We start from the raw sequence: 57,671 nt of genomic DNA, 5'->3' as shown, positions 1-57,671 counted from the left end.
AGCTTTTTATTTAGGTGAGATAAACTTGGGAAAACATAATTCAGAAATTTTACTGAAATCCATCATGAATAATTTCAGAAAAAATACTGTATCCTTCATGATTTCCTTAATAAGCACCATACATACAAATTCATTGTTCTGAGCTTATTTTCCAGAAAATTTGTCGAATGAACACTGAAATGCGATGCAGAATCAACCTGATTTTTACTTAATTTTAATCGATTAAAATCTGCTAAATTCATGGAATTTTGCGTAAATTCTGGGTTAACTAAAAAAAGTTTTTCTTTCATAACTGTACTTTTACTAGCTTTATGTTTTACTTTGAACGGTGTGCCTTCCTTAGGTTCAATGATTATGACCTCAGTACCCCAATTGCTCACCGACCCGTTTTTGCAATTGCCAACTAAAACTTCAGTCAATGTAGTTTGGTTTACGGAATTCTGCGGAAAAAAGCATTTTGTCACCTATGGCCAACATCTTCAACAAACAGCCATAGCAACAACTAGCAAACTCACCCGCACCAGAGAAGACCAAGACTCTAGAGTTGGACAGCAAACCTCACCAGGCCAAATTTATCAACAACCAGTCACACGCGACATTTGGCGACATGAAGCCACAATTACAGGGTTAGTACCAGGGGAAAGGGTTCCCTATAGTGTTACCAGTGTGCGGGAAGATGAGGCTACTGCCAGTAGTGAAGTTTTTACCCTTGCACCCACCCCAAAACCAGGAACACCATTGAAAATTCTTCTCACCTCAGACCATCAACTCAAACCCATGACCGCGGCCAACTTGCAAAAGGTTGTAGAAACTGTAGGAAGAGTCGATGGAGTGTACTTTGCTGGTGATTTAGTCAATATTCCTGACCGCGCTTCCGAATGGTTTGATGATAATCGAGGTAATGCTTTCTTTCCTAGCTTACAGGGTCGCGCTCATTACCAAATGTCTCAAAATGGCAGGACAGTCACTTACACAGGGGGGAAAATTATTCAACATGCACCCATGTTTACCTGTATTGGTAATCATGAAGTTATGGGACGCTGGGGAAGAGTCGCTAGTTTAGATGGTGAATTTAATGATACATTTCCCCGTCATGAGCATATAACAGCAAAAAATCATTCTTTTAATACTGATACTTACGAAGAAATTTTCACGCTGCCTGAAAGTCAATTTGGGGGTAATACCTATTATGCTGTGAGTTTTGGTGATATTAGACTGGTGTCCTTATATATCACCAATATGTGGCGTACTCCTAAATTAGATGCCAATGTTAAAGGCAGATATCGAGAAGCGTCTAAAGATTTTGCTCATCCTGAGAATTGGGGTTATGGACAGATGATTTATGAACCAATTTTTGCAGGCAGCCAACAATATAATTGGTTGAAAGCTGAACTCAATAGTCAAGAGTTTCAACAAGCGAAATATAAAATCGTTATGTTTCATCATCCGCCCCATACCTTGGGTGATAATATCGTTCCTGCCTATACTAATCCCGTGCAGGTGATTGACCGAGATAATCAAGGAAATATTACCTCAATTCGGTATGAATATCCTCAACATGATGACTATATTATTCGTGATGTGATTCCCTTGTTAGCACAAGCAAATGTACAGTTGGTTTTTTATGGGCATTCCCATTTATGGAACCGCTTTATTAGTCCTAGTGGTATGAACTTTTTAGAGACTTCTAATGTGGGTAATTCCTACGGTGCTGCTTGGCAAGATAGACAGCGAGAAGTACCAATTGGTTATCAAGAAGAATATACAAAAATCGGCGACCCTAATGGTTTAGAACCTGTTATACCTACAATTGCTCCTCTGGTAGATACTAATAATCAACCATTACCTTATATTGCCAGTAATGAAATTACAGTTTTCAGCGTTTTTGATACTGGTACAGGCAAAATCAGTAGCTATCGTTTTGATACTAGTCAGCCTGATTCCCCGGTAATTAAATTTGATGAATTTAAGATTACACACGATTAATTACTACTCAATTACTACTCAAAAATCAAGTTGTCATGCTTAATTTACGGTAGGGCATTCACCCTCACAGGTAGACAGACAGTGATGGTATGGGAACTAGGGAATACTTGCCTCTATCCATAAAAAACAGTCCCGGTTTATAACCGAGACTGACTCACTTAATTTGTCATCTTTGAAGCCATATTTAGTTTATGGACAGTCCTCCAAAAATGGGTGGGGTGTAAGTGTCTTGTAGGTCATGAACCTGCGAGGTAAATAGCCTGAGAGGGTGAGAGGGTACTTTAATCGCAAAAGTAAGTTGTGGTGGTATCAAGATTTACCACCAACTACTTTTCTATGATAATGGAGTGCGATCGCTTCTAGCCCGGTTATTCATCTCATCAGTGTTAGCCCAACTAGCACAGAAATATGCTGTACGAAAAGAGTAAGTTATTTATTTTGCTCAGAATCTCTCCTACAACTGGGTGCAAACAGCTTTAAACCCTCTGCCCTCAACACACCTTTTGTGACCTTGATAGTTTTATCTGATTTAGCAATAACTTCTTCACAGGAAATATTAATCTGTGATTGATTGAGTGCAATTAAATCTTCAATAGAGACAGCATAAATAATTTCTGATATTCCGGCCCATACACAAGCAGAAGCACACATAGGGCAAGGTTCACCGGTGGTATAGATGCGATAGCCATCTAATTTTGGGCTTTGCAGTTGAGCAGTTAAATAGCGAATGGTGTTGATTTCTGCATGGGCCGAAGGGTCATGGTCTTGCAGCACCGTATTATGAGCAGCAGCTACTACTTGATTATCTGTGACGATAACCGCACCATAAGGTGCATCACCTTGATTTGCCTGTTCTAGGGCTAGGCGCATAAAATATTCATGGTTCATGATAATTCAGGAGTTAAGCAGAGTAATTTCCCACAATAGCGCACTCTTTTGATAGTGAATGCCAATTAATTAAACTTAAATTTTGTTATCTATGTTACTAATTCGTGAAAAAACAGAATTTTATCTAACGGACTTGGAAACACCTCTAGGCAAAATCATTAATCTCACGATTGCGGCTCTTGTCATGGTTTCATCAGGAATTTTTGTCGCAGAAACTTATAACATTCCTGATGATGCACGGATGCAATTAAAAATTCTAGATACAGCAATATTAATTATTTTTGCTGTAGAGTATGTAATTCGTTTATGGAGTGCAGAAAATAAGCTGAAATATATTTTTAGTTTTTATTCCATTATTGATTTAATGGCGATATTACCATTCTTGTTTGGATTGGTAGATATCAGTTTTATTCGTTTATTGCGTTGGTTTCGGATTTTAAGACTATTCAGATTTATTGATCAAAAATTTCTCTTTGGGGCGATTAGTAACGAAGATAGCGTCATTTTTACCCGTATTCTCTTTACTTTATTCGCGATTATTTTCGTTTTTTCTGGCTTAATTTATCAAGTTGAGCACCCAGTTAATCCAGATGTTTTTCAAACATTTTTAGATGCGTTTTATTTTTCAGTCGTAACCATGACAACAGTAGGATTTGGAGATGTCACACCTATTTCTGAATTTGGTCGTTTATTAACATTGTTGATGATTTTAACAGGAGTAGCAGTTATCCCTTGGCAAGTTGGGGACTTAATTAGACGGTTAGTGAAAACCGCTAATCAGATAGAAACCGTCTGTTCTGGATGTGGTTTATCTTTTCATGATGCCGATGCAGCATTTTGTAAAAGATGTGGCACTAAATTAATCAAGTCCTGAATAATCCTGAACCAAAAAATAACTCCAGCGAGGAATAACCACCGGAGCGAATGATCAAAGACATTGGAATGTGGACTAGTCTGAATATTAATTTATCTATGTTTTTGGGTTATTACTTCTATCGTCAGGAGAGAATGTAAAAAATTTATCTTACTCTCTGAATAATTCTTTGGAGGTAGAATATCAAAATTAGTGTAATTAGAAAAAATACCCCCGGATGGGAACCGAGGGATTCTGCAAGTCGGAATTATCGCACAAAGACATTCGCGCATCTAGGATAACAACGTAAATTTGAAAAAATCTGCCAAAATGCCAAAAAAACTGAAGTAGATGCACATATATGTTTTTGGCGTTGTTGAATAGAAGTATTAAATGGTTAGGCAAAACTGAGAATTCTTTTCTCCTTCTACTAGCCTTCTGTATAGACTCGATGAACTAAGATCATATTGTTGTCTGAATCGCTATTGATGATATCTGTAATTAATTACGCTATGGTGAGTTGTTAACCGCCAATATCTCGCAACATTGCTTCTACTCTATCTACACCTTCTTGATCATTCCCACGCAGATATAAATCACGGGCTTTTTGCAGGACATTACTAGCTTGTCTACTTTGTCGTCTTTGTTTAAACATAGAACCCATTAATTCATAGGTACGAGCATTATTTCTATCTAAGTTAATAGCTTGTTCGTAGGCCCACATTGCAGCTTCATAGTCTCCCAAGGTAGCTTGAGTGACACCTAAGCCCAAATAGGCGTTAACATGACCACGATTGATTTGGATAGCACGACGATAAGCTTCTTTGGCTCCGTTGGTGTCTCCCATGTTACCTTTGATATAACCGACAGCGTAATAAAAATCGCTATTATTAGGTTCAATAGCGATCGCTCTTCGGTAGGCAGTTAAGGCTAAAGAAAAATTCCCTTGTTGCGCGTATAAATAGCCCATACCAGAATGGATTCTGGCATTGCGGGGATCTAATCTTGCGGCTTGCTGATAAATAGCGATCGCTCCATTATAATCTCCAGCATCTACTAATCTTCGTCCTTCTTCAAATAGTTGCTTTAACTCAGGGTTTCTAGCTTGGGCCACTACCACTTCTGCTTGAGCAGCCAAAGGTCTACTGCCGACGAAACATCCTAATAATAGACATGTAATTAAAACTGCTAGTTTTTTGTCCACAGTAAATTTCCTGAAATTTTCAGATAAGTTTTTGCTTGTACATTAAAACAAAAATATTGAATTTTGAAAACTGTATTTATTCATATTTACAAAATATTAATAATGACTGATATTTATATGTATTGCTGAGAGTAAGCTAGATTTTATACTGATCATCATAATTAGTTTCTCATTCACAAGATAAAATCGGAGTAATGGGTAAACTATTTATAGAAACATCTCTCCTTTGTCAAATCGTACCCACTTACCTATCAGCAAGGTCAATCATATGCTTTTAACAACCACCGATGTCATTCAAGGAGCAGTTATTCAGTCCTATTTGGGAATTGTGACCGCCGAAGTAGTGTATGGTAGTAACGTTCTGCGGGACTTTTTCGCTAGTATTCGTGATGTTGTGGGAGGACGTACTGGCAGCTATGAGCGTCTCTTTGAACAAGGGCAACGTAAAGCATTAGAAGAACTAGAACTCAGAGCACAACGTTTAGGTGCAGATGCCGTAATTGGCATAGAAATTGATACAGGTACTATCAATGTAGACCAATCTGGGTTTTTATTACTAATTACAGCTACAGGTACAGCAGTCAAAATCCGTTAGTTTAGCGATAATTGATAATTTGTAAGATGTAAAAAATAATTTTTTAAAAATTCAATTATATTTAGTATTTCTTGATTTCAAATATCGATAAATGTCTCTATTTTTCTTAAAAAAATCAGAATCCATATAGGGAAAGCCTTTATAACTCTAGATACAGTATTTAACTCTTTCTCGTGATAGAGATTAAAAACCATAAATAGGAATTTAATTTAAAACATAAGCATAAATATAACCTGAGAAACTTAGCTAAAACACGGCTGGAGACAATACACTATGTCCTACGTAAATAGAGTTGGTGATGACATTATTGGTACTGAATCTACCGTAGCAACACGGGTAAATGAATATCGCGATCGCGTGCGGTGGGGCCCCATTATTTCTGGTGTTTTAGTGGCTTTGGCAACTCAATTAATCTTAAGCTCACTATTTGGAGCAGTTGGTGCTGGCACAATTGCTAACTCGGGTGCACCGAGAACAATAGCCCCAAATATTGCTGGTAATGTTGGTTTGTGGTCAACAATTGCTTTATTAATCTCTCTATTTATTGGTGGTTGGATTACAACTCGTGGTTGTGGCCCCATGAATCGAAACACAGCCCTACTCAACGGAGCAATTCTCTGGGCCACTACCCTAGCATTAAGTTCTTTCTTGTTAGCAAATGGGGTTTGGGGTGCATTTGGTGTTGCAGCTTACAATGCAGCATCGGTGATGAATCAAATCCAACAATCAGGAACTACCGTACCCCAGAACCTACCAACAGTCACTGCTGAACAAGCTCGCGATATTGCGGCTACTACCTCTAGAGCCTTATTATGGTTTGTGTTTGGTTCTTTATTAGGGTTAGCCGCAGCTTTAATGGGAGCCGTCGTTGGTGCTCGTACTACACCTCGTACCAATAATTATGCTCATTGAGCTAACCAACTAAAAATTCAAAATCCAATATTACTCTAATTAACTGATCATCTTGCTGAAATTTAAAAATCCATTATCTGGGAATTATAGGGTGCGTGATATACTCACGTGCTTTTTTTTGGTTAGCAGCAAGCCCTAAGTAGTCGTGCAAAATTAATTTGAGCTTTGACAAGAATTTGCGAGGTCATAAATATAGCAGGTGACAGTGTTAAAAACCTTTGGTTGTCTAAGTGTGAGTGTTAGTTAATGTCCTAATCGCTCTGTCCATCGCTGTATCACTAGTTTTTGGAGTTGAAAAGGGTTGAATTTGTTTACATAGGTCTATTTTACAGATAAAATACGGTTTTTTGGTCGGTTTAGTGTATATTAATTACATAGTTTTTCCTGAACAACAAGTATTGGTGCAAACATGTTCTTACTGGCTGTCCCTTGGTGTATTGTCAGCATAGTAACTATGTCTGTATGACAGAAAAACTCATTGCCAACCACACCTTTGACAAAGAATGGCCGAATATTTACCAATTATTCATAGTGTGTTTCTCTTTGGTACCGCCTTTATTGCGGGTGCACTAAATGCTGTTGCAGGGGGTGGCAGTTTCATTACCTTTCCCACCTTGATATTTACGGGTGTAGAGCCGATAGCTGCTAATGCCACCAATAATACGGCACTGTGGGTGGCATCAATTGCTAGCGCAGGAGCTTATCGTCATAATTTGAATATACCTCGACGAGAAATGGTACTCCTATGTGGTACTAGCTTAGTGGGTGGGGTGATTGGTTCTGTAATTTTGTTATATACTTCGGCTGATTTATTTAAAAAGTTGCTTCCCTATTTATTACTTTCAGCAACACTGATATTTACATTTAGCGAACCATTAAAAAAGTGGTTGCAATTTCAAAGTAAAAAATCTATCTCAGAATCTCCACCTTTATTTATTCTCCTACTTACTCAACTAGCGATCGCTATTTATGGTGGTTTCTTTGGTGCAGGGTTAGGAATCCTGATGCTCGCAACTTTAACATTTTTGGGCATTAAAAATATTCACAGTATGAATGCTTTTAAAGCCTTTCTTGGTAGTTGCATTAACGGAATTGCGATTATTCCCTTTATTTTTGCAGGTGTAATTCTTTGGCACCAAGCAGTTCTGATGGCTGTGGGTGGTTCCCTTGGGGGTTATTTATGCGCTCATTATGCACGACGACTAGACCCCCGCTTGATTCGCATCTTTGTCATTGTTGTAGCCTCTGGAATGACAACCTATTTCTTTATTCGCGGTTAGATTTTTAATAGTGTAGCCTGACGAGCCATACCCCGAACTCACAAGGCTTTGTAGGAATATATGCTACAATTGGACAGTCTTTTAGCTCCGGGAAATTTAGTACCGAGAGTTAGCACTATTGAAAGTGTAAGGTGCCCTTGGGCTGTAACGATATGAAAAAAGTCGTCGTTGGTCTTTCTGGTGGCGTTGATAGCTCGACAGCGGCCGCTATTCTCCATAATCAGGGCTATGAAGTAATTGGTTTAACCCTTTGGCTAATGAAAGGCAAAGGACAATGCTGCTCTGAAGGAATGATCGACGCGGCAGGTATTTGTGAACAATTGGGTATTCCCCATCAAGTCGTTGATATTCGGGATGTTTTTCAAACCAATATTGTTGATTATTTAGTCTCTGGTTACAGTGCGGGAATTACACCGTTACCTTGTTCTCAATGTAATAAAACGGTGAAGTTTGGACCGATGGTGGCATATGCCCGTGAACAATTGGGATGCGATCGCATCGCTACAGGTCATTATGCCCAAATTCGCTATGATCACACCACTGGCCGCTACCAATTACTCAGGGCTGTAGACCGAAATAAAGACCAGTCCTACTTCCTCTACGATTTATCACAAGATTTACTGGAAGCTTCTATTTTTCCCTTGGGTGAACTGAATAAAGCCGACACTCGCCGTATTGCGGCTGAATATGGGCTGCAAACCGCTGACAAACCAGAAAGTCAAGATTTATGTTTGGTGGAAAGTAACGGTTCCATGCGAGCCTTCTTAGATAAATACTTGGCTCCCAAAAAAGGTGATATTGTTGATGCCACAGGTAAGGTGCTAGGACAACATGATGGAGTTCATCACTACACCATTGGTCAACGCAAGGGTTTAGGCATTGCCGCCCCAGAACCACTGTATGTGATTGAGTTAGATGCTGTAAATAATCGTGTCGTTGTAGGCGATCGCACCAAGGCAACTCAGCCAGAATGTAAAGTAAATCGGGTAAATTGGGTTTCCATTGCTGAACCATCAACCCTCATCCGGGCCGAAGTCCAAATCCGTTATCGTTCTTCCCCTGTTCCTGTCACAGTCATTCCTTTGGAAAATTCCCGTGTCCGATTGGTATTTGATGAACCTCAATTCAGCATTACCCCTGGACAAGCCGCAGTTTGGTACGAAGGAGACAAGGTGTTAGGTGGGGGAATCATTGAACAGTTTTCATAAATACCTTTAGATATCTCCAAACAAGAAGGTAGAGACGTTAGATGTAACGTCTCTACATTTATTTTCACCAGATGTCTAATGTGTAAAAGCTGATGAAATTACAGCCGTAGACAAGACAGTTAGGACATTAACTACAACTAAAACTTAGATACAAAAAGGCTTTTAGCACTGTCACCTGTCACCTGTTACCTGTCACCTGTCGCCTGTAAATACCTATGGGATTTAGAATATAAAAAAACAGATTTGAGCCGAGTGAATCAAAGCCGTGAGTCAAACCGGGACAAAGCTACAAAGCAGCGAACCTACATATTACTCCCTGCTAGGACTACATCCTTCTGCATCTGTAATTGATATCCGTCGCGCTTATCGAGAATTGAGCAAGCAATATCACCCAGACACTACAGTCTTACCTACTAGTATTGCTACTGCCAAGTTCCAGGAAATTAACGAAGCTTACGCCACTCTCAGTCATCCAGAACGGCGTTTAAGTTATGATTTGAAGATTGGCTATTCTCGGTTTGGAGTCATTCAAGCACCAAGGGACTTACAACATCAAGGAATTAAACCACATGATTGGTCAAAATCCATGTATCTTGATGCCAGCGATCGCCCTTTGTCCTCTGGCGAAATTTTTGTATTATTTGTGTTAGGTTTAACCTTTGTGGGTTGTATGCTGTTAGCTATTGTTGTGAGTATTCTCCGTGGTGACACACCCTTACAAACTCCCGTACCTCAAGCAGCCACCTTCCTCCAACAATCCATGCTCCATATTTGCCAAGCCTTCACCTTTGGAAAAATCGAATTTTTTTAAATTTTAATTGTTAATTGTGACTATGCTTCCTTCCGACACACCCCTGTATAACCACCCCCTGCCCCAAATTGAACAGTGGCTCAAAAATCAAGGTTGTCAGCAAGATGAAACATCTTTACATTGCTGGTATATACAAAAACCACACTGGGAAGCAGAACTGTCACTAGACATTGAACAAATTACAGTCCGCTACCTCAATGCTGGAGAAAATGGCCAAGATATTCAACGTGCTTTTAAATATTCTCTCAGTCGTGAAGATATTGAAGCAGCAATTTTTGCAGGCCCCTAAATTATAGCAGGTGACAGGTGACAGGTGATAGGTAACAGGTAACAGTGCTAAAAGCCTTTTGCTGTCTAAGTTTTATTCTTAGTTAATGTCCTAACCGCTCTGTCCATTGCCATATCATACTCTTTATTGATTTTTGTATAGGCGTTCCCCAAGAACGTCTGATTTTCTGTTTGACCTATCAGCTAAACGCCCCCAAAACGTCTGTTCCGTTGTTGATAGGCACACAGGGCCCGATGGAATTCAGCCCGGTCGAAATCTGGCCAGAGGGTATCAGTAATATAAATTTCTCCATAGGCCATTTGCCAGAGTAAGAAATTTGATAACCGCATTTCTCCACTGGTACGAATTAACAAATCTGGGTCAGTTATCCCAGCTGTATATAAATGGCTTTCAAATATTTGTTCAGAAATTTCATCTGGTTTTAATATACCTTGTTGTACCTTTTGGGCGATCGCTCGACAAGCTTGTAAAATTTCCTGTCTACCGCCATAATTGGTCGCTACTGTAAACTTAATACTGCGATTATTTTTAGTTTCGTCCATGGAACGGGAAATTTCTTCTTGAAGCGCTTTTGGTAAAGCTTGCAAATTGCCCACAAACTGAATTTGCACATTCTCCTCTACCATTTCCTTTAGTTCCTGCCTTAATGCCCGCTGGAACAAACTCATCAAAAACTCCACTTCTTCCTGTGGTCGTTTCCAGTTCTCTGTAGAAAAAGCATAGGCAGTCAACGCTTTAATTCCCCAATCCCTACAACAGCGCAGCAAATCCTTGAGGGCATCAACTCCCCGCTTATGTCCCATGATTCGAGGTAGACCTTGACGTTTTGCCCATCGACCATTGCCATCCATAATCACCGCAACGTGCTGGGGTAGTAATTCTGGTTTTAAGTCAGAAGGCAAATATTGCAAATTAGTTTGTTGAGTTGTCATTTTTTATCTTGAGAAGCGGTCGATGGTAATCTTGAGTAAACGTGGAACCAATGCTAGCGCCTTACTACCAATCTGACGCATCAAACTGAAAAGACCAGGGGCCACAGCTTCCCGATCTACAGTAGGAGACAATTTGGACTCCAAAGATTCTTTCAGCTTTCTGATGGTGAGTGGTCTATATAGGGTTCCTCGTTCCGCTAGGGAAATAGAACCCGTTTCTTCTGATACAACAACACAAATGCAATTTTCGACCCTTTCTGTAATTCCCATCGCTGCCCGATGGCGTGTTCCCAACTGGCGTGAGGCTGTGCGTCCAGACAGTGGTAAAATTATACCCGATGATACAATCCGTGAAGCCCTAATTAAGGTGGCTCCATCGTGTAACAAGGTCTTGGGTTGAAAAATCGTTTGAATCAGTTCCTTAGACACCTCCGCATTTAACTTCACACCGGGAACAGAAAAGTCACGCTCATCAATTGGCCCTGTAGTTTCTAAAATTAGCAATGCACCAATGCGATTTTTAGACAACTCCTTCACTGCTTCCACAATTTCATCAATTACACTATCAGACTTGGGTACTGCCAAGCGGTGATGATGAAATAACTGCCAAAATTCTCCTCGTCCTAGTTGCTCTAAAAAACGACGAAACTCTGATTGTAATGCCACAGCCATGGCCACAGCACAACCAATCACTAATTTTTCCAAGACAAAATTGAGCAGTGGTAACCCTAAATTAGCACTTAGTGCTGAAGCCAGCATTAAAATTATGAATCCCCTTACCATCCATAGTGTTCGACGTTCATTTATGATGACAAGAATCATATAAGTCAACGCCAGAACTAAGGCTAAATCGAGTATCCTTGGCAGCAAGGACTGCGACCATCCCACGTTCGTCAGCCATTGCTTCCACCAATCTCTCATGACATCTGGATAAATAAGAATTCAGAAGTTACAGAAGTTACAGGAGTCACAGAAGTTACAGAATTGATAGGAGTCACAGAAGTTGTAGAGGGATATGCTCATCAACTTCTTCAACTACTAAAATCCTGTCAGTATAGCTTCACGAAGTCCAACTGCTAAACGATTGTACGGGTTTAGCAATGCTAAACCCCTACTGAACTTCTGGAACTATTTAAGTCTTTCTGGTAGGCAATCTTGTCGAATTAGGTCTTGATATGTTTCTCTTTGCAAAATCAAATTTGCTTCACCATTCGCCACTAAAACTGCTGCCGGGCGAGGCAGACGGTTATAGTTAGATGCCATACTGTAATTGTATGCACCAGTTGCCATAACTACGAGAATATCTCCTGGTTCAGTTTTGGGTAGTTGGGCATTTTTAATCAGAATATCCCCTGATTCACAATGTTTACCAGCCAAAGTGACTGTTTCTGTGAGGGGAGCAGACATTTTGTTAGCGACAACGGCCCGGTAAACTGATTGATAGGTAATGGGGCGAGGATTATCGGACATACCCCCGTCAATAGAAACATAAGTGCGAATGTCGGGGATGACTTTAGCAGAACCAATGGTGTAAGCTGTAACGCAAGATGTGGCAATAAGCGATCGCCCTGGCTCACACAATAATTTTGGTAAAGGTAAATTTGCTTCTTGACAAGCTTGTTGCACTATTTCACAAATAGCCTTTGACCATTCTTCAATACTGGGGGGATCATCGGATTCGATATATTTAATCCCTAAACCACCACCCACATTTAACTCGGTAATGTTTAAACCGTAATTAGCAGCATCTTTCAACCACTGCACCATGACAGCCGCTAAGTCTCGATGGGGTTGACGTTCAAAAATCTGTGACCCAATATGAGCATGTAAGCCAATGCAGTTTAAACCTGGTTGTTGGCTGACAAAGGTAAAAACTTCACCTAAATCGTTGGGGTCAAAGCCAAATTTACTATCTAAATGTCCAGTGCGAATATATTCGTGGGTGTGACATTCAATGCCTGGGGTTAACCGCAACATGATGCGGATGGGTGAATCGGCTGGAGCTAATTCCACCAAGGTCTGTAGCTCGTACCAGTTATCCACCACAATGGTACAACCAGACTCAATGGCTAAAACTAACTCCTCACGAGATTTATTATTCCCATGGAGATAAATTTTATTTGGACTCACACCCGCTTGCAGTGCGGTGTAAAGTTCACCACCAGAAACTACGTCAATTCCTAAGCCTTCCGCAGCAACGATGGCACAAATAGCTAGACAATTCCATGCTTTGGAGGCATACAATACTTGAGATTCGCCTTTGTAGTATTCCTTGAATGTATCTCTATATTGCCTGCAAGCTGTTCGTAGGGTTTCTTCGTCTACAATGTACAAAGGTGAGCCAAATTGTGCCACCAGAGTTGTGACATCACACCCACCGATTTCTAAGATGTCGTGATGATTAACTTTGGCGGTCAAAGGTAAAAGCTGTTGGTTAGGCGAAAGGTTAGCGCTGCTGTGGCGCTGAGGAGACAAATATTGACTGCCAGAAGGTTGAACTTCGACGGGGTGAGTCGATACCATAATTAATTAAGATTCGTCTTTGATGAAAATGACGGGCGTAATCAGGTTTCCCGATTTCCAGTTTACAGCCTGACTGGCCATTTGTTATATAGCACAGCTGCACAGTGATGAATGGGAATTTTATTAATCAGTAATGTGTTTGTTGAGAGTAAATAACTACAGTTAGATTCAACCCATTGTCAGATAAAAATTATTCACGATGATCAATAATTGGTTTGCGACTTTTGTTTCAGCAAACCTTTCAGCTTTCTTGCCGACAGTGATCAATGATGCTGAGTTCAAATTAAATTGAGCAGGAATCGCAAAGATTGTTAGTAAAAATATCAAAGTGATAATTAAACTTAATTTCTTCATTATTGAGACTATGATTGTGGTTACAAGTCTTGTAAAGTCCCTGAACACATCAATCAGGTTTCATCATTGCCAGTCACCAATTGTATATATTGTGTTGCTTCCCTTGTACCTCTCTAACTGACAATGACCACGGTAGTATTAAATGATTGCATTATTGGCTGAAGAAGTTAGAGAATTAATGACACGTAGCAATTACTAATCACTAATCCCTGTGAGTTTATTAGACTTAAGAATTCAATTCTTGAATACAGAGCATTTAAGTGCTTTGTTGGATCTTGATAGGGCCTGCTTTAATGGTTTATGGACAATGGAAGGCTACAAAAGAGAGTTAGAGAGTCCTAACAGCCATTTTTTAGGTTTATTTGCGCCTTTCTCTAGCACGGAGTTGCTAGGTATGGGCTGTTTTTGGTCAATTTTAGAAGAAGCACACATTACAATTTTGGCGGTTCATCCCCAATATCATCATCAAGGTCTAGGACAGGCTTTACTATATTCTTTGCTTCAGATCGCCTGCGATCGCAATTTGGAGAGAGCAACCTTGGAAGTGCGTGCTTCTAACCAAGTGGCCATCTCCCTCTATCAAAAATTTGGGTTTAAAACCGCTGGGCGAAGACGTGGCTATTATCGAGATAATAGTGAAGATGCCTTAGTGCTGTGGCTTTCAGGCTTACAAGAACCACAGTTTCTGTCAACCTTAAAGGATTTACATGCGACAGTGTGCGATCGCTTGGCCAAATCATCTTGGTCATTGGTAATTAGTGATCAGCCATTGGGTGAAAAAAGTTAAATTTTTCTATAAATCAATTCATCAGAATATTGGCATGAAAAAAATATTTTTATAACGAAAAATTATATAAAAATCAAAAACATTGACATTGGTTCCCTGTATATGATATATAGTCGTCTTTGGGACTGGGTAAACAAAGTCTCAACATTGACGGTCTGTTGTTTGCAGCTAGCCCCAAAAATCCTTCTGAAATCAAGCTCCTCAGTACAACAACTGCATAAAAAGTCATAAATAGCTAGCAATTAACTCATTAACCTGTGTGATGGTTCTTGGATGTCTAATTTCTTTATACAGGCATCCAAAATTTTAGCCTGTGCTAAAATCAGCGTACCGGCACGACGCAGGTGATGGGAAAAATGCCATGTTTGAACGCTTCACAGAAAAAGCCATTAAGGTAATCATGCTGGCCCAAGAAGAGGCCCGCCGTTTAGGTCACAACTTTGTGGGAACCGAACAGATCCTCCTGGGTCTGATTGGGGAAGGCACAGGAGTGGCCGCCAAGGTTCTGAAATCAATGGGTGTCAATCTCAAAGATGCACGCATTGAAGTTGAAAAAATCATAGGCCGGGGTTCAGGCTTTGTGGCCGTGGAAATTCCGTTTACGCCACGGGCAAAGCGGGTTTTAGAACTATCCTTGGAAGAAGCACGCCAACTGGGGCATAACTACATTGGCACCGAGCATCTGCTGTTGGGCCTCATCCGCGAAGGGGAAGGTGTAGCAGCCAGGGTGCTAGAGAACCTGGGTGTGGATTTGTCGAAGGTGAGAACCCAAGTCATCCGCATGTTGGGTGAAACTGCTGAAGTTACTCCCGGTGGCCCCTCCGGTCGGACTAAGACCCCGACTTTGGATGAGTTCGGCTCCAATCTGACCCAAATGGCTGTTGATAACAAGCTCGACCCTGTGGTGGGACGCGCCAAGGAAATTGAGCGGGTGATTCAAATTTTGGGTCGGCGCACGAAAAATAACCCGGTGTTGATTGGTGAACCAGGGGTTGGTAAGACAGCGATCGCTGAAGGTTTAGCAAGTCGCATCGCCAACAAAGATGTCCCAGACATCCTGGAAGATAAGCGTGTGGTGACACTGGATATCGGCTTGCTCGTAGCAGGTACTAAATATCGAGGTGAATTTGAAGAACGCCTGAAAAAAATCATGGATGAAATCCGTCAGGCGGGTAATGTAATTCTCGTAATTGACGAGGTTCACACCTTAATTGGTGCAGGGGCTGCTGAAGGGGCCATTGATGCCGCAAATATCCTCAAACCAGCTTTGGCCAGAGGGGAATTGCAATGTATCGGTGCGACCACTTTGGATGAGTACCGCAAGCACATTGAACGGGATGCAGCGTTGGAAAGACGCTTCCAGCCTGTGATGGTGGGTGAGCCTTCCGTTGATGAAACAATTGAAATTTTATATGGTTTGCGCGATCGCTACGAGCAACACCACAAGTTAAAAATCTCCGATGAAGCTTTAGTGGCAGCAGCGAAATTGTCTGATCGATATATCAGCGATCGCTATCTTCCAGATAAAGCCATCGACTTAATCGACGAAGCCGGTTCACGGGTACGCTTGATTAACTCCCAATTGCCTCCCGCAGCGAAGGAGTTAGACAAGGAACTGCGGCAAATCTTAAAAGAAAAAGATGATGCAGTGCGTTCTCAGGACTTTGACCGGGCCGGAGAATTGCGCGATCGGGAAATGGAAATCAAAGCCGAAATTCGGGCGATCGCTCAAAGCAAAACCAACGGTGCTAGTGGAGATGGTGTTGAACCTGTAGTTACAGAAGAAGACATCGCTCACATCGTTGCTTCCTGGACAGGTGTACCAGTGAACAAACTCACTGAATCTGAATCCGAGAAGTTGCTGCACATGGAAGACACCTTGCATCAGCGCCTCATTGGTCAAGATGACGCTGTGAAAGCGGTTTCCCGTGCGATTCGCCGCGCTCGTGTCGGTTTGAAGAATCCCAATCGACCCATCGCTAGTTTTGTGTTCTCAGGGCCTACTGGGGTAGGTAAGACTGAATTAGCGAAATCCTTGGCTTCTTACTTCTTCGGTTCTGAAGAAGCAATGATTCGCTTGGATATGTCCGAATACATGGAGCGTCACACCGTCAGTAAGTTGATTGGTTCCCCTCCAGGTTATGTCGGTTACAACGAAGGTGGTCAGCTAACGGAAGCTGTACGCCGCCGTCCTTACACCGTGGTGCTGTTCGACGAAATCGAAAAAGCGCACCCCGATGTGTTCAATATGCTGCTGCAAATTTTGGAAGATGGTCGTTTAACCGACGCAAAAGGTCGCACGGTAGACTTCAAGAATACCTTGTTGATTTTGACTTCCAACATTGGTTCTAAGGTGATTGAGAAAGGCGGTAGCGGTATTGGTTTCGAGTTTGCTGAAGACCAGACCGAATCTCAATACAACCGCATTCGCTCTTTGGTGAATGAAGAATTGAAGCAATACTTCCGTCCTGAGTTCCTCAACCGTCTGGATGAAATTATCGTCTTCCGTCAGTTGAACAAGGCCGAAGTTACCGAAATCGCCGACATTATGCTCAAGGAAGTGTTTGGTCGGTTGACCGAAAAAGGCATTACTTTGGAAGTGAGCGATCGCTTCAAAGACCGCCTGATTCAAGAAGGTTACAGCCCCAGCTACGGTGCAAGACCATTACGTCGGGCAATTATGCGCCTGTTAGAAGATAGTTTAGCGGAAGAAATTCTGTCTGGACGCATCAAAGATGGCGATGTTGCTTATGTTGATGTTGATGATAATGGCACTGTGCAGGTTACTGCTCAACAACGTCGGGAGTTGTTACCCCAAGGCGTTGAGTCGTAGTTAGGATTTTTTAATAGTTAAATAAGCGGTGGAGGATGTAGGTTCTCCGCCGTTTTTTTGTTTCGCGCAAAGGCGCTAAGGAGCAAAGGCGCAAAGAGGAGAAAGGGAAAAGATCAAAGTTGAAATAAACTGAGTCATAATATAATCCGGGGTTGGTGTGATAAATTTTCGCGGTTTCAGATCAAAGTTATAATATATAGGTACTACACTGCTTCTCAAGGATAATTATGTCTATCCAGTTTCGGTTTCATCTAGAAAAAGCTGTAGAAGCAGCAGCTATACTTATGAAGCTGCATGGTAAGCCTATCAAGTATTTAGGCTTGCTAAAAATGCTCTATATAGCTGATCGTATTGCGTTAGAAAGAATAGAACAGCCAATTACAGGTGATCATTATGTATCAATGGATTATGGACCTGTTCTTAGTGGTGTTTATGATCTAATTAAAGGTAAACCTGTTGATGATGCTCTACCTCTGTGGTCTGAGTACATTTCTCCTGGTGATAAGAACTTTGTTTACTTAGTCAAAGATCCAGGAAATGATGAACTATGTGAAGAGGAAGAGGAGATTCTTCAAGAGGTATATCAAACCTTTGGACATCTTGATCCATTTCATGTTGCTGAATGGACTCATGATTTACCAGAGTGGAAAGATCCTCATGGTTCTGCTATTCCCATTTTAGTAGAAGATATTCTGAAAAATGTTGGTAAAAGTGAGGAAGAAATTGAGGAAATTAGACAAATAGCACTGAGGGAAGCATATTTAGATGAGGTGCTAAGTGTCTAGTATTTCTATAAACATAGGAGATGTATTTTTAATTGATACACCTCCTAATGGTCAACATTTTTACGTCGCAATTGCAAAGACTTCTGGTAATAAATATTTATTTGTTAATTTAACAGACAAGAAAAATAACTCTGAAAGAGTTTGTGTTTTAACACCAGATCCGAGTTTACCAAGTTTTATTAAAAAGGAATCTGTTATAGCTTACTATTTTGCTCGTGAAATGGATGCAAATGATCTTGCTATTTGTATAACTTCTGGTAGTCCTATTCCCAAAGATTGTTTATCTGCTGATATTGTATCACAAATTCAACAGGGAGGATTAATTTCTAAGAAGTTGAAGAATAAATATAAAACTGCGTTGAAGAAATTCTTAGGAGTTGATTGAATTAAACTTAATAATAGGAAAGGTTTACTTGAAAATCAATAATAATTGGGAATTTACAGAAGTATGGATTGATCCGATTTTATCACCTCCATACATTTTGTTATTACTTTGTGATGGTGAGGGAAATTGTCAAATTTATGAGCGAAAATAGAGTGATAAGGTTGTATTTTCTAGTCATCATTATGAAGTTGCTAAGTTATGGTTAGATGTTTACCTATTTCTTGAATAAACCAGTTCATTGTATCTCTTATTGTTGTATAATTTTTTTCTTGTTCATCAAAAAATCTTTTAAGTTCATTTTCAGGTTGATACTTATCTAAAACAATCTTGAAATCATTTCCTAGTTTATGTTGGTATACAAGTCTTCTATTGTTTTCAATATGTTTTATAATTGAATGAGAATCAAAGTATTCATCTTTTAAATTATATAAAAGAATATAAGCATATCCCTGTTTAATATCACCAGTAATATTTGGATTCCCCGGATGACGATAATCTATAAATTCAGAAAATATATTTTGTACTTCTTCTTTAAGAAGAGTCTTTTTTAATTTTTCCAGCTTTATTTTTATACTCTTACCTTTAATTTCAACTCTGTTTGATATTGACCTACCTTTAGAATCTCCATGACTGCTAATATCCCTAATATTCATAATATTAGTAATAGTCTTCTTGTATTGTTTATCTTCTTCTTTTACTCTTTTAAAGAAAAAATTTAATCTCTTAAATTTAGAAGATTCAGTATCTTGAATATTGTCTTTATCATATTCCATTATAAACTTATTAAGTAAAATTTCTATTTGGAGACATAATTTACGGCAATACTCTCCAAAATCTTTGTTCATGATAGCATTAACCGCTTCTTGATTTTCTTTTTCAAGTTCTTCTTTCATAGATTGATATGCTGATATATTTAGCCATTCATGATTTGAATAATCAATCAAATATATTTTAGTAGAATCTATCTTAATTTCTTCTCTAGTTAACTTTTCTATATATAAGAAAATACTTTGTAAGTTTAAATTTATTTGTTCCAGTAATATTTTTTGTAAATTATCCATCTATTAATTAATCCTCGCTATTTTTATTAACAATTGATAATCTAGCTAATATTTTATATTGGTTCATATATTTTTGATAAATAGAATCTTCTTTACCTTTAACCATGCCTATAAACTCAATTTTACCCCTTAATACCTGCTGAAATTCTAGTTTTGGTTTTATGGATAATCTTGACTTAGATACATATTTTTCAAAATATTCATTTTCCGCAGCTTCAAGTCCAAACTTAGCCCAAGCATAAAGCATAGCGCGAATTTGACGCACATATTTTCTATCAACATTGGGAAAAATATTAGTTGTTAATCCTGTTACTTCCTGATGATTACCTTTTACTTGCAATCTAATTTTCTGTTCATTTACCTCAAACCCATTTTCATGAATAATTGCTAGTAAACGATTACCAATCAAAATTTTTTCTGTATCTTCTTCAGTCCCTGTGTATGCTAAATCATTGGGAAATTGAGGTAAAGTTGTGGAGAAAGTAATATCATCTGCATATCTTGTATAAGTAGCTTTACAATCTTTAGCTAACCTTTGTAATCGACTATCCATTTTCGCGCAAATCATATTAGTAATTATTGGTGAAGTTGGTGCGCCTTGAGGTAACTGATTGTTATGACAACAAATTTGTGCTAGAACTGTTGCTACATCTGGAGGTAAATTATAAGGAGTAGCCATAAACATACCTCGCACCCTACCAAAGTTCATAGAAGGGAAAAAATCTTTTAAATCAATATTGAGAACATAGCGTTTTTTAGTATGGGCTTGAGCATTAGTCACAATATTTTTATCACTTACAAAGCCATGTACTGATGCCTTTGGTTTGTATACGGTTTTTAAGACTTGATTAAGTTTTTGTTGAATAATTTTAAGTGCTGTTATCGGGGTGGATATTTGACGAATACCACCAGACTTTTTAGGAATGTCAAAAATTTTATAACGATTTTCAGATTCTATAACATATATATGATAGACAAGACGACCATAGGAAATACCTAAAAGGTCGGCTATATCCATTGGATTTTTCAAAGCATAAAATTTCTCTGCTAAAAATTCAGGTTTGTATTTAAGAATGAAATTTGAGCCTTTTTGCACTTTGTCCGTCATGAATTAAAAAAAATATCACTTGCGGATGTATTCTCGCTTATTCATAAAAGGAAAAGCAGTTCGAGACGATGGAAACGCCGTAAAGCTAACCGTGAAATACACCGTCGCAGGATCAACAACGGAAATCAATACTTATTCCCGCAAGTGATTTAATTAGGTAATAAAATAAATCATCTAAATTTGATGATTTTTGTTTAGCTATTATATATTGTATAGCTAAATGTCCGTATATGGTCAAGTACAAAATTTACAAGACGTGAAGAAATGCGTCGAATAATTTTTAGAGCGGAAGATAGTGCGTTAGCTTACCGTAGGTATCGCTCCTAGTTCAAGGTGAAGGAGATGCGATCGCTCCTCGTTAGCTAATGTTGGAAGATGTAGGTTAGCATTACTTACCGCAGGTATCGCTTTTACTCTTAAGAAATATTATTTAACTCTCCAGGTAAAATCACTGGAATTTCTGAACCTAAAAATCCAGACACATCACGAGTTACAATCACATCTACCATTGATTTCATAGCACAAGCATACTACACAGCATCTTCAAAATCTTGAAAATTTAAAGCTACTGCTGTTTCTAAAATGTTTCTATCAACCGTGCAAATGTGTAAATCTGTGATAATTTGAGAAATTGCATCTTGAGCAACTTTTATACCTGCGGCTTTCCGAATAATATAATAAATATTAGTAATTGTAGTAGCAGCAATAAACCCTATAATCTCACCTGCATCAATTTTAGCAAATAACCTAACAGCATCTTCTACAAAAGGTTGTCGTTCCAGTAAAAAATCCAGAACGATATTTGTATCAATAAAAATTCGCATTATTGGTATTTTTCAGTTAGATAAGTGACATAATCTCCATTAATATTCTCATCACTAGAGATATTTGCATCTTTAGCAATACCACGTAGTCGAGATAAATTACCCTTCTTTGATGCTGATATAGTTTCTTGTTGTATTGATTCCAATACAGTTTGTACCAATTGCCAGCGTTCACTCATTGGTAACTTTAATACTTGTTTTTGCAATTCTTGTAATTTCATGATAGAAATAAAAAATTATTCATTTTCATTATATATCAATTTAGATTAGATGATGGTGAAGTGGTGCTTTAGCGAAACTTACGGAATCTATCGCATGATTAACTCCAATACTTGATATCATAAATAGTAAAAAGACATTCAAATTTCTTAACTATGACAAAATTACTACAGCGTGCTATTGCAGAAATTGAAAAATTACCAGCAGAAGAACAAAATGCGTTACCGAAGGTCAGCGAAGCTATCGCTACCCGTCTTCTGGATGAACTAAAAGATGAACAAGGTTGGAAAATTCGTTTTGCAGCTACAACAGATAATCAATGGGATAGTCTAGCTGACATGGTACGTCAAGAAATAGCAGCAGGTGAAATTACACCTCTCGATATTGCTCCTTATTATCAGTGAAGATAGTGCGATCGCTATTAGTGAAGCTTTAAAATAATTGCCAGCGTTTATTTAGGGGTAATTTTAATACTTGTTTTTGCAATTCTTGCAATGTAACAATCAAAGATTAAAAATTATCTGCCTTGATCTGCGTTCATTTGCGTTTAAATATTACTGCTTATACCTTTCGTTAATCGGAATAGCTATAGAGAAAATAATTGTTATTTTTGTATAGATATCAATAGTTGAGTTAATTTTTAAATATTTTAATTTAAGTTATAAATAATTTGGTAAAAGGTAATGTTTATTATTCCAATTACCTATTACCAATTACCGAGAATTACACTTTCTTCAACCAGCTAAACATAGCACGCAGGTCTTTACCCACTTCTTCAATGGGGTGTTCTGCTTCTTGACGACGCATAGCGGTGAAACCGGGTTTACCAGCTTGGTTTTCGAGAACGAATTCCCGTGCAAACTGTCCAGATTGAATTTCGCTGAGAATCTTCTTCATTTCCGCTTTGGTTTGGGCTGTGACTACACGAGGCCCACGGGTGTAGTCTCCATATTCTGCGGTGTTGGAGATACTGTCGCGCATGGTTGCTAAACCACCTTCAACAACTAAGTCAACAATGAGTTTAACTTCGTGCAGACATTCAAAGTAAGCTAGTTCTGGTTGATATCCCGCTTCAATTAAGGTTTCAAAACCTGCTTTGATTAAAGCACTCAAACCACCGCACAATACTGCTTGTTCACCAAACAAGTCGGTTTCGGTTTCTTCGCGGAAAGTAGTTTCCAAAATACCAGCACGAGTACCACCAATACCTTTAGCATAGGCCATAGCGCGATCGCGTGCCTTGCCAGTAGCATCTTGATAAACAGCAAATAGGGCAGGTACGCCTTGTCCTTGTTCGTAGGTCCGACGCACCAAGTGACCGGGGCCTTTAGGTGCAACCATGACCACATCTACATCCGCAGGGGGGACAACTTGACCAAAGTGAATATTGAAACCATGGGCAAAGGCAAGAATGTTTCCTGCTTCTAAATTGGGTTCAATCTCGTTTTTGTAAACAGTCTTTTGCACTTCATCAGGCAACAAAATCATGATCAAGTCAGCAGCTTTGGCAGCATCAGGTACATTTTTAACGGTTAAACCAGCTGCTTCAGCTTTAGCCACTGACTTACTGCCCGGATATAATCCCACAATTACATTCAAGCCACTATCTTTTAAATTCAGGGCGTGGGCATGACCTTGGGAACCATAGCCAATAATTGCAATAGTTTTTCCAGCCAAAAGGTCTAAATTGGCATCTGAGTCATAATACATCCGGGCCATAGAAGCATCTCCTGTCCGCAAGCAACGTTATGAAATTGACAGAATTATCATTTTACCCCAAAGGGGCCCATGGATGATTGGGAATTGGCAAGAAAGAATTTGCTCGACTGTCAAGCTTGTTACTTTCAGGTTTTTTTAAGAAGTGCCAAATCAACAGAAATAATTGTGACATTTTTGATACAAATTTGTTAAGAATAGTAACAACTGCTGGAAGACGAGGAAATATTTATGAAGGTTGACGCTTGTGGTAATAAAGCACCCCATGAAGTTGTGATTGTGGGTGGTGGTTTTGGTGGACTTTATGCGGCTAAGGCTTTAGGAAAGGCGAATGTCAAGGTCACTTTGATTGATAAACGCAATTTTCACCTATTTCAACCACTTCTCTACCAAGTAGCCACGGGTTCTCTTTCTCCTGCGGATATTTCCTCGCCGTTGCGTTCTGTTCTGAGTAAAAGTAAAAATACCAAGGTATTGTTGGGAGAAGTGAAGGATATTGATCCAACAGCCCAAAAGGTAATGGTGGGTACGGAAGCTATCCCTTACGATACTTTAATTGTGGCGACTGGAGCCAAGCATTCTTATTTTGGTAAGGATGACTGGGAGGAGTTTGCACCAGGTTTGAAGACGGTGGAGGATGCCATTGAAATGCGTCGTCGTATCTTTATGGCATTTGAAGCGGCAGAAAAGGAAACTGACCCTGTGCAACGTCAAGCTTGGTTAACTTTTGTGATCGTGGGTGGTGGTCCAACTGGGGTAGAATTGGCTGGTGCGATCGCAGAATTAGCCACTAAAACCCTGAAGGAAGATTTCCGTAATATCGATACTGCGGAAACCAAGGTTTTATTATTAGAAGGTTTAGATCGAGTTCTGCCACCCTTTGCACCGGAGTTATCCCAAGAAGCAGAGGCTTCTTTAAAGGGGTTGGGTGTAGATGTGCAAACCAAAACCTTAGTCACCAATATTGAGAATGATATTGTTACTATCAAGCAAGGTGATGAGGTGAAGGAACTTGCTTCCAAAACTGTCTTATGGGCTGCGGGTGTGAAAGCCTCACCTATGGGGAAAGTGCTAATGGAAAAAACTGGGGCAGAGTGCGATCGCGCAGGTCGTGTTATGGTGGAACCAGATTTAAGTATTAAGGGACATCCGAATATTTTCGTCGTTGGTGACTTAGCACATTTTGCCCATCAAAATGGTAAACCCTTACCAGGGGTTGCACCTGTAGCCATGCAAGAAGGGGAATATGTAGCGAAGCTGGTGCAGAAAAGATTAGTGGGAGAAACACTACCTCAATTTAATTATAGCGATCGCGGTAGTTTAGCCATGATTGGTCAACATGCGGCTGTAGTTGATTTAGGGTTTATCAAACTCCGAGGTTTCTTTGCTTGGTTATTCTGGCTATTTATTCACATCTACTTCTTAATTGAGTTTGATAACAAGTTAGTGGTGATGGTGCAATGGTTGTGGAATTACTTTACCCGCAATCGTGGTGCAAGATTAATCACAGGTGATCTAGGTTTAGAAGCTGTACCCGCAGAAAGTAATGGACATTATCCGCAAGTGAATACGAGACAACCACTCAATGTTTAGCGGTAGAGGTACATATTACCCAATCAGGTTGAATGCACAAGAAAAAGTTGGGTTAAGCCATAGCACAACCCAACAACAGGATCAATAACTTGCTGAACTGCAACTGTATTTGACCTTTTCTCTCAAATAAGGCAGGAATGGGAAGACTAGAGAAAAGTTAGCCCTTGATTTTAAGTCTTGACTTCAAAACAAAGGCTGTTTTCCTAGTCTTCAACTTTTACAGCAATGGACAGAGCGGTACAGAAGTATGCCTACGGCACGGCAGTATGGCTACCCCACGCTGCGCGAACAGGAGTTTAAAAATTCAAGAATTAAACAGTAATTGCATTAATTATTCTGTAACTCCTGTAACTCCTGTAACTTCTGTCTTCTTCCTCTGTCACCTGCTATACCTTCTGCCCCCAAGGGCAATTAATTAGCAAACAAGTCTAAGTCTGTAACTGCACCGACGCTACTAGAAGCAACTAACTTGGCATATTTGCCGAGTATGCCTGTGGTGTAACGGGGTGGACGTGGTTTCCAGTTAGCACGACGACGAGCTAATTCTTCATCAGCAACGTTGATTTGCAACAAGCGAGAATGAGCATCAATGGTAATGCTATCTCCTTCTTCTACTAAGGCAATATTTCCACCTACTGCTGCTTCTGGGGCCACGTGACCAACTACCATCCCGTAGGTACCACCAGAAAAGCGTCCATCAGTAATCAAACCAACAGCATCACCTAAACCAGCACCAATAATAGCTGAGGTGGGAGCGAGCATTTCTCGCATACCTGGGCCACCTTTGGGGCCTTCGTAGCGGATGATAATTACATCACCTGCTTTGATTTTCCCTGCCAAAATCGCATCTAAACAGGATTCTTCAGAATCAAAGACTCTGGCAGGCCCGGTAATTGTGGGTTTTTTCACGCCAGTGATTTTAGCTACAGCACCTTCAGTGGCCAGGTTGCCTTTGAGAATCGCTAAGTGACCTTGGGAATACATGGGGTTATCCCAAGGACGAATCACATCTTGGTTTGCAGGTGGTTCGTCGGGTACAGCTGCTAACACTTCGGCAATGGTTTGTCCGGTAATGGTTAGACAATCACCGTGGAGTAAGCCATGGTTGAGTAGCATTTTCATGACTTGGGGAATACCACCAGCTTGATGCAGGTCTGTAGCCACATATCTGCCACTTGGTTTTAAGTCACATAGAACTGGTACACGACCACGAATGGTTTCAAAGTCATCTAAAGTTAGTTCTACACCAGCAGCACGCGCGATCGCTAGAAAATGGAGAACTGCATTTGTTGAACCACCCACTGCCATAATCACAGAAATGGCGTTTTCAATGGATTTGCGGGTAATAATTTGTCGAGGTAAGATTTGTTTGCGAATCGCTTCTACTAGCACCTGGGCTGACTGTTCCGCGCTATCAGCTTTTTCAGCATCCTCTGCGGCCATGGTGGAAGAATAAGGTAAACTCATCCCCATCGCTTCAAAGGCAGAAGACATGGTATTTGCTGTGTACATACCTCCACAGGAACCAGCACCAGGACAAGCGCGACGTTCTACTGCTAACAGTTCCTCTTCATCAATCTTCCCAGCACTGTATTCTCCTACAGCTTCAAAGGAACTAACAACAGTTAAATCTTTACCGTTATAGTGACCAGGTTTAATAGTACCGCCGTATACGAAAATAGCTGGAATATTCATCCGTGCCATGGCAATCATTGCCCCTGGCATATTTTTATCACAGCCACCGATGGCAATCACACCATCCATACTTTGCCCATTACAGGCAGTTTCAATAGAATCAGCAATAACTTCCCGTGAAACGAGGGAATATTTCATCCCTTCTGTACCCATGGAAATACCATCACTAATGGTGATGGTGCCAAATATTTGTGGCATTGCACCAGCGTTTTTAATCCCAGACTCTGCTCTTTGCGCCAGTTGATTTATCCCCATGTTACAGGGAGTGATAGTGCTGTAGGCATTGGCAACGCCAACAATGGCTTTTTTGAAATCTTCATCTTGAAACCCAACTGCCCGCAGCATGGCGCGATTTGGAGAGCGCTGCACCCCTTGTGTAACAACTTTACTACGAAAATTCTCTGACATCTATCTTGGTTCCTTCCGTGCCATTATCGCGATCATCGCGATTTCCTAAATATATGATTTTCTCAAAAATTGGTCATTCAGACCTATAATATTTACTCCCGCTTGTAAACATTTCCTGTGCAAATGTCACATAACTTTTCCTAAACAGGGTAGGGACAAAAAAAAGTTGTTCAACTTTTTTTCGCAATAAATTGGCTCTTTTCTCAAGATTATTGCGAATAATATCAATAATTTGACGAAAAATGGTGGTTACAGCTATTGATAAATAGCCACTTGACATGAGACAATAGAGTATCATTAAGATCCAAGGGAGAAGTATAAACTATTTATGCCTTGGTACTCAAGATTGAAATCATCAGTCAATATTTTCCACCAAAAGAGATTTTGGTAATTATTCACCATAGGAAAGTTAGCTCAGGTTGATACCACTCTAACAAAAGTGCGATCGCTAGATTAGGTAAAGCACTCTGGATTTAAAAAATTTTGACTTGTTTAAACAAAGCACAAAGTAGACAGTAAGTGAATACTTCTAGATAGTATAAACTCAAAATTTTATCTAACCCAAGTCATAATTAATCGCCAAACCATTTTTCTCACTTCTAGCAGAAGACAACATATCAGAATTTACGTAGAGTGAAACAGTAAGTCACCATGCTTAAAACATAGGGATGGGAAAATGTCATCCACATTAGATTTAGATGCAGCGAATTTGATTAATCTAGTTGATGGGTTAGCAGCAATAATTCTCTCACCTGTGATTGTACCCATAGCTACAATAGTTAAGCAACCTATAGTCCAAGCCACAGTCAAAGAAGGTATAGCTATTTCTGAACAACTTCAAGACGCAGTCGCTAGTTTCACCAATTTATCTCAAAATCAGCATCCTCACACTGCTCAATATATAGATAACAATATTTACCAAAACCAGGAGCAATCTGAAGTTGCTAGAGATATTGTCAATGTCATTAAAGATATTAATTATGATTTAGAAAGAGTTACCAACGGCATCATTGATTTACGGATCATAGTTCCATTTACCATTGGGTTACTAGCAGTAAGACAACTGTTAATCAAGGGAGTGAAACTTGACGATATCCCTTGGTACATACTCGCTTGGTACGCATTTGATATGTTTGTAAGACTAAATGAAGATGGGGAATCGAATATCGTACCGTTAACGAACAGCAATATAAGAGCTAATTTACAAAACTAACCAAAGGGAATTTCAATGACAAATTCTGTTCCCACACCAATTTGGGAAGAAGCTTTGAGTAACCCACCGTGATTTTCCACAATAATTTGCCGTGCAATGGATAATCCTAATCCTGTCCCTTTACCAACAGGTTTAGTAGTAAATAAGTAGTCAAACGCTTTTTGATGAACTTCCTCAGACATACCCATACCATTATCTTTAATCTGAATCGCTATCCCTGTATGGTCTGGATTAAAGGAAGTACGTATCCAAATAGTAGGAGATATATGAGTAGTAAGAGAATGATGATGATTTGTCTCTACTAATTCTTCAATGGCATCAATAGCATTAGCAAATAAATTCATAAATACCTGGTTGAGTTGTCCAGGATAGCATTGCAATAAGGGCAGTTGACCATAATCTCGGACTATTTGAATATCATATCGATAGCTATTTCCTTTTAAGCGGTGTTTGAGAATCACTAATGTACTATCTATGCAGTCATGAATATTACATTCCAACTTGCGATCGCTATCTGCTCTGGCAAAAGTCCGCAGACTATTGGTAATATCACAAATCCTACTGACACCTTCTCTCATGGAAGTAATTAAATTAGGTAAATCAGCACGAATATAGTCTAAATCTATATTTGATATTTCCTGCTGAAGCTCTGGAACAGGCTGAGGATAATATTTTTGGTATAAATCAAGAACTCGAAACAATTCTTGGATATGTTCTTTGGCAGGTTGTAAATTACCAACAATAAATCCCATTGGGTTGTTAATTTCATGGGCTACGCCAGCAACTAAATTTCCTAAGGCAGACATTTTCTCCCTTTGAACTAGCTGAATTTGAGATTCCTGTAATTCCCTCAACGCTTGAGTGAGAGCAGCTGTTCTTTCTGCGACTTGAGTTTCTAAATTTTTTGTCAAATGCCGTAACTGCAAATGAGTTTTCAACCGCGCTAGAACCTCTTCCTCCTGAAATGGCTTAATAATGTAATCTACTGCACCTAGTTCTAAAGCATGTACCTTACTGTCTGTATCAGACACACCTGTCATAAACATGATCGGTATATCACTAGTTCTGGTGTTTGCCTTCAACCGTTTACAGGTTTCAAATCCATCTATTCCCGGCATCATCACATCTAATAAAATCAAGTCGGGATATATAAATTCAATTTTTTCTAAGGCACTTATACCATCATGGGCCGTAGCCACTGCAAAACCTGACCGCTTTAACACCTCAGAAATAATCTCTAGATTGGTATAAGTGTCATCTACTACTAAAATTAAACTGTGTTCTTGAATGGCAGTCATGTTTGTACTCTACATTTACCAATACAACCAAATTTGTTGGTAAAACTTAAAAAAAGCCTGCCGTTCTCCTTCGTTAGGTAATATCCGGCAGGTTGGGCAAACCTATAGCTACGGTGGCTCAATATTTGGAGAAATCAGGATAATTGTATCCGTTAATACTACTTAATTTTCTGTTTAATAAATGTTACTACTTGAGTTAATTGCTTCTTCAAGCTTTCTATTTCCGCCTGCATTTTGGCAATTTTTTCATTCAGTAATTTGATTTCCGCAGCAGCATCGAGGTCATTAGTAGCAGGTGTTGTCGCAACTCCATTTTTGGCAGCAGTGGGAACTGTTGGAGAAACAGCGTCGGGACGTGGTTGTTTAGCTTTGATGGTTGCCGATCTAATGGCATCCATCAGTTGTTTCTTATCAAAAGGTTTCCCAAGAAAATCAAAATACTCAAAAGGTTCTGGGATTTTCTCTGTAACTTCTTCCTTGCGACCAGACATGATCACTAAAGGAATCTTGCGTAACTCCGGGTGAGATTGGATTTTTTGAAAAACTTCCCAACCACTAAGTTTTGGCAAGATAAAATCCAACATAATCAAGCTTAGTTTTTCCTTCAGGATTAAATTAAGCCCTTCCACTCCGTCTTTCGCTTCTAAAACCTCGAAATTATTGCCTGGTGACAACATTTCTTTGACTTTCACCCTGACAACTGTAGTGTCATCGATAACTAGAATTTTGTTACTTGCCACGACTGATTACTCTACCAGAAATTTATTAGTTTAAATGGTGGGTTTGCCTACTGCCCTTAAGAATTCTCCCACTATATCCAAAATTTATGTAGATTAGGGGAGAGTAATTTCCTGTATAAGTGAAAAAACTACAAGTTCTTAGTGGAACCTGATTATGTGGATTTCACTAACTTTGTATGATATTAATTCCATAACTACAGTACACCCCCTCAATACTATATAGATATGTGCATTTTGCGGAATTGTCTATGAATTCGACAAAAAATACTGAGTTAATATCAGAAATTATATCTATGCCTAACTGGCTTCGTCGCTCCATTGGCAAAGCTAGTGAAATTTCCACCGTACAACGTATTATCAAGCAACGACAAATTCACACAATTTGTGAAGAGGGACGTTGCCCAAATCGAGGTGAGTGTTACGCTCAAAAAACTGCGACTTTTTTACTCATGGGCCCAACTTGTACACGGTCTTGTGGTTTTTGTCAAGTAGATAAAGGTCATGCACCGATGGCTATTGACCCAGAAGAACCGATGAAAGTGGCAGAAGCCGTACAAATTTTGGGTTTAAGTTATGTTGTCCTCACATCAGTAGCAAGGGATGATTTAGCAGATGGTGGCGCTGGTCATTTTGTCAAGACAATGGAGGCTGTCCGCCATCTCAATCCAGATACACAAATTGAAGTCTTAACTCCAGATTTTTGGGATGGTGCGGGAGAAGTTGGACAGTATCAGCGCCTGAAAAGTATTATTTCTGCCCAACCTGCTTGTTTCAACCATAATGTGGAGACAGTTAGAAGATTAACTGGGCCGGTACGTAGAGGAGCAAAATACGATCGCTCCCTAGCAGTTCTAGCTACAGTCAAAGAAATTAACCCCAGTATTCCCACTAAATCAGGCTTGATGCTGGGTCACGGAGAAACCGTAGAAGAAATCATCCAAACCATGGTGGATCTACGTAGTGTAGGATGCGATCGCTTAACCCTTGGTCAGTATATGCGTCCCTCCCTCGCCCATTTACCAGTACAAAAATACTGGACTCCCGCAGAATTTGAGGAACTGGGAAACACAGCCAGAAAAATGGGATTTAGTCATGTTCGCTCCGGGCCCTTAGTCCGTAGTTCCTATCATGCAGGAGAAGAGGAAGTACGGGAAACAGGGGAGTAGGGGGAAGTAAAGATAGATAAATACTCCTGATAGCGCAGCGTGGCACAGAAAGAAGAAGACAGAAGTTACAGAAGTTGCAGGAGTTACAGAATAATTCATGGGATTGCTGCTGAATTCTTGCATTTTTCAACTCCTATTAGCGCAGCGTGCCGTAGGCATACTCCTGAACTCCTGAACTCCTGAACTTCTGGACTTCTGTCTTCTGAACTCCTGGACTCCTGAACTTCTTAACTCCTTCTCCTACCACAAATATTTTTAAAGAATTTAGGCAATTGGCGCTTCTGTTTGGTATGTCTTAAAAAGTCATGAAATTTAGGAGCATCACTTATGACAGGTAAGAGCAAAACTCCCGCTAAACCAAACTATACTTTCCGGGCCTCTTGGGCCATTCTCCTGTTGGCTATCAACTTCCTGGTAGCTGCTTATTATTTCCACGTTATTGAGTAATTCATAACGGTTTGGTGCTGTTCAGATCGTACCTTTGAATAAACCTTTGGGACGAATGAGCAGCACCACAATCATCATCAACAGGGCTATCCCTTGCTTGTACTGTGAACCTAACCACAGGGTACTAACTTCTTGGACGATGCCAATCATAAAAGCAGCTGCGATCGCACCGTAGGGATTACCAATTCCACCCAGAATCACAGACGCAAACAACGGTAAAATCAAAAACCAACCCATATTGGGACGTACTGCTGTAATTAAACCGTACATACTTCCACCCAAAGAAGTTAAAATCCCTGCAATTAGCCAAGTCCACAGAATTACCTGTTCTACATTAATCCCAGATACCCTAGCTAAATCTAAATCATCAGCTACCGCTCGCATTGCCTTACCCACTTTGGTATTTTGTAGCAAGTAATGTAATGACACAATCGCTAAAATCGCCAAACCTAGTACCAGTAACTGATTTTGTGGAATTTTTACCCCAAAAAAATCTAAAGCCGGACTAATAGGGAGATTATAATTTTGATTTTTACCACCCCAAAGAAAAATAATTCCATTGCGTAAAAATAAAGCTAAACCAATAGAAATAATAATTAGTGTTGTGGAAGTTGCGCGCAAAGACCGCATTTTTGTCCAGAGTAGTTTTTCACAAACTAACATCACAACTACTGTTCCCAGAGCCGCTAAAATCATTGATAACCAAATATTTACCCCTAGATTATTAGCCAGCAAAGTCAAATAAGCCCCTAAAGTGAGAAAGTCACCATGAGCAAAATTAGACAAACGCAAAATACCATAGGTAAGAGTCAATCCCACTGCTGCCAAAGCAATGATGCTCCCTACCGCAATACCGTTAATAATTAATTGAGCTATTTGGATGTCCATAATTTTTCAGATGTGATCAAGGAATTTATCAGTGTTGAATTTTGTGCAAAACTTACCAGATTTCCGGTTAAAATTCACACTATGAGTTATAATTTATAATTAAAAACACGATGTGTACTAATATACATAAATTCTCGTTTACATTCGTCCCTATAGATAAACTTGTTCATCGGTCTAGTTGACCATGCAGCAGTCTTCAAGCTTACCAGAACAGAACTTACATATTAATCAAACATCAGCGCTTTTGAAAAAAACTCAGGAACTGTGTGCTGAGTTGTGGTTAGAAGGCAGTCTTAATGAATTACAAAGTTGTCTCAACCACTGCTTATTATCTGCTGATACCACAATGCCTTTAGGCATATCCACTCAAGCAGAAATTTTTCAGGTGATAGTTAACCAACTCCAAAAAGCTTTAAGCGTTAACTGGGTGGCCTTAGCCTTGTTTAACTCTGAAGCCACAGTTGGTACGGTCTCCTATATTTCTTCTTGCCCATCTACTCATCCTCCACAGCCAGTCCTGGAAATTATCCCCAAAAAAGGGACGAAACTGCGTCTGAAACTACAAGATGCTATCAAAATAGAAGATTTGCAGCAAATGAGTAGCCAAAAACCCCAAAGGGCTTGGCACTTCATGGTCAATACTAGTGGTGTAGAGGGATGGTTAATTATTGCTAACTACTCACAAAAATCTAGTTGTGCATCTATTACCCCATCCCAAATACCACTGATATCGCAATTAATGACTAGAAGTTGTGAATATCTTGGTGTTGCACTCAAACAATGTGAACAAATTCTCTATTGGCAACAACAATGCCAACAATTAGCTCAATTTAATCAAGAACTGGAACGCACTCATCAACTCAAAAACCAGTTTCTAGCTAATACTAGCCATGAAATTCGTACTCCTCTCAGTTCTATTATTGGCTTTACCCATTTACTTTTAGCACAAGGTTACGACACAGAGAAACAGCGCCATCAAGAGTATCTCAATATTATTCAGTCTAGCGGTAAGCATTTACTGGGATTGATTAATGATATTTTGGATCTTTCTAAAATAGAAGCCAACCAATTAGAAGTGCAATGGGAAATCGTCGATATTCCCTCCCTTTGTCATAATGTTTTATCCTTAGTCAAGGAAAAAGCAGCGAATAGAGGTTTAAAACTGCATCTAGAAATAGAACCAGAAATTAAAACTCTCATTGCTGATTCATTACGACTCAAGCAAATGCTGTTAAATTTACTTTTTAATGCCTTAAAGTTTACGACGACAGGTAGCGTTGGACTGAAGGTAATACAGCAAGATAAATGGTTTAAATTCACTGTGTGGGATACTGGCACTGGCATTTCTCCAGAAGATCAAGCATCACTATTTCAACCCTATTCTCAAATTCTCAATCCTGCTTGTGGTCGTCATGAAGGTACAGGTTTAGGATTAGTAGTAACTCAAAAACTGGCAGAAATTCATGGTGGGTGGTTAGAGTTAGAATCTGAAGTGAATTGTGGCTCACGCTTTACGATTATCCTTCCCCAAAATCCCGAAAATAAAGTTTTAGATACTAATGATAATAACCAGATAGTAGGTCTTGCAAGCAGTAAATCAGTAAGTAATTATGTTAACATACATAACACAAATAATCTGCATAAAAACAAAGATATTTTATTAGTAGAAGATGATTTATCTAATGCCGAACTGATTAAAATTTATCTGAATAGATTGGGTTATCAAGTAACTTGCGTCAACACTGCTGCGGAAATGTGGTTACATCTCCACAATCTAGAACCAGCAGTGATTTTATTAGATATTAATCTCCCTGATGGTGATGGATTAAAGTTAGTTCAGCAGTTACGAGTTAATGAGAAATTTAGGCATGTTCCTATTATTGCCCAAACGGCAATGGCAATGAAGGGAGATAGGGAAACTTGTTTAAATGCTGGTTTTAATGACTATATTTCTAAGCCTTTAGATTTACCGCTTTTAGGTAATATGGTCACAAAGTATAGTTAAGAATTGACAAGATGATGGTTGGAGTCGGATCTTCAGGTTTGAAACTCCCCACCCTGTGGAGATGATTTTCATCTTGCGCTGATTAATCGTTTAATTTCCACCCACATATCAATTTCCCATTGCACTGCCTCAATCTAACTCATTTAAGATAGAACTGGTCAGGAGCTATTAGGGGCAGAATAGGAAATGATACTGACAGAAAAATTAGAAAGCTTAAAAGCCTTATTTACAGAGATGGAACGGGCTTTAATTGCCTATTCTGGAGGCGTTGATAGTACATTGGTGGCGAAGATTGCCTATGATGTATTGGGCGATCGCGCTTTGGCTGTAACGGCTATTTCTCCTTCCCTCTTACCAGAAGAGTTGGCAGCAGCTTCCCAGCAAGCTGCATTTATTGGTATACCCCACAAAATTGTCCAAACCCACGAAATGGACAATCCTAATTACACTTCTAATCCTGTGAATCGCTGCTATTTTTGTAAAAGCGAATTACACGACACCCTCAAGCCTCTAGCTTTAGAGTTAGGTTATCCCTATGTGGTGGATGGGGTAAACGCTGATGATTTACATGACTATCGTCCTGGCATCCAAGCTGCAAAAGAACGGGGTGCGCGATCGCCTCTAGCAGAAGTGAATCTTACTAAAGCTGAAGTCCGTCAAATTTCTCAACAACTGGGTTTACCTTGGTGGGATAAACCTGCTCAACCTTGTCTGAGTTCCCGTTTTCCCTATGGTGAAGAAATTACCATCGCTAAATTACAGCGTGTGGGTAGAGCCGAAATTTATCTGCAAAACCTTGGTTGGCAAAATTTACGGGTACGTTCTGAAGGTGATACAGCCAGAATTGAATTATCCCCAGAACAAATTAAAAATTTTGTCTTAACTACCGATTTACCCTCATTAGTAGCCAAATTTCAGCAGCTAGGTTTCATCTACGTCACTTTAGATTTAGAAGGTTATCGCAGTGGCAAATTAAATCAGGTATTACAAACCTCATCTGTTCCGTCTTAGCATCCACACCTAATATTTCATCCCAGTGGAGGTGTGGCTTAACTCTTTCACCTCAATAAACCCTACCAGACACAAATACTCTGTTCATCGAACCTGTTCCTGGGATATTTGCTTAACTTTGGCGTTGTGCGAGCCTAAATTCTATTTTTTGTAGTGCTGAACGCCAAACATCATATCCTTGAGCAGAAAGATGTAATCCATCTGTAGTTAAATCTGTACGCAAATTACCTTCTCCATCCGTAAACCAATTATGGATATTCAGGTAATTAGCACCTGCTGTTTTCGCAATTTTCGCTATTTGTCCATTCAGTTTGCGGATACGGCTGTTAGGAATACTTTTCCAACGGACAGGCAAAATTGACTGGACAATTATTCTCGTTTCAGGGTGAGTTTGCCGCAGACGCTTGAGAATACGTTGGTAATTCTGCAAAATTACTGTGTCACTAGCACCTTTGCGTAAATCATTAATTCCCACCATCACATAAATCGCTTCTGGCCTGGTGTTAGCAAATGCTGATAATCTTCTGAATACTCCTCCAGATGTATCACCAGAAATGCCTTGATTTAGCCACAGTTTCCCCACAGGTAAACTTTCCCGAGGAAACCACATGCTTAAGGAATCACCAATCAAGATACTCAAGCGATTTGTACCTTGACCTTGAGCGATCGCTTTAGCTTCCATCGCTAATAGGCTTTTCCAATCTTCATATGTCAGCTTATGCCGACGTGCTGACCCCCACAAAGAGTCTAAGTTACTATCATCTACACGAGTGTAAATTTGACCAGTTTTCAGAGAAGCTAACCTTTGGTAATACAACTGGCTACCTGAAACTACTTTCGGGCTAGCTTCTTGATTATGAGAGTTAATTGCTGAATTTATGGAGTTAGAAGCAAATTTGTTCCTAAATTCCGACAACAACACCTCTATATTCAAAATATCTTGCTCTGAGGGCGAATTTGATGCACCTCTAGATACAACTTGATGACTGAATTCTGGTACAGTACCTTCAAAACTAGGAATTACTTGCTCACCAGCCATTGACTGTGAACCATGGAATGGAGAAACAGTTTGGCTACTCAATTTTGAGACAGAACGATTCACACTAGAGATGATTTTTCCACCAACTGATAAATATGATTCCTGTTGTCCATCCTTCAGGAATCCTGAATTTGTCGATGGTATACTCGACATCTGTGGGAGAGCCGATGCTGGTATTGCCAATCCTGTTAACAAGCTTGCTGCCAACAGATAAGGTTCCCTCATCGTGATTTTCTCTCCTTGTACTGAACACTTTTCCTTATGACAGCCAGAAATAGCTAATTTCAGGAAAATTTAGATTTAATTCACTTATTCTTCTCATGTACACTATTTAGCTAGGGCAAACAAGGTAAGTAATTACAGTAACTTTGAGTGATCAAGTCGAAAAAGTCTCACAAGTATCATTGGTGAATTCAGAAAATTCACTCTGGAGTTAGATGTGATCTAGGGTCAAGTAGTGATAGAAACAATAAAAATTACTAATTAATTTAAGAAAAAATATAAGTTTTTTCGTTGTTAAAATTAAGTTTTGTAGCTAAAAGTAACAAAAAATACTAAATAAACCGTAGATATAACTATCATCTTTTATTCATAAAGTCTTGTTTATTTCTGTCTTTTCTCCTTCAGTAATTACCTCTATTAGCAACAATTTTTCATCTTATCTTCATCAGAATTTGCTGTTTATAGACACTTTTAAACCTAGAAAGCGTCAATATTACGGAAACTTTTCTGAATTAGTTTTCAGAAATTATCGAATTTTTGCTTAAGTACAAATGGGTGGAAATAATGAAATCACCCAATTCTCTAATCATTAAGCTTATACACGCAAATGTTAATTTAAACAAAGTTGCATAAAGTCTCTTTTTGTTTTCTTTGAATAACACCATTTAAAATGCTAATATTTATGCGAAGTCATTAATGTTTCCTCTTGTTCCGTGGCTAGAGCTAGTACAGCAATCGGTGTAAGTCCAATTATCAAGGAGATTGTGCAAAAACAGGCACATTCGACACGTTTAACCTTGAAAGAGGTTATTTTGATGGGTATGTTAGCTATTGATAAGCTCGATGAGCAAAATCGTCAAGAGTTAGCAGATCAGGTTCATCAAATGCAAGTTAATGGTGAAATATGAATCTGCTTTTAGAAGCCTAGATTCTAAAATCACAAGTTAAAAACAAATTCCTTACTGAACTGACTACAAGAGTAGATTTACAACTATTTGCCTTTCTACTCTTGACTCAATCAATAGCTAAGTCGGTTTCGATGGTTTATATTCAGTTTGCAAAATTTCTGTTGTTGAAAACAATTTCAGCAACCAAGTCATTTACCCTGTTTCCCGTAAATGGCTACATAGTGTTTAAATTTTGAATCTTATTCAAACAGCAAGCTGAACAACCTGGAGGGTGAGGCCGACCTCTAAAGGCTCACCCAACCTCCCAAAAACTGTAAGACTCTTTGGTACTTGTACCAAAAAGCTAGTTTTTTCTAGCAAGCGTCCCCTGTTTAAGCTTCTGCTGTGCAGGGACAACAAAAATTTAACGAGGATGCGATTTAGCGCACTTCTAAATTTAAAAACGTCTTGCTCAGACAATTCACCAATTATTTTCTGGGATGTAGAGTTAGCTAATCTAGCTTCTACAGCCGGGAAATTAATTATTCTCAAGCAAAATCCCTCTAGTTTCAGTTTCTGTAGAGAAAACTGATTTTCTAGGGGGATTTTGATAACTGGAGCTGGATATTTACCTGAGTGAAAATCTAAGATTTACCTGAGTGAAGTCTGAGATTAACTTAAGCTTAGAATTTAATTGTGGAAAATTTGTGGAGTTTTCAACTTTATTTTCCCAAAATTGTGAATTTTTCAGACACATCAGGCTTAACAGCATTTGGGTTTTTCACTAAGCACTAATAGTCCCTGTTAAAGGTGAGCTAGGACTAGCATATTCTTTCATCGGCATTCTCCCCGCCAAATATGCTAAACGACCAGCAATAGCCGCCAATTTCATCGCCTGGGCCATAGCAGGGGGATTTTGAGCTAGAGCGATCGCACTATTAATTAATAGAGCATCTGCCCCTAATTCCATCGCCTGGGCAGCCTCAGAAGGGGCACCAATGCCCGCATCTACGACTACAGGGACTTTGGCATTCTCAATAATAATCTGAATATTGGCCAAGGTTTTTAGCCCCTGTCCAGAACCAATCGGTGCAGCTAAAGGCATAACTGTGGCAGTGCCTACTTCCTCTAAGCGTTTGGCTAACATGGGGTCAGCATTAATGTAGGGTAAAACGGCAAAGCCTTCTTTGACCAGTTGTTCAGCAGCTTGCAATGTGCCGATGGGGTCTGGCAGTAAATATTTAGGATCAGGTATAACTTCTAATTTGACAAAATTATTATCTTCTTGCCCTAACAGTTTCGCCATTTCTCTGCCCAATCGTGCCACCCGAATGGCTTCCTCGGCGGTTTGACAACCAGCAGTATTAGGTAACATCCAAATTTTTTGCCAATCCAATGCTTCTGCTAAACCTTCGTGTCCTGGAGCTTTGGTTTGAACTCGACGCACAGCTACGGTGACAATTTGGCAACCACTACTAGCGACACTGCGCTGCATTTCCTCAATGCTGCGATATTTCCCCGTTCCTGTCATCAACCGCGATTTGAAGGCTTTACCAGCAATGATCAGTTGAGAATCTGGAATCGTCTCTTCGGAGGTGGATAAAGATAAGTGATTATGATGTCCGTTGGTGAAATTAGCAGGATGAGTCAGCATTTGTGTGGTGGTAGATGATTGTACTTGGAAGCGGGAATAATGAAAGTCAGCTAATAAAGGGTCTGTCTTTTCCTCAGAAATTAAGTCCGCAATTAATTTCCCTGTGATGGGTGCTAGTAGAATGCCATTGCGATAATGACCTGTGGCTAAAGTTAAATTTGGGCAGTGGCTAGCACCCAAAATTGGCAATTCATCGGGAGTAGCAGGACGAAATCCCCACCAAAATTCTTCAATATTGTAGTTTTGTAGGGCAGGATAAAGACGAGTTGCCCCTTGGAGTAAGTTTTGAATGCCCGCAGGGGTGTTGTGGGGAGTAAAGCCGACATTTTCACTAGTAGCACCAATAATAATGGAGCGATCGCGTCGAGGCACAATGTAAATATTCTGACCGAATAAAACCCGTGTTAATGGTAATTCTGCTATTGATTCTGGTACGCGCACCCGCAACATTTGTCCTTTGCGCGGCTGGACTGGTATGGGTAATAATTCATTAGCCCAAGCACCAGTGGCTAAAACATAGTGGTCAGCTTGAATCAAGCCCAAATTAGTTTGCAAACCAGCCACTTTTCCTTGGTGTTGAGCGATCGCTTCTACTTTCACCCCATCCTTAAATTCCACACCCAAGGTCATGGCACCAGTGCGTAAAGCTTGAGTTAAAGCCTGGTTATCCACTTGACCATCTTCTGGATACCACCATCCACCAACTACATCTTCACTCAAACCGGGTTGATACTGCTTGATGACCTCTGCATCTAACCAAAAAGCAGGAGATTCACGGGAAGAAGGAGATAAATAAGTGTAACTTTGTTCTTGCTGGGAAAAAATGGGTGATAATATACCGCAAGGCCAATAACCTGTATTTAAACCAGTTATTTCTTCAACCTTTCTTGTCCATTCCCCATATAAAGCCCGCGATCGCCAACACAAAGACAGCATCGCCCCATTGGAGATATTTTCCGCATCTGGAGCTAACATTCCCGCCGCCGCATGGCTAGCCCCAGTGGCGAAATCACGGCAAAGCACGGTGACATCAGCACCGCGCAATTTCAATTCCCAGGCGATCGCTAACCCGATAACGCCACCACCAATAATTACAACATCCCTAGTCATTAGTCATTTAGTTATTAATTTCCAGTAAATAACTAATAACTTATAAAGGGACAAGGAAGGGGGGGTTAAACCCGCCCCAGTTTTTGACTGAGTAATTTAGGGCAGCATCCAGCAAAAACTACCACAAAGCACGAATTGGTTCCTTATCCTCATTAATGCTGCCAGAGCCGCTATCGGTGACTGAAGTTCCAGTGCTATTAGTTTCTTGTGTACTCTCAACATTAGAATTTGATTCCGTCGAAGCATTATTTTGAGCCACATTGCTCCGGTTTTCATCTAGAGATTCACTACGTGTAGCCGTCTCCGACTCATTGAAACTCGCGCTTTCCTGGTCGCTTCTGTTAGCAGATTCAGGATCATTTCTCGTAGCAGTGCTATTAACATTAATATTAGCTGGCAAAACGCTGGATGCTTTACGACCTTGGGGAACATTGGCGGTTTGTTGCCCACCCATAGGAAAATTAATACCAATTAAAGTACCCAGTAAAATCGCCACGCCTCCAGCCATGAGTACCAGGGGTGTCCATCTACCCATCTTGTTTGTCTCCTTTTGAACCTTCTGGTGTCCACATTATTTGAGAACCTTGACCCAAAAATCCCTCAAACTTTTTGATTTTCACATCCTCCCCAACCTCAACTTGACCGCAATGAAGCAAATCTATTGTCAGAGTTTGGGGAGGAAGCGAATGCCGCATTTGCTCGCGCCAATTCGCCACGGATACTTTGCCTTCTACCTTAACCGCACAAGTACCACAACTGCCACTTCTTCCATAGCTAATCACCTGAAAACAGCCATTGTAGAGGTCAAAACAATTTTCTAACAGCACCTTAAATAAATTGGATTGGCATTTGTACTCAATTGTTTTCCCTGGCGTTAGTACCTGAGGCATATTTAGATTAGCAAACTGGCTTTTTGTTGTATATTGGCACATCACCCCGACCATTGTCTCCCAGCCCTCACTTCTATGACCACAAATCCCTCTCCTCAGATTTGGCTCTATGACACTACACTTCGAGATGGTACTCAACGGGAAGGATTATCTGTTTCCATCGAAGATAAGTTACGCATTGCCCACAAACTTGATCAATTAGGGATTCCCTTCATTGAAGGTGGTTGGCCAGGAGCTAATCCTAAAGATGGGCAATTTTTCCATCACTTGCAAGACCAACCCCTCCAGCAAGCCGAAATTGTTGCCTTTTGCTCCACACGCCGTCCCCATGCTCATGCCGCTACAGAACCCATGCTCCAATCTATTGTGGCTGCTGGTACTCGTTGGGTGACAATTTTTGGTAAATCTTGGGATTTACATGTTACCGCCGGACTTAAAACTAGTTTAGAAGAAAATTTAGCTATGATTCGCGACACAATTGAGTATTTACATACTCAAGGTAAGCGAGTCATCTACGATGCTGAACATTGGTTTGATGGCTATAAAAACAATCGAAATTATGCCTTGCAGACATTAGAAACTGCTTGGCTATCTGGCGCAGAATGGTTAGTTTTATGTGATACCAATGGCGGTACTTTACCTCATGAAGTAAGTCAGATTGTCAAAGATGTTAGTTGTCATTTGTCAGCAGTAAGGGAGAAAAATTCCCTCATCCATGACCAAGGACAAAATCAAATTCCTCAAATTGGCATTCATACTCATAATGATTCAGAAATGGCTGTGGCCAACGCCATAGCAGCAGTCATGGCAGGGGCAAGAATGGTGCAAGGTACTATCAACGGTTACGGGGAACGCTGCGGTAATGCTAACCTGTGTTCTCTCATCCCTAATTTACAACTGAAACTAGGTTATAGCTGTATTGGTGAACACCAGCTAAATCAACTTACAGAAGCCAGTCATTTTATTAGTGAGGTTGTAAATCTTGCCCCAGATGAACATGCGCCCTTTGTTGGTCGTTCGGCTTTTGCCCATAAAGGTGGAATTCATGTATCCGCAGTAGAACGTAACCCCTTAACCTATGAGCATATTCAGCCAGAACAAGTGGGTAACCGTCGCCGCATTGTCATTTCTGAACAAGCTGGACTGAGTAATGTGTTATCAAAAGCTCGGTCTTTTGGCATTGAATTAGATAAAGAACAACCCCAAGCTAAATTTATACTCAAACGCCTCAAGGAATTAGAAAGTGCGGGATATCAATTTGAAGCCGCGGAAGCTAGTTTCATTCTCTTGGTATATGAAGCCTTGGGTCTACGTCAGCAGTTTTTTGAAGTACAAGGTTTTCATGTCCACTGTGACTTAGTAGAGGGAAAAGAAACTACCAACTCCCTAGCGACAATCAAAGTAGCTGTTAATGGTAAAAATATTCTGGAAGCTGCGGAAGGAAATGGCCCAGTGGCAGCTTTGGATGCAGCTTTACGCAAAGCCTTAGTCAACTTTTATCCTCAATTAGCTACATTTGAATTGACCGATTATAAGGTGAGAATTCTCAACGGACATACAGGTACAGCCGCAAAAACCCGTGTCTTAGTCGAATCTGGAAATGGTCAACAACGGTGGATGACTATAGCCGTTTCCACCAATATTTTAGAAGCATCCTATCAAGCTGTGGTAGAAGGCTTGGAATATGGTTTATTGCTATATTCCCAAGGCAAGCCCATACTCAGTTAAGCAGCTAGAGAAGATGACAGAGTAGAGAGGAGAGGGGGAGGAAGATATTTTTCCTTGTCTCCCTTCCCTTGTCTTCCTTATCTTTCTTGTCTAAGCCTATAGTTTTGATTAAATTCAATAGAACTCACAACAGTATCTTAACTGCTTACTCAGCCATGGGGATGCAGTGTACCAGTCCACAAGGTTGAAAGTCTCAATGGTAGATAGTCCTAAAGGGTGAGAGGGGGGTTTTACTTTTTTGGGTTTTCGATACAATTGCAACGCCCTGGTTATAACTACGAATCTCTGGAATTTCCCTCTAGTCAGATACTGGAGGGATTTTTTTTGAGTATATTGATGAGAAATGGAAATAAAATTTGTATATCTAGATTGGTGTAATTTGCTGTAGCTAATATCTTAAGGTGAATATTCAAAATGGGGATGCAGTGTACCAGTGTTAGCGGTCATGAACCTGAGAGGTAAATAGCCTGAGTGGGTATGAGGGTGAAGGGGAAAGAGCGGAATAGTTGATTTCATCACTTCAAAATAGCAAGATTTAGTTTTCTTCTTGCATACAATTACGTAAGGCTATCTCTACTTGTTGATATTCTTGTTGTAATTGTTCCAGAAGTTGGTCACTATTTTCTAAATGACTACTATGACCTTGATGTTCGAGTTGTAAACAAATCTTGGCTAAATTTTTAGCTCCTAGGGAAGCACTACTAGATTTAAATTTGTGTGCAGTCTGCCAGATATTTTGGTAATCTTTCTCTTGAACAAAGCTAGTGAGATTTTGAATTAATTGGGGAGCATCTAAAAGATAATAGTTGATAATTTCTCCTAAGGCTTTTTCATCACCTCCGAGCATTTCTCGTAAAGATTGTAAGACTAGGCTATCAATGACTGTGGGCTGAGGAATTTCTATGTTAGTTGTGGTGGAATTTCCTTGAGGTGTAAGACTTACAGTTGGGGTTGTGGTGGAACTATGATGATGTTGATAGTTACTCAGAGCTTGATATAACTCTTCCAGTTGAACTGGTTTGCTGATGTAGTCATTCATACCGATGGCTAAACAAGCCTCGCGATCGCCCCGCATAGCATTAGCTGTCATGGCAATAATATAGGGACGCTCTGATTCTAACCATTGTTGACATATTCTTTGGGTGGCTTCCAATCCATCCATTTCCGGCATCTGGACATCCATGAACACCACATCATAGGTTTGTCGCTGCAATGCGTCTAATACTTCTAATCCATTGGCTGCTATATCTGCTCTGTAACCCATTTTATTGAGCATGAGTAGTGCCACTTTCTGATTGACTACTGTATCTTCAGCTAACAAAATCCGTAAGGGTAATTTTTTGGCTAAGTTTAAATCAGTTTTGATATATTCAGTTTTTAATTCTAAGGTCTTTTGTTTAATTTTTTCTTGATTAAAAATATTTACCAACGCATCATAAAGTAGAGATTGTTTTACAGGCTTACTTAAACAAGCCGCAATTTCTAAATCGGGATATTTATAGTTCTTTATTAGAGTAGACCAGGAGGAAATAACCACTAACGGCAGCGTTTGATAGCCTGGTATTTGGTGGATTTGATGAGCGAGAGATAATCCCTCCGTCTCTGGTCTGGTCATGTCAAAAATTGCCAAATCGAATTGTTTTTCTTGAGATAATTTAGCCAAGGCTGTCTCAGGTGATTGGCTGACATCAACTGCCATTTTCCAAGACTCTAGTTGTAATCTAATCACCTTCCAATATGGAGAATTATCATCAACGATTAATACTTTTTTTCCTGTCAAGTTGACGATATCGTTAGTAAATTTTTCTCGTTTTGTATTCGCAACGACTGGAGCAGCAATGGTAAAGTAAAAATTTGAACCTTGGTTATTTTGAGTCAATACTACCACTTCTTCCCTTGACCAGAGAGAACTGGGAGTACCACCGACATAGCCATGGCTTTCTACCCACATGGTTCCCCCCATCATTTCACTCAGCCGTTTACTAATGACTAAACCTAATCCTGTACCACCATACTTTCTAGTTGTGGAAGCATCGGCTTGAGAAAATGATTGAAATAACCGTCCCATTTTTTTGGGAGTAATACCTATACCTGTATCTTGAATAATAAATAGTAGTTCGTAACGTTGCTCTGAATTGCTATAATCTATTTCTTTACCATGAACAGATAGTATAATTTCCCCATATTTAGTAAATTTAATCGCATTACCTAAAAGGTTCATTAATATTTGTCGCAGACGAGTGACATCACCAATAATTTGCAGTGGTACTTGGGGATGAATTAGGTAAGCTAGTTCTAATTGTTTTTCATGGGCTTTTGGTGCTAAAAGGTCAATAACTCGTTCGATGCAATTTCTCACATCAAAGGGTTGTTCTTCAAGTTCTAATTTACCCGATTCAATTTTGGAGAAATCTAAAATGTCATTAATAATGGTGAGGAGAGCATCACCACTAGAGCGAATAGTTTCGACAAAATCTTGTTGTTGTTCCGTGAGGGCTGTATCCAGTAGTAAACCAGTCATACCAATGACAGCATTCATTGGGGTTCTAATTTCATGACTCATCATGGCTAAAAAATCACTTTTAGCACGATTGGCTGATTCTGCTGCCACTCTAGCCCTCTCTAAGGCGGCATTTTTGATGCTCAGTTCTTCTCGTTGCTTTGTTTCTTGTTCGAGTAAAGCAGCTTGTGCTAGGGCTATACCTAATTGATCAGCTACCGCTTCTACTAGTTCAATATCTTCTGGAGTCCACTGTCGGAAATAACTGCACTGATGTAAACAAATTACTCCGTTGGGTTGTCCTTGATAGGAAGTACGAACAGAAAGCATAGATTTCATATTCAAGTCTTGGCACAAGGGAATAGCTGCTTGGAGTAAAGGCTCTTGGTAAACATTAGGGGAAGCGATCGCTTGGTCTTGTCTAATTAAGGTTTCTGCGTGGGGATTTCCGGTAATAGGAATCTCTAGGGTGGATACAGAACAGTAATCAGAAGCTACATACTGGGCCACTAAAGGAATGCGAGGACTAGGGTCACTCACATAGGTATGGATTAAACAGCGATCGACACCAAAGGCTTGACCAATTTCTGTGGCCGCAGTCTCAAAAATTTCTTGACTATCTAAGGTCTGACGAATTTTTTGGGTGATTTTTTTGAGCAGTAGTATCCGTTGTAATTGTTTTTGTAATGCCTGTCTTTGTTCCACTTGTTCGGTAATATCTTTGGTAGAACCAACCAAGCGTATAGGTTGTCCCTGTTTATTCCATTGGGCTTTGGCCTGGACCATCACCCACTTATAATTGCCACCAGAGCAACGCAACCGATATTCAATCATGTAGTGGGGAATTCGGTGCTGAAGATAATCTTCCATCATGGTCGTCACCCGCTCATAATCATCAGGATGAATACGGTTGAGCCAATCATCTTCTTCTGTAATGGCCAGTTGGTTTTCTGGTATTTCTAATAATTCAGCCCATTTTGCCGAGCGAAAAATTTTATTTGTGATCAGATTCCAATCCCAGATGGCATCTTGATTAGCTTCTATTGCTAATTGCCAGCGTTCTTCACTCTTACGGAGTGCTTTTTCTGCTATTTTACTGGCGGTAATATCGTTTTGAATACCAATAAAATGGGTGAGTTGACCATGATCATTATAAATTGGGGAAATACTTAATTCATTCCAAAATAATTGGCCATTTTGGCGATAATTGCGAAGCACAACGCTACATTCTACACCCCTTTGAATTGCTACCCGTAGTTTATTTAATCCAGGTTGTTGATTATCCTTTCCTTGTAAAAATCTACAGTTGCAGCCAATGACATCTTGGGCTGAGTAACCTGTCATTTTTTCAAAGGCATTGTTAACATAAATTACTGGTGTATCAGGTAGCCGAGCATCAGCAATAACAATGCCGTTGTAACTATTTGCTAATGCCCTTTCTCTTAATCGTAATGTTTCCTCGGTTTCTTTAAGGTTAGTAATATCAAACATAAAGCCCCGCAATTTTGTGGGGTTACCATCACTCATAACTACGTGAACAATATCTCTCACCCATACTAATTTTCCATCAGCAGTTAATAAACGATATTCCATTTCGTGATTAGTTCCGCCAGTGGATGCTTCTAGACACAATTCAATACATCTTTCTCGATCATCTGGATAAAGATGATTGAACCAAAAGTTTTCTTGATACCATTCTGAGAGCGGATATTTGAGCATTGCTTCAGCTTGGGGACCAACGTAAGTAAAACACCAAGTTGTTAAATCTATTTCCCAAGGAATAACTCTTACAGTTTCAATTAATTCTCTTAATCGATTTTTACTGGTACGTAGAGATTGTTCTACTTCTTGCAATTCCAGGACTCTTTGGGCTAATTCACTATTAATTGTAGTAATCCGATGATAACTTTCTTTGCTAATTTGTACAAAATATACTAGTAAAGTTACTGTTAATGTAACTAAAATACCAACTGATAATAGGACTGTGAGTAAATGAGAACGAAAAGAAGACAAAAGTTGATTGCTAGGAGATATATTCAACCGCCAGTGACGATTATATAATTCTATATTTAATGTATGCTGCCATTCTAATTCTTCTATTTTCTGCCCATATTTACTATAAATTAATTCTGGTTTGTTTAGATCATCTGCATAATCTAAAATTTGCATTTGATAACCGGATGGTAATTCTAAGCTAGATTCTAGTAATTTTTGATAATAAAAAACACCTACGAGAAATCCATTGAATTTATTATTGACAAATAAAGGCTTACAGCTAATAAAACCCTTCTTGTTTCGGCTCAAATTGAATGGACTAGAAATATATATAGGCTGATTTTTACGTTTTTCTTCTAAGCCGACACATCTTTGAAAATTACGATTTATTTCCGAATGATTAACAGATTTATTTTTTATTGATGACACTATCCAATGGGATTTTAAAGATGGGTCAATCCATTGTATTGCATGATACCCAGGAAAGTGTTGCATATAAATTTCCGCATCTTGTTCCCATTCCCTTCGGGGAGTTCCACCATGTTGTTCCCAACGTTTGCCCATGCGATCTAATGCTAAAAATAGACTATTTAATTGCTGATTTAATTCTGTTTGGATAGTAATTGCTTGTTGCTCAATTAGTTGTTTAATATGTTGTTCTTCTACTATTAATAGGCGATGCCAGAGTGTAATGACTATGATTAAGACTATAGTGCCGATGATAATTGAAAACTTGCGTTGATGGACACAAGTTAAAATTGAGTACCAATCATGTTTGTCTTGACTCGTCACTATAATCAACCTCTCTCTATTCACATCCGCTTAACTGACCAATGTCGGAGTAAATGAAAATGCGATCGCGTCCTGCTTGTTTAGCTTGATAAAGGGCTTGATCAGCCTTAGCTATTAGCACTTGCGGGGAAATATTATTACTAGGAGTAATAGTGGCTACACCAAAACTGAGAGTCAGATATTGACTAATTTCTGAACTGATATGAGTTTGTCCATGAACTTTCATAGCTAACCGAATTGATTGAGCAATGTGTACTGCTCCGGTTGTATCAGTATTAGGCAGAATTAAGGAGAATTCTTCTCCACCATATCTGGCGACAACATCAGCAGGTCTTTTTAAAGACTCACTCAAAACACTTGCTACGAATTGCAAACATTTATCACCGGCTTGGTGACCATAGGTATCATTATATTTTTTAAAATAATCAATATCACAGAGAACTAAAGATAAAGGTGCTTGTTCTCTCAGTAATCTTTTCCATTCCTGCTCTAATATTTCATCAAAATATCTGCGGTTGGGAATTTGGGTTAAAGCATCAATAGTTGCTAGTCGTTTTAGCTCTTGATTTGCTACTTCTAATTGTTTATATAACTGTGCCTGTTGCAGTGCAATTTCTAATTGATCAGCAATTTGTTTCAGTAAATCTATTTCTAACTGTTGCCATTGACGTGGAGCAGAACATTGATCAGCTACTAATAACCCCCACACATTATTTCCCTCTAAAATTGGCACAACTAAACGAGCTTGTGCTTGCAGTTCTATCATCAATTCAATTTGTAAGGGTGATAGTTCAGAGGTATAGATATCTTCTAATACATCAATACTGCCTTTTTTCCAGCCATGACTGGATTTTTGGACAAAATAACTTTGGGCAATAGTTTTACCTAGTAAAGACTGCCATGGTGTGGCCACAGATTCAACTAGGACAATACCATGGCCTTCTGCTTGAAACTGATAAACAATTACTCGATCACTTCCTAGTAATTGTTTCACTTCTGTAACAGTGGTATTTAAGATAACTTCTAAATTTAAAGATTGGCGAATTTTTTGGGTAATATTGGCAATTAGTTGCTCTTGTTGGATTTTACACTGTAATTCTTTCATCACCCAGTGCATTTTTAGTAATCGACGTACTCTCTGCTTCAATACAGCCCAATGAATCGGTTTTGTGATATAGTCAGCAGCACCAACAGCAAATGCTTGATCAACAGAATGGGGGTCATCTAATCCTGTGATCATTAAAACTGGTACTTGTTCACTAAAAATGTCTGAGCAGTTATTGCTATTCAATGCTTGTAATTGAGCGCAACAACTAAAACCATCTAAAACGGGCATAATCGCATCTAGAAGAACTATGTCTGGTTTATAAAGGTTGTAAAAATCCAGTGCTTCTAGTCCATTGTGAGCAACAATGACTCTGTATCCCTCTTTTTCCATAGCATGACGTAGCTGTGCCTGGATTACCTGATCATCATCTACAATCAAGACTAAGGGATTATGTATTTTATTAGAGGGAGTCACTGTTTATACCTCCTCAGTCGCATTTCAGTGTCAGCGCTATTTTTACTCTCTCATATTCTCTTTCTGACTGATCTAATGTATTTATACAGAAATGACTACAGCTTTAACAGCTATAGTATCTTCTTTCTGTGCAGAGATAGTCGGGCGATCGCACCAATAATATTGCTGCTAGACTATATGGTAGGCTGATTTTTTAACTTATTCTCTATTTTGAGTGAAAACTGCTACTTGAATTGTTACTAACACTTTAGCAGTTTCATCCACATTTATATTCATTAAATCGGGGTATAAAAACAACATCTATACTAGTTAACAGGAATTTCTCTGTCTCCCAGTATTACATTAATGATGATAGCTATAGTTAGTAGTTTTTGTTGGCAACCTAGAGGAGAAAAAATGTGATATTTTACTCCATCACCATCATGCCCATGGGTGAATCCTAGTATGTCACCAATATTCATCACTATGTAAAATTTGGAAATTCAGAAATAAAGTATCACACTTGGTGAAAAATTTGACTTTGATGAACAAAACCAGAAGTAATTTTCATCAAACTGCTTTAGAAAATTTTTACCCATTTTCCATAGTGGAAGAGAAAACTTCTTTGTGACTTAGCAATTGTCTAGCAATTAATCTACTTCATAGCGTTTTTATTATTTATATTAATTTTTGCATAATTATTTACTGATGATTTGAGTCGGGTAAATTTATTTACACAATGGTGTGTATAAAATTCATTCCCTATTCACATCAATGAGGATAAAACTGCTTACTTACTAGCACCACCCACAAGTAAATATTAGGTTGGTTTCAGACTGGACAAAAACTTAGTTTTAGTTAATTTCCTAACTGCCTTGCCTAAGGCTATAAATTCTTGTCATGAAAAAGGTGGACTGTGCAAGCCCACCTTCTCAATATGAAGAGAATATAGGGAAAATTAACCCAACAATGCTTTAGCTTTAGCTAACACATTCTCAACACTAAAGCCGAACTTCTCTAGACAAACATTACCAGGAGCAGAAGCACCAAAGCGATCAATGCTAATTGTATCGCCTTCAGTACCTACATACTTGTGCCAACCAAAACTGCTGCCAGCTTCGATAGAGAGACGCTTAGTAACAGCTTTGGGTAAAACAGATTCTTTATAAGCTGCATCCTGTTCTTCAAATAAATCCCATGCAGGTAAGGAAACAACTCGAACCTTTTTACCTTCTGCTGTGAGTTTTTCGGCTGCGGTGACAGCAAGGCTAACTTCGGAACCAGTAGCGATGAGGATAATATCAGGTGTACCTCGGCTATCTACTAAAACATATCCACCCTTGCCAACACCTTCAATTGATGTACCTGCCAAGTTAGGAACATTTTGACGAGTAAAAGCTAACAAGGTGGGGGCGTTGTTTTTCGCTCTTTCAATTGCCACTTTGTAAGCACCGGAGGTTTCTGTTCCGTCTGCGGGGCGAATTACAGTTAAGTTAGGAATAGCACGCAGGGAAGCTAGAGTTTCAATTGGTTGGTGGGTGGGGCCGTCTTCACCTTGTCCAATGGAGTCGTGGGTCATCACCCAAATTGCTCCTGCTTGGGACAAAGCAGAGAGGCGAATAGGTGCACGCATGTAATCTGAGAAGATGAGGAAGGTGGCACCGTAGGGAATTAATCCTGAACCATGTAGGGCGATACCATTGACAATTGCACCCATACCATGTTCCCGGACACCATAGTGGATGTTGGGATTTTGGTATTGTCCTTTTTGGAAGTCGCCTTTACCTTTGAGTTCTGTTAAGTTGGAGTGGGTTAAGTCAGCGGAACCACCAATGAGTTCAGGTAACACTGCGGAAAGTTTGTTGAGGCAGGTTTCTGAATGCTTACGGGTGGGTAGGGCTTTGTCTTCGGGGGTGTAGGTGGGTAATACTTTATCCCAACCTTCGGGGAGTTTACCGCTTACATAACGTTCAAATTCGGCAGCTTCTTGGGGATATTTAGCTTTGTAATCAGCAAAGGCTTTGTTCCAGTCTGCTTCGTAGGTAGCACCACGTTCTACGGCTTTGCGGGTGTGATTAAGGACTTCTTGAGGAATGACGAAAGGTTCGTATGTCCAGCCTAAATTTTGGCGAGTTAATGCTACTTCGTCTGCTCCCAAAGCTGCACCGTGAACACCAGCGGTGTTGGCTTTGTTGGGAGAACCGTAACCAATGGTGGTGGTAACTTTGATGAAAGAGGGTTTATCGGTAACGGCTTTAGCTGCTTCGATGGCTTTAGCGATCGCTTCTAGGTCGGTGTTACCATTTTCTACATGCAGGACATGCCAGCCATAAGCTTCAAACCGCTTGGAAACATCCTCTGTAAATGCTACATCGGTGGAACCGTCGATAGAGATGTGGTTGTCGTCATAGAGGGCGATAAGTTTACCCAATCCCAAGTGGCCAGCAAAAGAAGCTGCTTCACCGGAAACGCCTTCCATGTTACAGCCATCACCCAAAATTACGTAGGTGTAATGGTCAACAATTGTGGCATTTGGTTTGTTATATTTAGCCGCCAGGTGTGCTTCCGCTATGGCTAAACCGACTCCATTGGCAATCCCTTGTCCGAGTGGGCCAGTGGTAACTTCTACACCTGGGGTCACAAAGTTTTCTGGGTGTCCAGGGGTTTTGGATTCCCATTGACGGAATTGCTGAATATCTTCAATGGTGACGCTATCATAGCCAGCGAGATAGAGCAGGGCATACTGCAACATCGAGCCATGACCAGCAGAGAGGACAAAGCGATCGCGATTGAACCATTGAGGATTTTTGGGGTTAATCCGCATGAAGCGGTCCCACAGTACAAACGCCATGGGAGCAGCACCCATTGGTAGTCCTGGGTGTCCCGATTTTGCCTTTTCTACAGCATCAATAGCCAAGAAGCGAATTGAGTTAATACAAAGTTCTTCGAGGGATTGGGTTGCAACAGCCATAATAAGATTGTTTTTAACGACGGGTTAGCACACTTTGTAGCTTTCTGTTGGGGAGAGTGAATAATTTCCCCATGTTCATGATGATCACCATTCCATCCCAATTGTTAGGAGACAAGGGGAGTATGCTCAATTAAACTAATACTGAGCGGAATCTATGAGGTGATCATGAAGTTAATTTCCTGTTAAGTTATGACTTTAGGCGTGATCATGTCTACAGGCAGATGAGATCAGCCAGCCACTTGTGCTCATTGAATGTAGCTAGCAAGTTGTCATGGAAAACTTGCTGACAATCAAGATAGTTATACAACGAAATTGACAGGGAAATTGTTTGTTGATGACCACAGTATAAGCAATTAGGGTGACTTAAGTAGCAGTAATCAACAATCTTTTTCCCATGCTTTTGTGGGGAGAGCCGACAAACAGCAAAGCTCAAAATTTAGGCGTATTTCTTAAAGGCTAAGGTGACATTATGACCACCAAACCCAAAAGAATTAGATAAGGCGACATCTACTGTTTGAGCACGACTAGTATGAGGAACATAATCTAGATCGCACTCTGGTTCAGGATTTTCCAAATTAATTGTGGGTGGAATATGGTCATTAGCGATCGCTAATACTGTCGCTACGGCTTCAATTCCCCCTGAACCCCCTAATAGATGCCCAGTCATGGATTTAGTAGAACTAATTGCTACTTTATAAGCATGATCACCCAAAGCTTTTTTAATTGCTGCGGTTTCAGTTACATCATTAGCTGGTGTGCTAGTTCCATGAGCGTTGATGTAACTTACCATTTCTGGTGTCAAATTACCATTTTTTAATGCTAATTCGATCGCTCTAGCCGCACCAAGTCCTCCTGGTACAGGGGAGGTCATATGGTAAGCATCACAGGTCATGCCATAACCTACCATTTCTGCATAAATGCGAGCGCCGCGGCTAAGGGCATGTTCCAGTTCTTCAAGAATTAAAATTCCGGCACCTTCCCCCATGACAAAACCATCGCGATCGCGATCAAAGGGACGACAAGCATGGGCTGGGTCATCATTGCGAGTGGAAAGGGCCCTAGCTGCGGCAAATCCTGCTACGGACAATGGTGTCACAGCAGCTTCACAACCACCGCAAATCATCGCCTTGGCATAACCACCCTCAATCATCCGAAACGCATCACCAATAGCATTGGAACCAGCAGCACAAGCTGTAACGGAACAGGAATTGGGTCCTTTAGCACCGGTATGTATTGCTGTTAATCCTGCTGCCATGTTGGCAATCATCATTGGAATCATGAATGGACTACAGCGATCTGGCCCACGATTCAGGTAAATGGTTTGTTGGTCTTCTAATACCTTGATTCCCCCAATGCCTGAACCAATGATCACACCCACCTGTTCAGCATTGAGTTCATTGATAACTAAACCAGCATCTGTTAGTGCTTGTTTTGCCGCCGACACCCCAAATTGGGAAAATCGATCCATCCGCTTGGCATCTTTCCGATCCAAGTAAAGATGAGGGTCAAAGTTCTTGACTTCACCAGCAATGCGGCAATCATGTTTAGAGGCATCAAAGGCCTTGATGTAGTCAATGCCATTGCTTCCACTAATTAATCCTTGCCAATATTCGGCGGAGGTGTTACCAATAGGTGTAATCGCGCCAACACCTGTTACAACAACGCGGCTACGTTTATAGTCTGTCATGATGATTTACAATGTGGCAAAAAAGCAGCAGGCGGAGAATTTAAGAGTGCTGAGTTGGGAGTCCTGAGTCTTGAGTCAGTTTATTGGGGATTGATGATTAGTGATTTGGTCAGCAACTGACGTGTCTTCATCAGAGGAACTACGCTAGCATCACTCCAAGGTGATTAAAAACCGCTTACCGATAACCAAAATCTTCACTGAATGTACAGACATAGTGTGGCTGTATTCCTCAGCACTCATGACTCATGACCCAGACCTTGTTTAAGCAGAGGTAGCAACTTTGTTGTTGATATAGTCCACTGCTTCTTGAACAGTAGTAATTTTTTCGGCGGCTTCATCGGGAATTTCGATATCAAATTCTTCTTCTAGCGCCATTACTAGTTCTACAGTATCCAAGGAATCAGCTTGTAAATCGTTGGCAAAATGAGATTGGGGTGTGATGGTGTCTGCCTCAACACTTAATTGATCAGCTACAATTGCCTTGACCTTGTCAAAAATTTCTGTTTGGCTCATAGATAAAAAGTCCTTAACCAGTTGGTATGATGTGCTCTTGATTGGCGAAGTAGTTTTGAGCATATACATCTTATCGGAAAGCGCGATCGTCCGTATAGTTCCAAAAAGTATAGACCTCTTTTCCCAGGTTCTGATCAATTAGGAATAACCCCAACGAGTTGTTATTTCCCTCCCCCTCAACCTTCACTCAAAGCTTTCTCAATCAACATCTCTAACACTGGCTGGTCTATTCATCAGGGATGATAAAACTGTAATTGTCTAGGGTCATTGCTCCCACCCCAATCTAGTTATATGCTATCTCAAACCATTAAATACGCTTACTATCCAGGCTGTGTTGCTCAAGGAGCTTGTCGAGAGCTTTACCTATCAACTCAAGCTCTTACCCAAGCACTAGGTATTGAATTAATTGAATTAAAAAAAGCAGCTTGTTGTGGTTCAGGTACTTTTAAAGAAGATTCTCAGCTATTAGAAGATACTGTGAATGCCAGAAATATCGCCCTGGCAGAAGAATTAAATTTGCCACTTCTGACCCATTGTAGCACTTGTCAAGGTGTCCTTGGTCATGTCAATGAACGCTTGCAGGAATGCCAATCCACAAAACCTGAGTATGTGCAGGAAGTGAATAGTTTTCTCCAAAAAGAAGCTTGCTCACCTTATCGAGGAACAACAGAAGTTATTCACCTGCTTCATGTCTTAGTGCGTGATTACGGTTTAGATAAAATTCGCCAACGGGTGACTCGTTCGTTAACAAGTCTCAACTGTGCTGCTTTTTACGGCTGTTATCTCCTGCGTGGTCAAAAAACTCAATATGATGACCCATTCCAACCGGAAGCAATGGAAAATGTTTTCCGTGCTGTCGGTGCTACACCTGTTTATTATCACGGTCGAACTCAATGTTGTGGCTGGCCCCTTTCTAGCTATGCAACAAAGGAATCTTTCACAATGGCAGGTATGCACATTCAATCAGCCTTAGCTGCTGGTGCAGATTGTTTAGTTACTCCTTGTCCACTGTGTCACTTAAATTTAGATTCTCGGCAACCAGAGGTAGAAAAAGTAATTGAGAAAAGATTAGGTTTGCCTGTGTTGCATTTACCACAGTTGATTGGTTTGGCATTAGGAATTAAACCCCAAGTCTTGGGTTTAGAACGTCATATAGTGTCTACCCAGCCAATATTGAAAAAGTTGGGACTTGGGTAGAGGTTTGATGGTGTAAAAATGCCGTTATGGAAGATTGTGATTACAATACTCAAGGACGAGTATTTGGCTATTAGCATAGGTATTGGCTGATACCTAAATGCTGATGCTAACGGTGCAATCTTAATTAACCTCCTCTGACTAATCATGGAAAACTTTGTCTTTCATAACCCTGTCAAAATTCTGTTTGGCAAAGGTCAAATAGCTAACATTGGTGCTGAAATCCCCGCTGATGCGAAAATCTTGATTACCTATGGTGGTGGCAGCATCAAAGCGAACGGTGTTTATGATCAGGTCAAATCTGCGTTAGCTGGTCGTGATGTATTGGAATTTGGGGGTATTGAACCGAACCCCCATTTTGAAACCTTAATGAAAGCAGTGGAGTTGGTACGGAAAGAAGGTATTGATTTTCTGTTAGCTGTGGGTGGGGGTTCTGTTGCTGATGGCACTAAATTTATTGCTGCGGCTGTACCTTTTGAGGGAGATCCTTGGGATATTTTAGCCAAACAAGCGACGGTGACTAAAGCTGTACCTTTGGGAGTGGTGTTGACATTACCAGCGACAGGTTCAGAAATGAATGTGAATGCGGTGGTAACTAAAGCCGCAACTCAAGAAAAACTTTACTTTGGGAGTTCCGCAGTATATCCTCGTTTTTCTGTCCTTGACCCAGAAACAACTTTTTCTCTACCTACTCGACAAATCAGTAATGGGATTGTTGATGCTTATACCCATGTAATGGAACAGTATTTAACTTTTCCTGTGAATGCACCATTACAAGACCGAATGGCTGAGTCTATTTTGAAAACTCTGATTGAGGAGGGGCCAAAAACCTTAGCTAATCCTACCGATTATGATGCGCGGGCTAATTTTATGTGGAGTGCCACCATGGCCCTGAATGGTCTAATTGGTGCGGGAGTGCCTCAAGATTGGGTCACCCACATGATTGGTCATGAGTTGACAGCGTTGCATGG

General features: G+C 40.0%; 45 protein-coding genes and 1 pseudogene (1 of these 46 cut by a window edge). 23 read left to right on the top strand and 23 right to left on the bottom strand.

Going from position 1 to position 57,671, the window contains the following annotated elements; genetic code table 11:
* Positions 1-354: 354 nt before the first annotated feature.
* Positions 355-1,986 carry a metallophosphoesterase family protein gene (locus tag H6G73_RS04725; protein ID WP_190601794.1) on the top strand — a complete coding sequence of 544 codons (1,632 nt, stop codon included), beginning with the start codon at positions 355-357 and terminating at the stop codon, positions 1,984-1,986.
* Positions 1,987-2,415: 429 nt separating this feature from the next.
* On the opposite strand, the gene H6G73_RS04720 is transcribed toward H6G73_RS04725, so the two are convergent.
* The gene (locus H6G73_RS04720) at positions 2,416-2,874 is read right to left on the bottom strand and encodes a nucleoside deaminase (protein WP_190601793.1); all 459 of its coding nucleotides are present in this window, start codon (positions 2,872-2,874) and stop codon (positions 2,416-2,418) included.
* A 91-nt stretch (positions 2,875-2,965) separates the two neighbouring features.
* Between H6G73_RS04720 and H6G73_RS04715 the strand changes: the two genes are divergently transcribed.
* Complete coding sequence (locus tag H6G73_RS04715; protein ID WP_190601792.1) at positions 2,966-3,748, top strand: ion transporter; 783 nt, start codon at positions 2,966-2,968, stop codon at positions 3,746-3,748.
* 502 nt (positions 3,749-4,250) lie between these two features.
* On the opposite strand, the gene H6G73_RS04710 is transcribed toward H6G73_RS04715, so the two are convergent.
* On the bottom strand, positions 4,251-4,931 hold the full coding sequence (locus H6G73_RS04710) for a tetratricopeptide repeat protein (protein WP_190601791.1): 681 nt from the start codon (positions 4,929-4,931) through the stop codon (positions 4,251-4,253).
* Positions 4,932-5,199: 268 nt separating this feature from the next.
* Between H6G73_RS04710 and H6G73_RS04705 the strand changes: the two genes are divergently transcribed.
* The 6 genes from H6G73_RS04705 (at position 5,200) to H6G73_RS04680 (ending at position 10,026) form a co-directional block, all read left to right on the top strand.
* Entirely contained in the window at positions 5,200-5,526 is a 327-nt protein-coding gene (locus H6G73_RS04705; RefSeq protein ID WP_190601790.1) for a YbjQ family protein, read from the top strand.
* A gap of 273 nt (positions 5,527-5,799) precedes the next feature.
* Positions 5,800-6,438: a hypothetical protein gene (locus H6G73_RS04700; protein WP_190601789.1), complete on the top strand. Its 639-nt coding sequence runs from the start codon at positions 5,800-5,802 to the stop codon at positions 6,436-6,438.
* Positions 6,439-6,941: 503 nt separating this feature from the next.
* Positions 6,942-7,718, top strand: a complete 777-nt coding sequence (locus tag H6G73_RS04695; RefSeq protein WP_190601788.1) for a sulfite exporter TauE/SafE family protein — start codon at positions 6,942-6,944, stop codon at positions 7,716-7,718.
* A gap of 152 nt (positions 7,719-7,870) precedes the next feature.
* Positions 7,871-8,926, top strand: coding sequence for a tRNA 2-thiouridine(34) synthase MnmA (gene mnmA / locus H6G73_RS04690; RefSeq protein ID WP_190601787.1), 1,056 nt, complete (start codon positions 7,871-7,873; stop codon positions 8,924-8,926).
* Positions 8,927-9,191: 265 nt separating this feature from the next.
* Positions 9,192-9,737: a J domain-containing protein gene (locus H6G73_RS04685; RefSeq protein ID WP_190601786.1), complete on the top strand. Its 546-nt coding sequence runs from the start codon at positions 9,192-9,194 to the stop codon at positions 9,735-9,737.
* Positions 9,738-9,753: 16 nt separating this feature from the next.
* Complete coding sequence (locus H6G73_RS04680) at positions 9,754-10,026, top strand: DUF3143 domain-containing protein (protein ID WP_190601785.1); 273 nt, start codon at positions 9,754-9,756, stop codon at positions 10,024-10,026.
* Between the two features lie 182 nt (positions 10,027-10,208).
* Here the strand turns inward: H6G73_RS04680 and H6G73_RS04675 are convergent, their stop codons facing one another.
* The 3 genes and pseudogenes from H6G73_RS04675 to lysA form a co-directional block, all read right to left on the bottom strand.
* Positions 10,209-10,958, bottom strand: a complete 750-nt coding sequence (locus tag H6G73_RS04675) for an isoprenyl transferase (RefSeq protein WP_190601784.1) — start codon at positions 10,956-10,958, stop codon at positions 10,209-10,211.
* Positions 10,955-11,879, bottom strand: a pseudogene (gene cdaA / locus H6G73_RS04670) (diadenylate cyclase CdaA). Before cdaA ends, H6G73_RS04675 begins: the two are co-directional and overlap by 4 nt.
* Positions 11,880-12,086: 207 nt before the next feature.
* A complete protein-coding gene (gene lysA / locus H6G73_RS04665) occupies positions 12,087-13,481 on the bottom strand; it encodes a diaminopimelate decarboxylase (protein ID WP_190601782.1) in 1,395 nt (464 codons plus the stop codon).
* A 565-nt stretch (positions 13,482-14,046) separates the two neighbouring features.
* On the opposite strand from lysA, the gene rimI reads away from it, so the two are divergent.
* From rimI to H6G73_RS04645, 4 genes are all read left to right on the top strand, one after another.
* The gene (gene rimI / locus H6G73_RS04660) at positions 14,047-14,622 is read left to right on the top strand and encodes a ribosomal protein S18-alanine N-acetyltransferase (protein ID WP_190601781.1); all 576 of its coding nucleotides are present in this window, start codon (positions 14,047-14,049) and stop codon (positions 14,620-14,622) included.
* Between the two features lie 361 nt (positions 14,623-14,983).
* Entirely contained in the window at positions 14,984-17,455 is a 2,472-nt protein-coding gene (locus H6G73_RS04655) for an ATP-dependent Clp protease ATP-binding subunit (protein ID WP_190601838.1), read from the top strand.
* 227 nt (positions 17,456-17,682) lie between these two features.
* Entirely contained in the window at positions 17,683-18,240 is a 558-nt protein-coding gene (locus H6G73_RS04650) for a Panacea domain-containing protein (RefSeq protein WP_190601780.1), read from the top strand.
* Positions 18,233-18,625, top strand: a complete 393-nt coding sequence (locus tag H6G73_RS04645) for a hypothetical protein (RefSeq protein WP_190601779.1) — start codon at positions 18,233-18,235, stop codon at positions 18,623-18,625. Before H6G73_RS04650 ends, H6G73_RS04645 begins: the two co-directional genes overlap by 8 nt.
* A 191-nt stretch (positions 18,626-18,816) precedes the next feature.
* On the opposite strand, the gene H6G73_RS04640 is transcribed toward H6G73_RS04645, so the two are convergent.
* From H6G73_RS04640 to H6G73_RS04625, 4 genes are all read right to left on the bottom strand, one after another.
* The gene (locus H6G73_RS04640; RefSeq protein WP_190601778.1) at positions 18,817-19,686 is read right to left on the bottom strand and encodes a hypothetical protein; all 870 of its coding nucleotides are present in this window, start codon (positions 19,684-19,686) and stop codon (positions 18,817-18,819) included.
* Between the two features lie 7 nt (positions 19,687-19,693).
* Positions 19,694-20,794 (bottom strand): reverse transcriptase domain-containing protein, encoded by a 1,101-nt coding sequence (locus H6G73_RS04635; protein WP_190601777.1) that lies wholly within the window; start codon positions 20,792-20,794, stop codon positions 19,694-19,696.
* Positions 20,795-21,324: 530 nt separating this feature from the next.
* Complete coding sequence (locus tag H6G73_RS04630; protein WP_242034113.1) at positions 21,325-21,618, bottom strand: type II toxin-antitoxin system VapC family toxin; 294 nt, start codon at positions 21,616-21,618, stop codon at positions 21,325-21,327.
* Positions 21,618-21,839 carry a hypothetical protein gene (locus H6G73_RS04625; protein ID WP_190601776.1) on the bottom strand — a complete coding sequence of 74 codons (222 nt, stop codon included), beginning with the start codon at positions 21,837-21,839 and terminating at the stop codon, positions 21,618-21,620. Before H6G73_RS04625 ends, H6G73_RS04630 begins: the two co-directional genes overlap by 1 nt.
* A gap of 153 nt (positions 21,840-21,992) precedes the next feature.
* Here H6G73_RS04625 and H6G73_RS04620 point away from each other — a divergent pair, with 153 nt between their 5' ends.
* Positions 21,993-22,241, top strand: coding sequence for a hypothetical protein (locus H6G73_RS04620; protein ID WP_190601775.1), 249 nt, complete (start codon positions 21,993-21,995; stop codon positions 22,239-22,241).
* Between the two features lie 319 nt (positions 22,242-22,560).
* Here H6G73_RS04620 and ilvC read toward each other — a convergent pair whose 3' ends face one another.
* Positions 22,561-23,556: a ketol-acid reductoisomerase gene (gene ilvC, locus H6G73_RS04615; RefSeq protein ID WP_190601774.1), complete on the bottom strand. Its 996-nt coding sequence runs from the start codon at positions 23,554-23,556 to the stop codon at positions 22,561-22,563.
* 228 nt (positions 23,557-23,784) lie between these two features.
* Here ilvC and H6G73_RS04610 point away from each other — a divergent pair, with 228 nt between their 5' ends.
* Positions 23,785-25,146 (top strand): NAD(P)/FAD-dependent oxidoreductase, encoded by a 1,362-nt coding sequence (locus tag H6G73_RS04610; protein ID WP_190601773.1) that lies wholly within the window; start codon positions 23,785-23,787, stop codon positions 25,144-25,146.
* Between the two features lie 411 nt (positions 25,147-25,557).
* On the opposite strand, the gene ilvD is transcribed toward H6G73_RS04610, so the two are convergent.
* On the bottom strand, positions 25,558-27,249 hold the full coding sequence (ilvD, locus tag H6G73_RS04605) for a dihydroxy-acid dehydratase (RefSeq protein ID WP_190601772.1): 1,692 nt from the start codon (positions 27,247-27,249) through the stop codon (positions 25,558-25,560).
* A gap of 676 nt (positions 27,250-27,925) precedes the next feature.
* Between ilvD and H6G73_RS04600 the strand changes: the two genes are divergently transcribed.
* A complete protein-coding gene (locus H6G73_RS04600) occupies positions 27,926-28,462 on the top strand; it encodes a DUF5132 domain-containing protein (RefSeq protein WP_190601771.1) in 537 nt (178 codons plus the stop codon).
* On the opposite strand, the gene H6G73_RS04595 is transcribed toward H6G73_RS04600, so the two are convergent.
* Positions 28,459-29,760 carry a sensor histidine kinase gene (locus tag H6G73_RS04595; protein ID WP_190601770.1) on the bottom strand — a complete coding sequence of 434 codons (1,302 nt, stop codon included), beginning with the start codon at positions 29,758-29,760 and terminating at the stop codon, positions 28,459-28,461. The two genes, H6G73_RS04600 and H6G73_RS04595, sit on opposite strands and share 4 nt — an antisense overlap.
* 158 nt (positions 29,761-29,918) lie before the next feature.
* Entirely contained in the window at positions 29,919-30,500 is a 582-nt protein-coding gene (locus H6G73_RS04590) for a response regulator (RefSeq protein WP_190601769.1), read from the bottom strand.
* Positions 30,501-30,748: 248 nt separating this feature from the next.
* Here H6G73_RS04590 and lipA point away from each other — a divergent pair, with 248 nt between their 5' ends.
* Positions 30,749-31,666 (top strand): lipoyl synthase, encoded by a 918-nt coding sequence (gene lipA, locus H6G73_RS04585; RefSeq protein ID WP_190601768.1) that lies wholly within the window; start codon positions 30,749-30,751, stop codon positions 31,664-31,666.
* 327 nt (positions 31,667-31,993) lie between these two features.
* Positions 31,994-32,113 carry a photosystem I protein PsaX gene (gene psaX / locus H6G73_RS04580; protein ID WP_190601767.1) on the top strand — a complete coding sequence of 40 codons (120 nt, stop codon included), beginning with the start codon at positions 31,994-31,996 and terminating at the stop codon, positions 32,111-32,113.
* A gap of 21 nt (positions 32,114-32,134) precedes the next feature.
* On the opposite strand, the gene H6G73_RS04575 is transcribed toward psaX, so the two are convergent.
* On the bottom strand, positions 32,135-33,001 hold the full coding sequence (locus tag H6G73_RS04575) for a branched-chain amino acid ABC transporter permease (protein WP_190601766.1): 867 nt from the start codon (positions 32,999-33,001) through the stop codon (positions 32,135-32,137).
* A 184-nt stretch (positions 33,002-33,185) separates the two neighbouring features.
* Here H6G73_RS04575 and hrmK point away from each other — a divergent pair, with 184 nt between their 5' ends.
* Both hrmK and larE read left to right on the top strand, forming a co-directional pair.
* Positions 33,186-35,006: a hybrid histidine kinase/response regulator HrmK gene (gene hrmK / locus H6G73_RS04570; RefSeq protein ID WP_190601765.1), complete on the top strand. Its 1,821-nt coding sequence runs from the start codon at positions 33,186-33,188 to the stop codon at positions 35,004-35,006.
* Between the two features lie 186 nt (positions 35,007-35,192).
* Positions 35,193-36,017, top strand: coding sequence for an ATP-dependent sacrificial sulfur transferase LarE (gene larE / locus H6G73_RS04565; RefSeq protein ID WP_190601764.1), 825 nt, complete (start codon positions 35,193-35,195; stop codon positions 36,015-36,017).
* Positions 36,018-36,129: 112 nt separating this feature from the next.
* Here the strand turns inward: larE and H6G73_RS04560 are convergent, their stop codons facing one another.
* Positions 36,130-37,281, bottom strand: coding sequence for an SGNH/GDSL hydrolase family protein (locus tag H6G73_RS04560; protein WP_190601763.1), 1,152 nt, complete (start codon positions 37,279-37,281; stop codon positions 36,130-36,132).
* Positions 37,282-37,991: 710 nt separating this feature from the next.
* Here H6G73_RS04560 and H6G73_RS04555 point away from each other — a divergent pair.
* Positions 37,992-38,186, top strand: coding sequence for a hypothetical protein (locus H6G73_RS04555; protein WP_190601762.1), 195 nt, complete (start codon positions 37,992-37,994; stop codon positions 38,184-38,186).
* Between the two features lie 763 nt (positions 38,187-38,949).
* On the opposite strand, the gene thiO is transcribed toward H6G73_RS04555, so the two are convergent.
* From thiO to H6G73_RS04540, 3 genes are all read right to left on the bottom strand, one after another.
* Positions 38,950-40,929, bottom strand: a complete 1,980-nt coding sequence (gene thiO / locus H6G73_RS04550; RefSeq protein WP_190601761.1) for a glycine oxidase ThiO — start codon at positions 40,927-40,929, stop codon at positions 38,950-38,952.
* 118 nt (positions 40,930-41,047) lie between these two features.
* Positions 41,048-41,464, bottom strand: coding sequence for a hypothetical protein (locus tag H6G73_RS04545; protein ID WP_190601760.1), 417 nt, complete (start codon positions 41,462-41,464; stop codon positions 41,048-41,050).
* Complete coding sequence (locus tag H6G73_RS04540; RefSeq protein ID WP_190601759.1) at positions 41,457-41,819, bottom strand: 2Fe-2S iron-sulfur cluster-binding protein; 363 nt, start codon at positions 41,817-41,819, stop codon at positions 41,457-41,459. Before H6G73_RS04540 ends, H6G73_RS04545 begins: the two co-directional genes overlap by 8 nt.
* Before the next feature lie 75 nt (positions 41,820-41,894).
* Here H6G73_RS04540 and cimA point away from each other — a divergent pair, with 75 nt between their 5' ends.
* Positions 41,895-43,547: a citramalate synthase gene (gene cimA / locus H6G73_RS04535; RefSeq protein ID WP_190601758.1), complete on the top strand. Its 1,653-nt coding sequence runs from the start codon at positions 41,895-41,897 to the stop codon at positions 43,545-43,547.
* 535 nt (positions 43,548-44,082) lie between these two features.
* Here the strand turns inward: cimA and H6G73_RS04530 are convergent.
* From H6G73_RS04530 to acpP, 5 genes are all read right to left on the bottom strand, one after another.
* Positions 44,083-48,834 carry a response regulator gene (locus H6G73_RS04530; protein WP_190601757.1) on the bottom strand — a complete coding sequence of 1,584 codons (4,752 nt, stop codon included), beginning with the start codon at positions 48,832-48,834 and terminating at the stop codon, positions 44,083-44,085.
* Between the two features lie 16 nt (positions 48,835-48,850).
* Positions 48,851-50,356 (bottom strand): diguanylate cyclase, encoded by a 1,506-nt coding sequence (locus H6G73_RS04525; protein ID WP_199317604.1) that lies wholly within the window; start codon positions 50,354-50,356, stop codon positions 48,851-48,853.
* A gap of 937 nt (positions 50,357-51,293) precedes the next feature.
* The gene (gene tkt, locus H6G73_RS04520; RefSeq protein WP_190601756.1) at positions 51,294-53,306 is read right to left on the bottom strand and encodes a transketolase; all 2,013 of its coding nucleotides are present in this window, start codon (positions 53,304-53,306) and stop codon (positions 51,294-51,296) included.
* A 436-nt stretch (positions 53,307-53,742) separates the two neighbouring features.
* Complete coding sequence (gene fabF / locus H6G73_RS04515) at positions 53,743-54,993, bottom strand: beta-ketoacyl-ACP synthase II (protein WP_190601755.1); 1,251 nt, start codon at positions 54,991-54,993, stop codon at positions 53,743-53,745.
* A gap of 261 nt (positions 54,994-55,254) precedes the next feature.
* On the bottom strand, positions 55,255-55,506 hold the full coding sequence (gene acpP, locus H6G73_RS04510) for an acyl carrier protein (protein ID WP_190601754.1): 252 nt from the start codon (positions 55,504-55,506) through the stop codon (positions 55,255-55,257).
* Between the two features lie 291 nt (positions 55,507-55,797).
* On the opposite strand from acpP, the gene H6G73_RS04505 reads away from it, so the two are divergent.
* Positions 55,798-56,703: a CoB--CoM heterodisulfide reductase iron-sulfur subunit B family protein gene (locus H6G73_RS04505; protein WP_190601753.1), complete on the top strand. Its 906-nt coding sequence runs from the start codon at positions 55,798-55,800 to the stop codon at positions 56,701-56,703.
* A gap of 144 nt (positions 56,704-56,847) precedes the next feature.
* On the top strand, positions 56,848-57,671 hold the 5' portion of the coding sequence (locus H6G73_RS04500; protein ID WP_190601752.1) for an iron-containing alcohol dehydrogenase. It continues 331 nt past the right edge of the window; the window shows 824 of its 1,155 coding nt (coding positions 1-824); its start codon is at positions 56,848-56,850; its stop codon lies off the right edge, out of view.

Origin of the sequence: Richelia sinica FACHB-800, assembly GCF_014698825.1 — a bacterium.
GTDB lineage: Bacteria > Cyanobacteriota > Cyanobacteriia > Cyanobacteriales > Nostocaceae > FACHB-800.
Note: the sequence above shows the minus strand (reverse complement) of the source record. Positions and strands in the feature narration are given on the sequence as shown.

What these genes read in the sequence shown, in the direction of transcription:
- H6G73_RS04625 (WP_190601776.1), bottom strand. Translation starts at nt 21,839, where the DNA reads ATGAAATTACAAGAATTGCAAAAACAAGTATTAAAGTTACCAATGAGT.
- hrmK (WP_190601765.1), top strand. Translation starts at nt 33,186, where the DNA reads ATGCAGCAGTCTTCAAGCTTACCAGAACAGAACTTACATATTAATCAA.
- tkt (WP_190601756.1), bottom strand. Translation starts at nt 53,306, where the DNA reads ATGGCTGTTGCAACCCAATCCCTCGAAGAACTTTGTATTAACTCAATT.
- lysA (WP_190601782.1), bottom strand. Translation starts at nt 13,481, where the DNA reads ATGGTATCGACTCACCCCGTCGAAGTTCAACCTTCTGGCAGTCAATAT.
- larE (WP_190601764.1), top strand. Translation starts at nt 35,193, where the DNA reads ATGATACTGACAGAAAAATTAGAAAGCTTAAAAGCCTTATTTACAGAG.
- H6G73_RS04650 (WP_190601780.1), top strand. Translation starts at nt 17,683, where the DNA reads ATGTCTATCCAGTTTCGGTTTCATCTAGAAAAAGCTGTAGAAGCAGCA.
- ilvD (WP_190601772.1), bottom strand. Translation starts at nt 27,249, where the DNA reads ATGTCAGAGAATTTTCGTAGTAAAGTTGTTACACAAGGGGTGCAGCGC.
- cimA (WP_190601758.1), top strand. Translation starts at nt 41,895, where the DNA reads ATGACCACAAATCCCTCTCCTCAGATTTGGCTCTATGACACTACACTT.
- H6G73_RS04695 (WP_190601788.1), top strand. Translation starts at nt 6,942, where the DNA reads ATGGCCGAATATTTACCAATTATTCATAGTGTGTTTCTCTTTGGTACC.
- H6G73_RS04700 (WP_190601789.1), top strand. Translation starts at nt 5,800, where the DNA reads ATGTCCTACGTAAATAGAGTTGGTGATGACATTATTGGTACTGAATCT.
- H6G73_RS04595 (WP_190601770.1), bottom strand. Translation starts at nt 29,760, where the DNA reads ATGACTGCCATTCAAGAACACAGTTTAATTTTAGTAGTAGATGACACT.
- H6G73_RS04620 (WP_190601775.1), top strand. Translation starts at nt 21,993, where the DNA reads ATGACAAAATTACTACAGCGTGCTATTGCAGAAATTGAAAAATTACCA.
- H6G73_RS04655 (WP_190601838.1), top strand. Translation starts at nt 14,984, where the DNA reads ATGTTTGAACGCTTCACAGAAAAAGCCATTAAGGTAATCATGCTGGCC.
- fabF (WP_190601755.1), bottom strand. Translation starts at nt 54,993, where the DNA reads ATGACAGACTATAAACGTAGCCGCGTTGTTGTAACAGGTGTTGGCGCG.
- H6G73_RS04725 (WP_190601794.1), top strand. Translation starts at nt 355, where the DNA reads ATGACCTCAGTACCCCAATTGCTCACCGACCCGTTTTTGCAATTGCCA.
- ilvC (WP_190601774.1), bottom strand. Translation starts at nt 23,556, where the DNA reads ATGGCCCGGATGTATTATGACTCAGATGCCAATTTAGACCTTTTGGCT.
- H6G73_RS04610 (WP_190601773.1), top strand. Translation starts at nt 23,785, where the DNA reads ATGAAGGTTGACGCTTGTGGTAATAAAGCACCCCATGAAGTTGTGATT.
- H6G73_RS04720 (WP_190601793.1), bottom strand. Translation starts at nt 2,874, where the DNA reads ATGAACCATGAATATTTTATGCGCCTAGCCCTAGAACAGGCAAATCAA.
- H6G73_RS04640 (WP_190601778.1), bottom strand. Translation starts at nt 19,686, where the DNA reads ATGGATAATTTACAAAAAATATTACTGGAACAAATAAATTTAAACTTA.
- H6G73_RS04635 (WP_190601777.1), bottom strand. Translation starts at nt 20,794, where the DNA reads ATGACGGACAAAGTGCAAAAAGGCTCAAATTTCATTCTTAAATACAAA.
- H6G73_RS04715 (WP_190601792.1), top strand. Translation starts at nt 2,966, where the DNA reads ATGTTACTAATTCGTGAAAAAACAGAATTTTATCTAACGGACTTGGAA.
- H6G73_RS04545 (WP_190601760.1), bottom strand. Translation starts at nt 41,464, where the DNA reads ATGGGTAGATGGACACCCCTGGTACTCATGGCTGGAGGCGTGGCGATT.
- H6G73_RS04575 (WP_190601766.1), bottom strand. Translation starts at nt 33,001, where the DNA reads ATGGACATCCAAATAGCTCAATTAATTATTAACGGTATTGCGGTAGGG.
- psaX (WP_190601767.1), top strand. Translation starts at nt 31,994, where the DNA reads ATGACAGGTAAGAGCAAAACTCCCGCTAAACCAAACTATACTTTCCGG.
- H6G73_RS04630 (WP_242034113.1), bottom strand. Translation starts at nt 21,618, where the DNA reads ATGCGAATTTTTATTGATACAAATATCGTTCTGGATTTTTTACTGGAA.
- H6G73_RS04600 (WP_190601771.1), top strand. Translation starts at nt 27,926, where the DNA reads ATGTCATCCACATTAGATTTAGATGCAGCGAATTTGATTAATCTAGTT.
- thiO (WP_190601761.1), bottom strand. Translation starts at nt 40,929, where the DNA reads ATGACTAGGGATGTTGTAATTATTGGTGGTGGCGTTATCGGGTTAGCG.
- H6G73_RS04505 (WP_190601753.1), top strand. Translation starts at nt 55,798, where the DNA reads ATGCTATCTCAAACCATTAAATACGCTTACTATCCAGGCTGTGTTGCT.
- lipA (WP_190601768.1), top strand. Translation starts at nt 30,749, where the DNA reads ATGAATTCGACAAAAAATACTGAGTTAATATCAGAAATTATATCTATG.
- mnmA (WP_190601787.1), top strand. Translation starts at nt 7,871, where the DNA reads ATGAAAAAAGTCGTCGTTGGTCTTTCTGGTGGCGTTGATAGCTCGACA.
- acpP (WP_190601754.1), bottom strand. Translation starts at nt 55,506, where the DNA reads ATGAGCCAAACAGAAATTTTTGACAAGGTCAAGGCAATTGTAGCTGAT.
- H6G73_RS04560 (WP_190601763.1), bottom strand. Translation starts at nt 37,281, where the DNA reads ATGAGGGAACCTTATCTGTTGGCAGCAAGCTTGTTAACAGGATTGGCA.
- H6G73_RS04675 (WP_190601784.1), bottom strand. Translation starts at nt 10,958, where the DNA reads ATGACAACTCAACAAACTAATTTGCAATATTTGCCTTCTGACTTAAAA.
- H6G73_RS04540 (WP_190601759.1), bottom strand. Translation starts at nt 41,819, where the DNA reads ATGCCTCAGGTACTAACGCCAGGGAAAACAATTGAGTACAAATGCCAA.
- H6G73_RS04705 (WP_190601790.1), top strand. Translation starts at nt 5,200, where the DNA reads ATGCTTTTAACAACCACCGATGTCATTCAAGGAGCAGTTATTCAGTCC.